General features: G+C 70.7%; 52 protein-coding genes, 1 pseudogene and 1 riboswitch (2 of these 54 only partly in view). Of the genes and pseudogenes, 20 read left to right on the top strand and 33 right to left on the bottom strand.

What is annotated here, in order from left to right:
* The 4 genes from purB to ABZ707_RS26250 form a co-directional block, all read right to left on the bottom strand.
* A protein-coding gene (gene purB / locus ABZ707_RS26265; protein WP_360179516.1) for an adenylosuccinate lyase crosses the window boundary here: on the bottom strand, positions 1-972 show its 5' portion. Its footprint begins 471 nt before the window's first position; only the first 972 of its 1443 coding nucleotides appear in the window; the start codon lies at positions 970-972; its stop codon lies off the left edge, out of view.
* Between the two features lie 59 nt (positions 973-1031).
* Complete coding sequence (locus tag ABZ707_RS26260; protein WP_360179514.1) at positions 1032-1838, bottom strand: SGNH/GDSL hydrolase family protein; 807 nt, start codon at positions 1836-1838, stop codon at positions 1032-1034.
* Between the two features lie 83 nt (positions 1839-1921).
* On the bottom strand, positions 1922-2935 hold the full coding sequence (locus ABZ707_RS26255; RefSeq protein ID WP_360179604.1) for a hemolysin family protein: 1014 nt from the start codon (positions 2933-2935) through the stop codon (positions 1922-1924).
* A complete protein-coding gene (locus ABZ707_RS26250) occupies positions 2935-4296 on the bottom strand; it encodes a hemolysin family protein (RefSeq protein ID WP_360179512.1) in 1362 nt (453 codons plus the stop codon). The genes ABZ707_RS26255 and ABZ707_RS26250 overlap by 1 nt, the downstream gene beginning before the upstream one ends.
* A gap of 334 nt (positions 4297-4630) precedes the next feature.
* Here ABZ707_RS26250 and ABZ707_RS26245 point away from each other — a divergent pair, with 334 nt between their 5' ends.
* Together ABZ707_RS26245 and ABZ707_RS26240 are read left to right on the top strand one after the other, a co-directional pair.
* Positions 4631-4858, top strand: a complete 228-nt coding sequence (locus tag ABZ707_RS26245) for an antitoxin (protein ID WP_360179510.1) — start codon at positions 4631-4633, stop codon at positions 4856-4858.
* Positions 4855-5226 carry a fic family toxin-antitoxin system, toxin component gene (locus ABZ707_RS26240; RefSeq protein WP_319682326.1) on the top strand — a complete coding sequence of 124 codons (372 nt, stop codon included), beginning with the start codon at positions 4855-4857 and terminating at the stop codon, positions 5224-5226. Before ABZ707_RS26245 ends, ABZ707_RS26240 begins: the two co-directional genes overlap by 4 nt.
* A 16-nt stretch (positions 5227-5242) precedes the next feature.
* On the opposite strand, the gene bioD is transcribed toward ABZ707_RS26240, so the two are convergent.
* The 3 genes from bioD to bioB are packed head-to-tail and all read right to left on the bottom strand — an operon-like array spanning position 5243 to position 8427.
* A complete protein-coding gene (gene bioD, locus ABZ707_RS26235) occupies positions 5243-6010 on the bottom strand; it encodes a dethiobiotin synthase (protein WP_360179508.1) in 768 nt (255 codons plus the stop codon).
* Between the two features lies 1 nt (position 6011).
* Complete coding sequence (locus ABZ707_RS26230; protein ID WP_360179506.1) at positions 6012-7301, bottom strand: adenosylmethionine--8-amino-7-oxononanoate transaminase; 1290 nt, start codon at positions 7299-7301, stop codon at positions 6012-6014.
* Positions 7294-8427: a biotin synthase BioB gene (gene bioB / locus ABZ707_RS26225; protein ID WP_360179504.1), complete on the bottom strand. Its 1134-nt coding sequence runs from the start codon at positions 8425-8427 to the stop codon at positions 7294-7296. The genes ABZ707_RS26230 and bioB overlap by 8 nt, the downstream gene beginning before the upstream one ends.
* A 143-nt stretch (positions 8428-8570) precedes the next feature.
* Here bioB and ABZ707_RS26220 point away from each other — a divergent pair, with 143 nt between their 5' ends.
* Complete coding sequence (locus ABZ707_RS26220; RefSeq protein WP_360179502.1) at positions 8571-9737, top strand: 8-amino-7-oxononanoate synthase; 1167 nt, start codon at positions 8571-8573, stop codon at positions 9735-9737.
* Positions 9738-9765: 28 nt separating this feature from the next.
* Here ABZ707_RS26220 and ABZ707_RS26215 read toward each other — a convergent pair whose 3' ends face one another.
* Positions 9766-10023 carry a DUF397 domain-containing protein gene (locus tag ABZ707_RS26215; RefSeq protein ID WP_360179500.1) on the bottom strand — a complete coding sequence of 86 codons (258 nt, stop codon included), beginning with the start codon at positions 10021-10023 and terminating at the stop codon, positions 9766-9768.
* Positions 10024-10031: 8 nt separating this feature from the next.
* On the bottom strand, positions 10032-10886 hold the full coding sequence (locus ABZ707_RS26210) for a helix-turn-helix transcriptional regulator (RefSeq protein WP_360179498.1): 855 nt from the start codon (positions 10884-10886) through the stop codon (positions 10032-10034).
* A gap of 276 nt (positions 10887-11162) precedes the next feature.
* Between ABZ707_RS26210 and ABZ707_RS26205 the strand changes: the two genes are divergently transcribed.
* Positions 11163-11597: an ATP-binding protein gene (locus ABZ707_RS26205; RefSeq protein ID WP_360179496.1), complete on the top strand. Its 435-nt coding sequence runs from the start codon at positions 11163-11165 to the stop codon at positions 11595-11597.
* 111 nt (positions 11598-11708) lie between these two features.
* Here the strand turns inward: ABZ707_RS26205 and ABZ707_RS26200 are convergent, their stop codons facing one another.
* The 3 genes from ABZ707_RS26200 to ABZ707_RS26190 all read right to left on the bottom strand — a co-directional run bounded on the left by ABZ707_RS26200 (position 11709) and on the right by ABZ707_RS26190 (position 13652).
* Positions 11709-12185, bottom strand: a complete 477-nt coding sequence (locus ABZ707_RS26200; protein ID WP_360179494.1) for a C40 family peptidase — start codon at positions 12183-12185, stop codon at positions 11709-11711.
* Positions 12186-12187: 2 nt separating this feature from the next.
* A riboswitch (cyclic di-AMP (ydaO/yuaA leader) is annotated at positions 12188-12374 on the bottom strand.
* 309 nt (positions 12375-12683) lie between these two features.
* A complete protein-coding gene (locus tag ABZ707_RS26195) occupies positions 12684-12992 on the bottom strand; it encodes a hypothetical protein (RefSeq protein WP_360179492.1) in 309 nt (102 codons plus the stop codon).
* Between the two features lie 6 nt (positions 12993-12998).
* On the bottom strand, positions 12999-13652 hold the full coding sequence (locus ABZ707_RS26190) for an ATP-dependent Clp protease proteolytic subunit (protein WP_360179490.1): 654 nt from the start codon (positions 13650-13652) through the stop codon (positions 12999-13001).
* A gap of 70 nt (positions 13653-13722) precedes the next feature.
* Here ABZ707_RS26190 and ABZ707_RS26185 point away from each other — a divergent pair, with 70 nt between their 5' ends.
* The 8 genes from ABZ707_RS26185 (at position 13723) to ABZ707_RS26150 (ending at position 20587) form a co-directional block, all read left to right on the top strand.
* Complete coding sequence (locus ABZ707_RS26185; RefSeq protein WP_360179488.1) at positions 13723-14067, top strand: type II toxin-antitoxin system Phd/YefM family antitoxin; 345 nt, start codon at positions 13723-13725, stop codon at positions 14065-14067.
* A gap of 233 nt (positions 14068-14300) precedes the next feature.
* A complete protein-coding gene (locus tag ABZ707_RS26180; RefSeq protein WP_360179486.1) occupies positions 14301-14603 on the top strand; it encodes an urease subunit gamma in 303 nt (100 codons plus the stop codon).
* Positions 14604-14619: 16 nt separating this feature from the next.
* Entirely contained in the window at positions 14620-14931 is a 312-nt protein-coding gene (locus tag ABZ707_RS26175; RefSeq protein ID WP_360179484.1) for an urease subunit beta, read from the top strand.
* Positions 14924-16645 (top strand): urease subunit alpha, encoded by a 1722-nt coding sequence (locus ABZ707_RS26170; RefSeq protein WP_360179482.1) that lies wholly within the window; start codon positions 14924-14926, stop codon positions 16643-16645. The genes ABZ707_RS26175 and ABZ707_RS26170 overlap by 8 nt, the downstream gene beginning before the upstream one ends.
* Positions 16646-16670: 25 nt before the next feature.
* Positions 16671-17333, top strand: a complete 663-nt coding sequence (locus ABZ707_RS26165; RefSeq protein WP_360179480.1) for an urease accessory UreF family protein — start codon at positions 16671-16673, stop codon at positions 17331-17333.
* Positions 17334-17379: 46 nt separating this feature from the next.
* Complete coding sequence (gene ureG / locus ABZ707_RS26160) at positions 17380-18066, top strand: urease accessory protein UreG (protein ID WP_360179478.1); 687 nt, start codon at positions 17380-17382, stop codon at positions 18064-18066.
* Positions 18063-18830 (top strand): urease accessory protein UreD, encoded by a 768-nt coding sequence (locus tag ABZ707_RS26155; protein WP_360179476.1) that lies wholly within the window; start codon positions 18063-18065, stop codon positions 18828-18830. The genes ureG and ABZ707_RS26155 overlap by 4 nt, the downstream gene beginning before the upstream one ends.
* A 179-nt stretch (positions 18831-19009) precedes the next feature.
* A complete protein-coding gene (locus ABZ707_RS26150; RefSeq protein ID WP_360179474.1) occupies positions 19010-20587 on the top strand; it encodes an alpha/beta hydrolase in 1578 nt (525 codons plus the stop codon).
* 95 nt (positions 20588-20682) lie between these two features.
* Here the strand turns inward: ABZ707_RS26150 and ABZ707_RS26145 are convergent, their stop codons facing one another.
* The 3 genes from ABZ707_RS26145 to ABZ707_RS26135 form a co-directional block, all read right to left on the bottom strand.
* A complete protein-coding gene (locus ABZ707_RS26145; protein ID WP_360179472.1) occupies positions 20683-21732 on the bottom strand; it encodes an NAD-dependent epimerase/dehydratase family protein in 1050 nt (349 codons plus the stop codon).
* A 65-nt stretch (positions 21733-21797) separates the two neighbouring features.
* The gene (locus ABZ707_RS26140; protein ID WP_360179470.1) at positions 21798-22499 is read right to left on the bottom strand and encodes a lysophospholipid acyltransferase family protein; all 702 of its coding nucleotides are present in this window, start codon (positions 22497-22499) and stop codon (positions 21798-21800) included.
* A 220-nt stretch (positions 22500-22719) separates the two neighbouring features.
* Positions 22720-23529, bottom strand: coding sequence for an MBL fold metallo-hydrolase (locus ABZ707_RS26135; RefSeq protein ID WP_360179468.1), 810 nt, complete (start codon positions 23527-23529; stop codon positions 22720-22722).
* Positions 23530-23900: 371 nt separating this feature from the next.
* Here ABZ707_RS26135 and ABZ707_RS26130 point away from each other — a divergent pair, with 371 nt between their 5' ends.
* A complete protein-coding gene (locus ABZ707_RS26130) occupies positions 23901-24473 on the top strand; it encodes an ester cyclase (RefSeq protein ID WP_360179466.1) in 573 nt (190 codons plus the stop codon).
* A gap of 50 nt (positions 24474-24523) precedes the next feature.
* Here ABZ707_RS26130 and ABZ707_RS26125 read toward each other — a convergent pair whose 3' ends face one another.
* The 3 genes from ABZ707_RS26125 to ABZ707_RS26115 form a co-directional block, all read right to left on the bottom strand.
* Positions 24524-24997, bottom strand: a complete 474-nt coding sequence (locus ABZ707_RS26125; protein ID WP_360179464.1) for a hypothetical protein — start codon at positions 24995-24997, stop codon at positions 24524-24526.
* Positions 24998-25155: 158 nt separating this feature from the next.
* Positions 25156-27288, bottom strand: a complete 2133-nt coding sequence (locus ABZ707_RS26120; RefSeq protein ID WP_360179462.1) for a SpoIIE family protein phosphatase — start codon at positions 27286-27288, stop codon at positions 25156-25158.
* 42 nt (positions 27289-27330) lie between these two features.
* The gene (locus ABZ707_RS26115; protein WP_360179460.1) at positions 27331-29475 is read right to left on the bottom strand and encodes an acyltransferase family protein; all 2145 of its coding nucleotides are present in this window, start codon (positions 29473-29475) and stop codon (positions 27331-27333) included.
* A gap of 319 nt (positions 29476-29794) precedes the next feature.
* Here ABZ707_RS26115 and ABZ707_RS26110 point away from each other — a divergent pair, with 319 nt between their 5' ends.
* Positions 29795-32053: a SpoIIE family protein phosphatase gene (locus ABZ707_RS26110; RefSeq protein WP_360179458.1), complete on the top strand. Its 2259-nt coding sequence runs from the start codon at positions 29795-29797 to the stop codon at positions 32051-32053.
* Positions 32054-32065: 12 nt separating this feature from the next.
* Here the strand turns inward: ABZ707_RS26110 and ABZ707_RS26105 are convergent, their stop codons facing one another.
* From ABZ707_RS26105 to ABZ707_RS26095, 3 genes are all read right to left on the bottom strand, one after another.
* Positions 32066-32608 carry a hypothetical protein gene (locus tag ABZ707_RS26105; protein WP_360179456.1) on the bottom strand — a complete coding sequence of 181 codons (543 nt, stop codon included), beginning with the start codon at positions 32606-32608 and terminating at the stop codon, positions 32066-32068.
* A 139-nt stretch (positions 32609-32747) separates the two neighbouring features.
* Positions 32748-33779 (bottom strand): beta-propeller fold lactonase family protein, encoded by a 1032-nt coding sequence (locus tag ABZ707_RS26100; protein WP_360179454.1) that lies wholly within the window; start codon positions 33777-33779, stop codon positions 32748-32750.
* Positions 33780-33856: 77 nt separating this feature from the next.
* A complete protein-coding gene (locus tag ABZ707_RS26095) occupies positions 33857-35137 on the bottom strand; it encodes a Dyp-type peroxidase (protein ID WP_360179452.1) in 1281 nt (426 codons plus the stop codon).
* Positions 35138-35587: 450 nt separating this feature from the next.
* Between ABZ707_RS26095 and ABZ707_RS26090 the strand changes: the two genes are divergently transcribed.
* Both ABZ707_RS26090 and ABZ707_RS26085 read left to right on the top strand, forming a co-directional pair.
* Positions 35588-35809 (top strand): hypothetical protein, encoded by a 222-nt coding sequence (locus ABZ707_RS26090; RefSeq protein WP_360179450.1) that lies wholly within the window; start codon positions 35588-35590, stop codon positions 35807-35809.
* Positions 35810-35844: 35 nt separating this feature from the next.
* Entirely contained in the window at positions 35845-37047 is a 1203-nt protein-coding gene (locus tag ABZ707_RS26085; protein WP_360179448.1) for an SPFH domain-containing protein, read from the top strand.
* A gap of 40 nt (positions 37048-37087) precedes the next feature.
* On the opposite strand, the gene ABZ707_RS26080 is transcribed toward ABZ707_RS26085, so the two are convergent.
* The 5 genes from ABZ707_RS26080 to ABZ707_RS26060 all read right to left on the bottom strand — a co-directional run bounded on the left by ABZ707_RS26080 (position 37088) and on the right by ABZ707_RS26060 (position 41582).
* On the bottom strand, positions 37088-37246 hold the full coding sequence (locus tag ABZ707_RS26080; protein ID WP_360179446.1) for a hypothetical protein: 159 nt from the start codon (positions 37244-37246) through the stop codon (positions 37088-37090).
* An 80-nt stretch (positions 37247-37326) separates the two neighbouring features.
* A complete protein-coding gene (locus tag ABZ707_RS26075) occupies positions 37327-38277 on the bottom strand; it encodes a cytochrome c oxidase assembly protein (protein WP_360179444.1) in 951 nt (316 codons plus the stop codon).
* A gap of 136 nt (positions 38278-38413) precedes the next feature.
* Positions 38414-39439, bottom strand: coding sequence for a 6-phosphofructokinase (locus ABZ707_RS26070; protein ID WP_360179442.1), 1026 nt, complete (start codon positions 39437-39439; stop codon positions 38414-38416).
* A gap of 130 nt (positions 39440-39569) precedes the next feature.
* On the bottom strand, positions 39570-40298 hold the full coding sequence (locus ABZ707_RS26065) for a glutamine amidotransferase (protein WP_319682293.1): 729 nt from the start codon (positions 40296-40298) through the stop codon (positions 39570-39572).
* 45 nt (positions 40299-40343) lie between these two features.
* Positions 40344-41582, bottom strand: a complete 1239-nt coding sequence (locus ABZ707_RS26060; RefSeq protein WP_319682292.1) for a MurT ligase domain-containing protein — start codon at positions 41580-41582, stop codon at positions 40344-40346.
* Positions 41583-41697: 115 nt separating this feature from the next.
* Between ABZ707_RS26060 and def the strand changes: the two genes are divergently transcribed.
* The gene (def, locus tag ABZ707_RS26055; RefSeq protein WP_360179440.1) at positions 41698-42246 is read left to right on the top strand and encodes a peptide deformylase; all 549 of its coding nucleotides are present in this window, start codon (positions 41698-41700) and stop codon (positions 42244-42246) included.
* A 32-nt stretch (positions 42247-42278) separates the two neighbouring features.
* Here def and ABZ707_RS26050 read toward each other — a convergent pair whose 3' ends face one another.
* Positions 42279-42923, bottom strand: coding sequence for a TetR family transcriptional regulator (locus tag ABZ707_RS26050; protein WP_360179438.1), 645 nt, complete (start codon positions 42921-42923; stop codon positions 42279-42281).
* Positions 42924-43088: 165 nt separating this feature from the next.
* Here ABZ707_RS26050 and ABZ707_RS26045 point away from each other — a divergent pair, with 165 nt between their 5' ends.
* The gene (locus ABZ707_RS26045) at positions 43089-44318 is read left to right on the top strand and encodes an acyl-CoA dehydrogenase family protein (protein ID WP_360179436.1); all 1230 of its coding nucleotides are present in this window, start codon (positions 43089-43091) and stop codon (positions 44316-44318) included.
* A 143-nt stretch (positions 44319-44461) separates the two neighbouring features.
* On the opposite strand, the gene ABZ707_RS26040 is transcribed toward ABZ707_RS26045, so the two are convergent.
* From ABZ707_RS26040 to ABZ707_RS26030, 3 genes are all read right to left on the bottom strand, one after another.
* Positions 44462-44950 (bottom strand): glutathione peroxidase, encoded by a 489-nt coding sequence (locus tag ABZ707_RS26040; protein ID WP_360179434.1) that lies wholly within the window; start codon positions 44948-44950, stop codon positions 44462-44464.
* Between the two features lie 78 nt (positions 44951-45028).
* The gene (locus ABZ707_RS26035) at positions 45029-45907 is read right to left on the bottom strand and encodes an acyl-CoA thioesterase II (RefSeq protein WP_360179432.1); all 879 of its coding nucleotides are present in this window, start codon (positions 45905-45907) and stop codon (positions 45029-45031) included.
* A gap of 39 nt (positions 45908-45946) precedes the next feature.
* Positions 45947-48520 carry a DUF3516 domain-containing protein gene (locus ABZ707_RS26030; RefSeq protein WP_360179430.1) on the bottom strand — a complete coding sequence of 858 codons (2574 nt, stop codon included), beginning with the start codon at positions 48518-48520 and terminating at the stop codon, positions 45947-45949.
* A 60-nt stretch (positions 48521-48580) separates the two neighbouring features.
* On the opposite strand from ABZ707_RS26030, the gene ABZ707_RS26025 reads away from it, so the two are divergent.
* Entirely contained in the window at positions 48581-49372 is a 792-nt protein-coding gene (locus ABZ707_RS26025; protein WP_360179428.1) for a metal-dependent hydrolase, read from the top strand.
* Between the two features lie 113 nt (positions 49373-49485).
* Here ABZ707_RS26025 and ABZ707_RS26020 read toward each other — a convergent pair whose 3' ends face one another.
* From ABZ707_RS26020 to ABZ707_RS26010, 3 genes and pseudogenes are all read right to left on the bottom strand, one after another.
* Positions 49486-51267 carry an ABC transporter ATP-binding protein gene (locus tag ABZ707_RS26020; RefSeq protein WP_360179426.1) on the bottom strand — a complete coding sequence of 594 codons (1782 nt, stop codon included), beginning with the start codon at positions 51265-51267 and terminating at the stop codon, positions 49486-49488.
* Positions 51264-53087: an ABC transporter ATP-binding protein gene (locus ABZ707_RS26015; protein WP_360179424.1), complete on the bottom strand. Its 1824-nt coding sequence runs from the start codon at positions 53085-53087 to the stop codon at positions 51264-51266. The genes ABZ707_RS26020 and ABZ707_RS26015 overlap by 4 nt, the downstream gene beginning before the upstream one ends.
* Positions 53088-53508: 421 nt before the next feature.
* A pseudogene (locus ABZ707_RS26010) lies at positions 53509-53928 on the bottom strand (MarR family transcriptional regulator); the annotation flags it as partial.
* A gap of 187 nt (positions 53929-54115) precedes the next feature.
* Here ABZ707_RS26010 and ABZ707_RS26005 point away from each other — a divergent pair.
* Positions 54116-55684, top strand: partial view of an ABC transporter ATP-binding protein gene (locus ABZ707_RS26005; protein WP_360179422.1) — the 5' portion only. Its footprint extends 339 nt past the window's final position; only the first 1569 of its 1908 coding nucleotides appear in the window; its start codon is at positions 54116-54118; the stop codon falls past the right edge of the window.

The following is a 55684-nucleotide window of genomic DNA, read 5'->3' as shown; positions in this document are numbered from 1 at the left end:
CCCCTCGTTCCACTGGTCGCCCGCCAGCTCACCGGTCATCGACGCGTAGCCGCGCAGGATCACCATCAGGCCGTTGACCCGCTCGCAGGAACGGGTGTTCATCTTGTGCGGCATCGCGGAGGAGCCGACCTGGCCGGGCTTGAAACCCTCGGTGACCAGCTCGTGCCCGGCCATCAGCCGGATCGTCTTCGCGACCGAGGAAGGCGCCGCGGCGAGCTGCACCAGCGCGGTCACCACGTCGTAGTCGAGCGAGCGCGGATAGACCTGGCCGACCGAGATGAACGCCTGGGCGAAGCCGAGATGGCCCGCGATGCGCCGCTCCAGCTCCGCCAGCTTCGCGGTGTCCCCGCCCAGCAGGTCCAGCATGTCCTGGGCGGTGCCGACCGGACCCTTGATCCCGCGCAGCGGGTAGCGGTCCAGCAGGTCCTCCAGGCGTCCGTACGCCACCAGCAGCTCGTCGGCTGCCGTCGCGAAACGCTTGCCGAGGGTGGTGGCCTGCGCGGCGACATTGTGCGAGCGGCCGGCCATGACCAGCTCCCCGTACTCACCGGCGAGCTTCCCGAGGCGGGCGAGCACCGCGACCGTGCGGTCCCGCATCAGCTCCAGCGAGAGCCGGATCTGGAGCTGCTCGACGTTCTCCGTGAGATCGCGGGAGGTCATGCCCTTGTGCACCTGCTCATGGCCGGCGAGGGCGTTGAACTCCTCGATCCGTGCCTTCACATCGTGGCGGGTGACCTTCTCGCGCTCGGCGATCGACGCCAGGTCGACCTGGTCGAGGACGCGCTCGTAGTCGGCGATCGCGCCCTCGGGCACCTCGATGCCGAGATCCCGCTGCGCCCGCAGCACGGCCAGCCAGAGCTGACGCTCCAGCTTCACCTTCTGCTCGGGGGACCACAGCACGGCCAGCTCCGCCGAGGCGTAGCGGCCGGCAAGGACATTGGGGATGCGAGGCTTCGCAGACACGGCAGTCACGTGAGCAGATTCTACTGGCGGTTTGCGCAGGTCGGCGCCGCCGCCGGGTTTGTGGCTCGCTACGAGAGCCCCGACGGCCCGTCGCCGGCCTGCCCCGGCGCCTCGTAGGCCAGCAGCTCCGGCCTCTTGGGCAGACGGCCGTCGCCGGTGGAACGCCCGGTGATCCGGCGCATGACCCAGGGCCCGAGATGCTGCCGCGCGAACCGCACGTCGCTCGCGCGCCGCGTCAGCCACCGGACGGGGACGGCCGCGGGCAGCCCGGCGCGCCAGTCGTCCTCCGCGGCCTGCCCCAGCGCCTGCCAGACGGCCTCGGCGACCCGGCGGTGGCCCTCGGCGGTCAGATGCAGCCGGTCGACGTCCCACAGCCGCTGATCACCGAGGGGACGCTCCCCGTACAGATCGACGACCAGGGCGTTGTGCCGCACCGCGAGCTCGTCGACAAAGGCGAAGAGCTCCTCCATCCGCGGCCGGAAGCGCTCCATCACGGGACCGTCGCGGCCGGGGGTGTGCATCAGGACCAGGTGCTTGCAGGAGGGCGCCAGCCGCTCCACGGCCTCCTCCAGGAGACCGCGCACCCGTCCCATGTCGCACTTCGGCCGGAGAGCGTCGTTTCCGCCGCCGACCAGGGTCACCACGTCCGGCGCCATCGCCGCGGCGACGCCGACCTGCTCGTCGAGTATCTGGCTCATCAGCTTGCCGCGCACGGCGAGGTTCGCGTACCGGAAGCCGGGCGTACGGGCGGCGAGACGCGCGGCGAGCAGATCCGCCCAGCCCCGGTACGAGCCGTCCGGCAGCAGGTCCGACATGCCCTCGGTGAAGGAGTCACCGACCGCGACAAAACTCGTGTAGTTGGCATTCATCTCCATGGCCGAGTGATCGTACCGTGTGGTACGTCCGGCCATCGGACGGGTGGTTCCAAAAGCCCGCGGGGCTGCCGGACGGGGTCGGGTCAGGCGTGCCGGCCCACCAGCTCGCGCAGCACGTCCTCCATCGTCACCAGACCTTCCAGCTTCCCGTCCTCGTCCAGCACCGCGGCCAGATGGGTGCGGCTGCGCCGCATCGCGGTCAGGACATCGTCCAGCGGCGTCGCCGCGCGCACCCGCGCGATCTCGCGCATCGCCCGGACCGGGATCGGCGCATCGCGCGGTGTCACGTCCAGCGCGTCCTTCACATGGAGGTAGCCAAGGATCCGCCGTGAGGAGTCCACGACCGGGAAGCGGGAGAAGCCCGAACGCGCCGCGAGCGCCTCCAGCTCCTCCGGAACGACTCCGAGCCGCACGGAGACCACCTGCTCCAGCGGCATCACCACATCGCGCACCGGACGACGCCCCAGCTCCAGCGCGTCGTGCAGCCGCTCGGCCGCGCGGTCGTCCAGCAGCCCCGCGTGGCCCGCGTCGGTGACCAGCCGGGAGAGCTGGTCGTCGGAGAAGGTCGCGGAGACCTCGTCCCTGGTCTCCACCCTGACCAGCCTCAGCAGGCCGTTCGCGAACGCGTTGACCATGAAGATGACCGGGCGCAGCGCCCGCGCCAGTCCCACCAGTGGGGGACCGAGCAGCAGCGCGGCCCGTGCCGGTTCGGCCAGCGCGACGTTCTTCGGGACCATCTCGCCCAGCAGCATGTGCAGATAGGTCGCCAGGACGAGCGCGATCACGAACGAGACCGGATGCACCACGCCGTGCGGCACGCCGACCGCGTCGAAGAGGGGTTCCAGCAGATGCGCGATGGCGGGCTCGGCGACGATACCGAGCACCAGCGTGCACAGGGTGATACCGAGCTGCGCCGCCGCCAGCAGCGCGGACACATGCTCCAGCCCCCAGATGACACTGCGCGCGCGCCGGTTGCCCGCCTGCGCCTCCGGTTCGATCTGGCTGCGGCGTACCGAGATCAGAGCGAACTCCGACGCGACGAAGAAGGCGTTGACGACAAGCGTCAGCAGGCCGACCAGAAGCTGGACCGCGGTGATCATCCGGTCTCCCTGGAGCGGTCGGTGGTGTCGGTGAGGCCGGAGGGGTCGGCCCCTCGGCGGGGCGCGCGCAGCCGCAGCCGGGCCGCGCGCCGGCCACTGGCGTCCACGACCTCGATCCGCCAGCCGGCCCATTCGATGTGGTCCCCCTCGGAGGGGATACGGCCCAGCTCGGTGGCGACGAACCCGGCGAGCGTCTCGTACGGCCCCTCGGGCATCCGCAGCCCGATGTCCTCCAGCTGGTCGGCGCGTACCGCTCCGTCCGCCGACCAGAGCGCCCTGCCCTCCGGGTCCTCGCCCTCCCGGGCCAGATCGGCGGTCTCCTGAGGGTCGTGCTCGTCGCGTACCTCGCCGACGACCTCCTCGACGATGTCCTCCAGCGTCACCACACCCGCCGTGCCGCCGTACTCGTCGATGACAACGGCCATCGTGCTGCCGCCGGACAGCCGGTCGAGGAGTTTGTCGACGGTCAGGCTCTCCGGCACCAGCAGCGGCTCGCGCAGCAGCTCGGCCACCGGGTGCCGGGGCCGTCGCGCGGCCGGGACCGCCAGCACGTCCTTGATGTGCGCGATGCCGGCGACCGCGTCGAGGGTCCCCCGGTAGACGGGGAAGCGCGACAGACCGGTGGCGCGGGTGGCGTTGGCGACGTCCTCCGCGGTGGCGTGCACATCGAGGGCCACCACCTGCACACGCGGGGTCATCACATTCTCGGCGGTCAGCGCGGACAGGCTCAGTGTCCGTACGAACAGCTCGGCGGTGTCCGCCTCCAGCGCTCCTTCCTTCGCGGAGTGCCGGGCCAGCGCGACCAGTTCCTGGGGGCTGCGGGCGGAGGCCAGCTCCTCGGTGGGCTCCAGGCCGAACCGGCGGACGATGCGGTTCGCGGTGGCGTTGAGATGGGCGATGAAGGGGCGGAAGGCCATGGTGAAGTACCGCTGCGGCGTGGCCACCACCTTCGCGACCGCCAGCGGGGACGAGATCGCCCAGTTCTTCGGGACCAGCTCGCCGACGACCATCAGGACAACGGTCGACAGGGCCGTGCCGATGACCAGGGCGACCGAGGACGCGACGGAGGGGGAGAGGCCGGTGGCCTCGACCGGTCCCCGGATCAGCCGGCCGATGGACGGCTCGGCGAGCATGCCGACGACGAGATTGGTCGCGGTGATGCCGAGCTGGGCGCCGGAGAGCTGGAACGTGAGGCTGCGTACGGCCTTCAGGGCTCCCGCGGCGCCCCGCTCGCCCCGCTCGGCGGCCTGCTCCAGATCACCGCGCTCGACGGTGGTGAGGGAGAATTCCGCCGCCACGAAGACGCCGCAGAGGAACGCCAGCGCCACCGCGACGAGGAGAAGGAGCACTTCGGTCATCGATTCACCTCCGTGCCATGATCCGTCAGCGGGATGCGGGCCGCGCGATGTCGGACCCCGCTGGACCGGCTGTGACGGGAAGGCTCGCGCATGGCGGACGGTCACACCTCTCGGTCGGTGGCGGTCGGTGGCGGGGCGAAGGCGGGGCGACGGCGTGTGACGCTCCATCGTAGGGTCGTGTCCCGCGGCGGTGGCCGTCTTCCGGCGCCGCCGACGCGCGCCAGGCCCGCCCCCGGGCCCGGCCGTACGGGGCGCGTTCACCGAGATGCCGGGGCGGGCGCGTCCGCCGTATGCGCCCTTGCCGGTGCTAGCGCCATCGCGCTAGCGTGGTGGTATGGCGAAGACCCAGCTCAACGTACGCGTGGACGAGACCGTCGCCGAGGCCGCCCGCCGCCGGGCCTCCCAGCGGGGGATGAGCGTGAATCGCTATATCGAGGAGCTGGTCAGACATGACGAGGGCGAGACGGGCCGCGCGTTCGTCGAGGCGGCGGCCGACTTTATGAAGCAGTACGAATCGGTCTTCTCCGAGGAGTTCGGCACGGAGCGTGACGGCGCACGGTGACCCTGCGGATCGAACTCGCCTGGCTCCTCATGGTCGCGGAGCACAACACCCCCGGAGACCCGCAGGTCGCCGACTGGGGCGCGCTCGTCGCCGCGGTCAGCCGCCATGAGGCGGAGATATTCGGCATCCCCGTCTACCGCGACCCGCACGCCCGCGCCGCCGCCCTGCTCCAGCTTCTGCTGCATGTCCCGGCCCTGGAGCGGTCCAACGCGCTGTTCGCCTCCGCCGTGGCCTACGGCTATCTCGTCGCCAGCGGGCTGAAGGTCGTCACCTCGCCCGAGCGGGTGCGGGACCTGGCCAAGCTGGTCAAGGACGGTACGGCCGACGTCCGCACCATCGCCGACGAACTGCGGGTCTGGAGCCGCTGAGCGGAACCCGTACCGCTCAGCGCGGGCCCGGCCGGTCTCCGCGCTCCGGCCGGTGAGCGGTGGCCGGTTCCGGGCCGGACTCCGCGCCGAACGCCGCCGCGTCCCATCCGCCGTACAGCCGTGGCGCCAGCCACCGCGCGGCACTCGCCCGGAATTCCGTCGGCGCCAGCGCGCCCACTCCTTCCGGTACGGCCCCCAGCAGCGGGGCCCCCGCCGCCTCCGGCAGATCCGCCAGATTGCAGCGCGCCGCGAGATCGGGCGCGGCCGGCCAGCTTCCGATGACCACGCCGAGCGGATCGAGTCCCCGTGCGCGCAGCGCCTCCGCGGTCAGCGCGGTCGCGTTCAGGGTGCCGAGCCCGGCGGGCGCGACCACCAGTACCGGGGCCCGCAGCAGCCGCGCGGCGTCCGCGAGCGTGGCGCCCGTCTCGTCGAACCGTACGAGCAGCCCGCCCGCGCCCTCGACGAGCACCAGATCGTGGTCGGTGGCGAGCTTCTCGGCCGCGACGGCGATCTCGGACGGCCGCACCGGCGGAGCTCCGGCCCGCCGCGCGGCGGTCGCCGGTGCCAACGGCTCGGGATAGCGCGCCAGTTCGACCGCGGTGACGGGACCGGCCAGCCTGACCACCTCGTCCGCGTCACCGGCGGCCGTGGGGCCGACGCCGGTCTGGGCGGGCTTGAGCACCGCGACCGTACGTCCGCGCGCCAGCGCGGCGGCGGCGACCGCGGCCGTGACGACGGTCTTGCCGATCTCCGTCCCGGTCCCTGTCACGATCATTACCGGCATGTCAGCCCTCCCGTGCCGCCGCGGTCACCGCGCGGCAGATCCGTGCGACATCGTCGTCGTCCGTCACATACGGCGGCATCGTGTACACGAGATCGCGGAACGGCCGCAGCCAGACGCCCTCCCGCACCGCCGCCCGGGTCGCGGCCGCCATGTCCACCTCGTGGTCGAGCTGGACCACACCGATGGCGCCCAGCACCCGCACATCCCGTACGCCGGGGAGGGCCGCCGCCTCCGCGAGCCCCTCCTCCAGCCCCGTCCCGATCCGCTTGACCTCCCGCTCCCAGTCCTGGCCGAGCAGCAGTCCGATCGAGGCGTTGGCGACCGCGGACGCCAGCGGATTGCCCATGAAAGTGGGGCCGTGTGCCAGCACGGGGACCTCGCCCCGGGAGATGCCGTCGGCCACCCGCGAGGTGCACAGCGTCGCCGCCAGCGTGAGATAACCACCGGTCAGCGCCTTGCCCACACACATCACATCGGGCGAGATCCCGGCCTGCCCGGCGGCGAAGAGCGTGCCCGTACGGCCGAAGCCCGTGGCGATCTCGTCGAGGATCAGCAGCACGTCGTGCTCGTCGCAGGCCTCGCGCAGGACCCGCAGATACGCGGGGGAGTGGAAGCGCATTCCGCCCGCGCCCTGAACCACCGGCTCGACGACGACCGCCGCCAGTTCCTGGGCGTGACGGGCGATCAGCGCGCGCAGGCCCTCCGCGTAGCTCTCCTCGTACTCCACCGGTGGCGCCCCGGCGAAGATCTGACGCGGCAGCACACCCTGCCACAGCCCGTGCATCCCGCCGTCGGGGTCGCACACCGACATCGGCTGCCAGGTGTCGCCGTGATAGCCGCCCCGCCAGGTCAGCAGCCGCTGCTTGGCGGGCCGGCCGGCGGAACGCCAGTACTGCAGACACATCTTCACCGCGACCTCGACGGACACGGAGCCCGAGTCGGTGAGGAAGACATGGCGCAGCGGTTCGGGGGTGATGTCGACCAGTGTGGCCGCGAGCCGCACGGCGGGCTCATGGGTGAGCCCGCCGAACATCACATGGCTCATCCGGTCGAGCTGGCCGCGAGCCGCCTCGTTGAGCACGGGGTGGTTGTAGCCGTGGATCGCGGACCACCAGGACGACATCGCGTCGACCAACTCGCGTCGGCCGTGGGCCGGTTCGGCGAGCCGCAGCCGTACCCCGGACGCGGACTCCACGATCAGCGGTTCCGCACGGCCGGGCATGGGCCCGTACGGATGCCAGACATGGGCCCGGTCCAGGGCCAGCAGTTCAGCGGGTGGCAGCTCAGGCATTGGGCGCCAGATCCGTACCGGCGCCCCGGCGGCGCACCGCCACCAGATCCGTACGGGCCGGCGGGACCTCGGCGCCCGCGGCCGGAGCGGTCTCGCCGCCGCCACACGGGGCGCAGCCGCCGCCGCGGTGTTCCGGCAGGGTCGTCGTGTCGGCGCCCTCCACCTCGAAGCCGGCGTCCGCGATCATCTCCAGGTCCGCCTTGCCCTCCTGGCCCTCGCTGGTCAGATAGTCACCGAGGAAGATCGAGTTGACCAGGTGGAGCGCGAGCGGCTGCATCGAGCGCAGATGCACCTCGCGTCCGCCCGCGAGCCTGACCTCCACGTCCGGGCAGACGAAGCGGGTCATCGCCAGGATGCGCAGGCAGCGCTGCGGGGTGAGGTTCCACTCCTTGGCGAGCGGAGTTCCCTCGAACGGGATCAGGAAGTTGACCGGCACCGAGTCCGGGTCGAGTTCGCGCAGGGAGAAGACCACATCGACGAGATCCTCGTCGCTCTCGCCCATCCCGGCGATGAGTCCCGAGCAGGCGGACAGGCCCGCCGTCTGGGCCTGCCGCACGGTCTCGACCCGGTCGGCGTACGTGTGCGTGGTGGTGATGTCCCCGTATGTCCCCTCGGACGTATTGAGATTGTGGTTATAGGCGTCGGCGCCCGCCGCCCGCAGCCGCTCCGCCTGCCCGTCCGAGAGAAGGCCGAGGCAGGCGCACACCTCGACGCCTTCGTTCTGCTCCTTGATCGCCTCGATGGTCCGCGAGACCCGGTCGACGTCCCGGTCCGTCGGGCCGCGTCCGCTCGCGACCAGACAGACCCGCTTCGCGCCGCCCGCCACCCCGGCGGCCGCGGCCTTCGACGCCTCGTCGGGCTTGAGCCAGGTGTACTTGAGGATCTCAGCCGTGGAACCGAGCCGCTGAGAGCAGTACGAGCAGTCCTCGGGACACAGACCGGACTTGAGGTTGACCAGGTAGTTGAGTTTCACCCGCCGCCCGAACCACTCACGGCGTACCTTCCCGGCCGCGGCCACCACGTCGAGCAGCTCGTCGTCGGAGGTCGCCAGCACGGCGAGCGCTTCTTCGCGGGTCGGCAGCTCGCGCCGCAGGCCCTTCTCCACCAGCGTCTTCAGCAGATCCATGGCGCTGATCCTCGCCTACCTGACAGCTCGCGGCAAAGGAGGAACCCCACAACACGGCCGGATCGACGTGTGTGTATGACCACACCCTGCCCCGGTCCGGCCCCGGTTAGGGTCTGTGCGCTGCCTACAAAAGGACGGGACCCATGGAGCGGGATTTCCCCGGCTGGACCGACGATCCGTTCGCGTGGACCGGGGACGAGGCGCTGCGCCGTGAGCGTTCCGGTCTGGTCCGTACGCTCCGGCCGCGCGGGGCCGACTCCGCCCTGCTGGACCTGGCGAGCAACGACTATCTGGGCCTGGCCCGCCATCCGGCGGTGACCGGCGCCGCCGCGGCGGCCGCCCGCCGCTGGGGCGCGGGCGCCACCGGCTCCCGGCTGGTCACAGGAAGCACCGCGTTGCACGCCGAGCTGGAGCGCGAACTGGCCGATTTCTGCGGGTTCGAGGCCGCGCTCGTCCTCTCCTCCGGATACGCGGCCAATCTCGCCGCCCTCACCGCGCTGACGACCGGGGACTCCCTGATCGTGTCGGACGCGGGAAACCACGCCTCGATTGTGGACGGCTGCCGGCTCTCGCGCGCCGAGAAGGTCGTCGTGCCGCACGCGGAGCCCCTGGTCGTACGCAAGACGCTCGACGCACACCCGGGGCGGCGGGCTCTGGTGGTGAGCGACGCGGTGTTCTCGGTGGACGGCGACGCGGCGCCGCTGCGGGAACTGGCCGAGGTCTGCCGTACGCGGGGCGCCGCACTGCTCGTCGACGACGCGCACGGTCTGGGTGTGCTCGGCGCCGGGGGCCGGGGCGCCCTGGACGCGGCGGGCATCGCGGGAGCGGGCGGTGTGGTGGCCACCGTCACCCTCTCCAAGTCCCTGGGCAGCCAGGGCGGCGCGGTCCTCGGGCCGGCCCGGGTCATCAGCCACCTGGTCAACGCGGCCAGGACCTTCATCTTCGACACGGGCCTGGCACCCGCCGCCGTGGGCGGCGCCCTGGAGAGCCTGCGGCTGCTGCGCCGCGAGCCCGCCCGGGCGGACCGGGTGCGCGCCGTCGCCCGCACCCTGCACGCGCGGCTGACCGGGGAAGGGCTCACCGCCGTACGGCCGGACGCCGCCGTGGTCTCCGTCCGGGCGCCGTCACCGGAGGCGGCCGTGCGCTGGGCCGCGGACTGCCGCGCCGCGGGCCTGGCCGTGGGATGTTTCCGGCCGCCGTCGGTGCCGGACGGCATCTCCCGGATCAGGCTCACCGCCCGCGCCGACCTGACGGACCAGCAGATCGACGCGGCGGTGCGGACGGTGGTGGCGTCCGCACCGCCGCGCTGAGTCTTACGGACCCGGGCGGGGCGGTCCCTCAGTCGGTGAGTGCCTCCTCGCGCAGCGCGGACAGGAATGACGTCCAGGCGCCCGTGGAGAAGGCCAGCGGGGCGCGGCGCACGTCCTTGGAGTCACGTACGGCGAGCCCGGCCGCGCCGGTGCGGGCGGTCTCCACGCAGTTGTTCATCCCGGTACTGCGGCTGCTGCGCCGCCAACCGGTCGTCAGGACCGGGGGAGTTGTGGAAGGAATGGAGTCTGAGTTCTGGGCGGAAAGCCCCTGGGGGCGAGCGGTCATGATGCTCCCTACGCGCCGTCACCGATCCCGGCGATGAGATCCAAAGAGTCCTCGGGCGAGAGGGCACGCGCCTGCATCGTGCGGAATGCCGCGCCGTACGCCTCCAGCTCTTCTTTCCGCTCCAGATAGAGGCTATTCGTCAAGTGGTCGAGAACGACCAAATCCAGATCAGTAATGCCTGGAAAGGAGAAGATAACGAAAGGTCCGGTGAGCCCGACATAGCCGCCGGCGGCGAACGGCAGTACCTGTACACACACATGGGGGAGACGGGCCAGCTCCACCAGCCGCCGTAGCTGCTCCCGCATCACCCCCCGGCCACCCACCTCGCGCAGCAGCACGGCCTCGTCGAGCACGGCGTTCAGCTCCAGCGGACTCGGCGCGCGCAGCGCCTCCTGACGGGCGAGCCGTACCTCCACCAGGGAGTCGACCGTCGCGGCCGGCAGGCCCTCCAGCGCCGCCTGTGTCACGGCACGGGCGTAGCCGGGGGTCTGCAGCAGGCCCGGCACCACGGAGGTCTCCAGGGTGCGCACGACGCGGGCCTGGGACTCCAGGCTGATGAAGTCCCGGTAACCGGGCGGGATCACACCGTCGTACGCCTTCCACCATCCGGGCCCGGTGCCCGGCACGCCGGCCAGAGCGCCCAGCAGCGTCCGCAGCCGGGGGTCGGCGATCCGCAGCGCGTCGAGCAGGCCGGCCAGGTCGGTGTCCTTCACCCCGCTGACACCCGTCTCGATACGGCTCACCTTCGACTGGTGCCAGCCGAGCAGCCGCGCCGTCTCCCCGCTCGTCAGCCCCGCGCTCCGGCGCAGCCTGCGCAATTCGTCACCGAGCCTGCGTCGGCGTACCGCCGGAATATGCCGCATGACCGAACCACTTCCTCTTGCCCGTGCCGCTTGTCCGTCTGCCCGTGCTCGCGCCATTCGGGGGCGCGGCGGAGAAGCTATCTTTCCGGGGCTCAAATACGGTCTCGCGTAGCAGAGTTCACCGCTACGGGCGACAGATATATGCAGATCTCGGTGGATCGGCTCTGTGAACGGCCCGACAAGTGGCAGTCTGACGCGGAGCACAGTCCGAGGCCGTCCGCGCAGTCATCCGCTCTGTGCCGGAGACCGGTCCGGCGGGAAAGGGACGGCGTCTTCATGGCAGACCGGCAAGAGGCATCCATCACCCTTCCGAGCGACCCCGCGGCCGTACCCGCGGCGCGAAGATATGTCGCGGACCTGCTCACCGAGTGGGGACTGCCCGCGGACGCGGAGACCGTCGACACGGTCCGGCTGATCGTCTCGGAGCTGGCGACCAACGCCGTACAGCACACACTCGGCCAGTCGCCCACCTTCACGGTGGAGATCCGGCTGGACCGTCACGAGGAGCTGCGCCTCGGTGTCACCGACAGCCATCCGCGCTGGCCGCAGCGGCTTCCCGCGCCGGTGCAGCAGGACAACGGCCGAGGCATGGTCATCGTCCGTTCGCTGACCGCCGAGTACGGCGGCCGGCTGGTCGTCACCCCGACCGCGGAGGGCGGCAAGACGGTCTGGGTCACCCTGCCCTGGACGGTGGCCCCGGGTCAGATCTGATCCGGGGACCGGCTCGGGAGCCGCCAGGACGGGTGGGAGCGCCCGGGGAGGCGGCGCGTGGATCCGACGCGTCGTCAGCGGGCGCTCGGCTGCGGGGGCACCCCCGCGCCCTCAGTTCACCCGGCCGTACCAGACGCTCCGGGACCAGATCCGCTCCAGCCGCACCACGGCGCCGGTCTTCGGCGAATGCCAGATCTTGCCCCGGCCGGCGTAGATGCCGACGTGGTAGATGTTGCTCCCGTAGTGGAAGAACACCAGATCGCCCTTGCGCCGGTGGGAGGGTGAGATGTGGCGGGTCCGGTTGTACTGCTGCTGGGCCGTGCGCGGGAGTCTCTTCCCCACCCTCTTGAAGGAATAGAGAGTCAGCCCCGAACAGTCGAAGCGATGCGGCCCGGTCGCACCGTACTGGTACGGCGACCCCTGTTTGGAAGCGGCGATCCGCAGTGCCTTGGTCGCGTGGCCGGGGACTGCGCTGGCCTCGTCGGCGGCGCTCGGCACCAGCATGGTGCCGCCGACGGCGGCGAGTGTGAGGACCGATACGGCACGGGTCCGTGAGAGCAAATTCGGGACATGCGTCTGCGCGGTCATGCTCAACCCTTCGTCAGCCGCTTGTGAAGGATGACCTGTCGGGTTCGGACAGGCGAAGATGCCCGGCCGCGCAAGCGGCTTCACCCCGAGGAACGGCCACAACCCGGTCGTCCCGTCACGCTTGGGTCCTCCACTCCTGCCGATCCACTCCTGTCGACCAGTCATCCGGTACGGCGGCAGGACTCAGCGTCCGCCCGGACCGCCTCGCCGAGGTGGCGGGGGCTTGTCGTTTCACGGATCTTGACGCGGAACCGGCGCGTTTCGGTGACGAAACGACGATATGTGAGTCTCATCACGTCTGACCCATACGGGTGGTCGGTCAACGGTTGATGACGGAGTGTCGGGGTTCGTCAGGGCCTGTAGCTGCAAGGAAACCGGCGGCGCCTCGCGCGTCCGGCCGCTTCGCGCAACTTGAGCGCCCGATCCGGGCCCGCGCGCCGCTAGGCCGAATGAGGGAGCCGTGCCCGTACGGGCGCGTCCGTACGGGAGGACACACCGTCAAGTCGCGTCCCCGGGGGGCATGGTGACCCTCCCGGCCCGCCGTTCCCCGTCCAGTACGCGCAGCGCGCGCGCCAGTGTCGCCGTGTGCAGCTCGGTCTCGCCCCTGGCGTGCATCGCCGTCAGCGCGTCCCGCAGCGCGGCCACCCGTGCGGGCAGCGCCTGCGCGGCGCGCAGGGCGCTGTAGGTGTCGGAGCCACGGGCCGGATTGATCCGCCCCAGCAGGTCGACGACCTGGAGATAGCTGTCCACGACGTCGCCCTCGGCGCGGGTCAGCGCGGGCAGCGGAGGCAGTTCCGGTGGCAGCATCGGCGACTACCGCCCGCCCGGAGAGCTGCCGGGGCCGGGGAGGGCCGCGGACGCCTTCCGGTTCCGCACCACGTGATCGACGAGCCCGTACGCCCTGGCGGCCACCGCGTCGAAGATCTTGTCCCGCGCGATGTCCTCGGTGATCCGCTCCGCGCTCCGGCCGGTGTGCCGCGCCAGCAGGGATCCCAGCAGGGAGCGCTGCCGCAGGATCTCCTCGGCCTGGATCGCCAGATCGGACGGCTGCCCCATGACGGGCTCCGCGACGGCGGGCTGCTGGAGGACGACACGGGCGCCGGGCAGCGCCATCCGCTTCCCCGGGGTGCCGGCGGCCAGCAGCACCGCCGCGGTCGAGGCGGCCTGACCGAGGCAGCTCGTCTCCACGTCGCAGGTGACGAGCCGCATCGTGTCGTAGATGGCCGACATGGCGCTGACCGAACCGCCCGGGGAGTTGATGTACAGACAGATGTCCTGGTCCGGCGCGGCGTACTCCAGATGCAGGAACTGCGCGATCACATCGTTGGCCGCGGTGTCGTCGACCGCGGTGCCGAGAAAGATGATCCGCTCCTCCAGCAGCTTGGAGTACGGGTCGAGGGTGCGGATGCCCCGGCTGGTGCGCTCGGTGAACTCGGGCAGGACGTGGCGGGCCGAAGGGCCGTTCATGGCGTACCTCTCCTCATGCGCGGTCTCTGTACAAAATGTACAGGACGTACAGGCCGTTATGATGGGGAGCATGGCCTACGAGATTCCGGTGACGCAAGCCCGGGCAGAGCTCGCCGATCTGATCAACCGTGTTGTCTACGGCGGTGAGCGAGTCGTTGTGACCCGGCACGGCAAGCCGCTCGTCGCTCTGGTCTCCGCCGCTGACCTGGAACGACTCGAAAAGGAGCAGGAGGCGGCGGAGGAGCGGGTGATCAGTTCCGTCTCGGCGATCCGCTCCCTGCCGTCCGCTCCCGGCGAACGCCGCCGCTTCGGCATCGCGGCCGAGCACCGTCCGGAGCCGCGCCAGGGACACCGGGAACCGGATCACCGCTCGGACGGCCGGGGTCCCCGGAGCGGTGAGCGTCCCGAGCGGTGAGCGTCCCGGCCGGGCACGGACGGTGACACCGTACGGACACGCCCTTCCGCTCCGTATACGACCCGGCGCCGCCGCAGGTGAGCGGGAGATCAGTTAACGCGCCGGAAAAACTTCCGCCCTAACGTGCGACGTCCGGCCGTAAGCTGCCCGCTCGCGGCCCGACGGAGTGTCGAAGCCGGCTCGACTACCGCTGTGCCCGGCCGCCACCGGGCCGGAGACGATGAGGTGGAAGCGTGCAACTGACCCCGCACGAACAGGAACGGCTGCTCATCCATGTGGCCGCGGACGTGGCGGCCAGGCGCCGGGCGCGTGGACTGCGGCTCAACCATCCCGAGGCGGTCGCCCTGATCACCTCGCACATCCTCGAAGGCGCCAGGGACGGCCGCACCGTCGCCGAACTCATGGCGTCGGGACGTCAGGTGCTCGGCCGCGGGGACGTCATGGAAGGCATCCCCGAGATGATCCACGACGTGCAGGTGGAGGCCACCTTCCCGGACGGCACCAAGCTCGTCACCGTCCATGACCCGATCGTCTGACGGGAGAGCGACCCCGATGATTCCCGGAGAGATTGTCTACGCCGAGGGCGCGATCGCCCTCAACGAGGGCCGAGAGGTCACCCGGCTCACCGTCCTCAACACCGCCGACCGGCCCGTCCAGGTCGGCTCGCACTACCACTTCGCCGAGGCCAATCCCGGACTCGCGTTCGACCGGGCCGCGGCCACCGGCAAACGTCTGCACATCGCCGCCGGCACCGCCGTGCGGTTCGAGCCCGGAATCCCCGTCGGCATCGCACTCGTTCCCCTCGCCGGTCTCCGCGCCGTGCCGGGCCTGCGGGGAGAGACCGGAGGTCCCCTCGATGACTGAGCTCTCCCGCGCCGTCTACGCCGACCTCTTCGGACCCACCACCGGCGACCGGATCCGGCTCGCCGACACCGATCTGTTCGTCGAGATCGAGGAAGACCGCTCGGGCGGACCCGGACTCGCCGGTGACGAGGCGGTCTTCGGCGGCGGCAAGGTGATCCGCGAGTCGATGGGCCAGTCCCGTACGACCCGGGCCGAGGGCGCGCCCGACACCGTGATCACCGGCGCACTGATCATCGACCACTGGGGGATCGTCAAGGCCGACATCGGGATCCGGGACGGCCGGATCACCGGGATCGGCAAGGCGGGCAACCCCGACACCATGGACGGGGTCCACCCGGACCTGGTCATCGGCCCCGAGACCGAAGTCGTCGCGGGCAACGGGAAGATCGTCACCGCGGGCGCCATCGACGCGCACGTCCACTTCATCTCGCCGACCGTCGTCGAGCAGGCGCTCGCCACCGGAGTGACCACCCTCGTCGGCGGAGGCACCGGACCCGCGGAGGGCACCAAGGCCACCACCGTCACACCGGGCTCCTGGCATCTCGCCAGGATGTTCGAGGCGCTGGAGACGTTCCCGGTCAACATCGGCCTGCTCGGCAAGGGCAACACGATGTCGCGCGACGCGATGCGTGCCCAACTGCGCGGCGGGGCACTCGGATTCAAGATCCATGAGGACTGGGGCGCCACACCCGCCGTGATCGACGCCTGTCTGAGCGTCTGCGAGGAGACCGGTGTCCAGCTCGCCATCCACACGGACACCCTGAACGAGGCGGGCTTTGTGGGCGACACCCTGGCGGCCGTCGCCGGGCGCACCATTCACGCCTACCACACCGAGGGCGCGGGCGGCGGACACGCGCCGGACATCATCACCGTGGTCTCGGAGCCCCATGTCCTGCCCAGCTCCACCAACCCGACCCGGCCGCACACCGTCAACACCATCGAGGAACACCTCGACATGCTGATGGTCTGTCACCACCTCAACCCGGCGGTGCCGGAGGATCTCGCCTTCGCGGAGTCCCGGATCCGGCCCTCCACCATCGCGGCCGAGGACATCCTGCACGACCTCGGCGCCATCTCGATCATCTCGTCCGACTCCCAGGCCATGGGACGCGTCGGCGAGGTGATCATGCGCACCTGGCAGACCGCGCACGTGATGAGGAAACGCCGCGGCGCACTGCCCGGCGACGGCCGCGCCGACAACCACCGCGCCCGCCGCTATGTCGCCAAATACACCATCAACCCGGCCGTCGCCCAGGGACTCGACCGGGAGATCGGCTCGGTCGAGACCGGCAAACTCGCCGATCTCGTCCTCTGGGAGCCGGCCTTCTTCGGCGTCAAACCGCAGCTCGTCATCAAGGGCGGACAGATCGCGTACGCGCAGATGGGCGACGCCAACGCGTCCATCCCGACCCCGCAGCCGATACTGCCACGCCCGATGTTCGGCGCTCTGGGCAGGGCCGCGGCGGCCGGCTCGGTCAACTTCGTCGCGGAAGCGGCGATCGAGGACGGGCTGCCCGAACGCCTCGGCCTGGCCAAGAGATTCGAGCCGATCGGGAACACCCGCCGGGTCACCAAGGCCGACATGCGGGAGAACGACGCCCGGCCCCGTGTCGAGGTCGACGCCGACACCTTCACGGTGACCATCGACGGCGAGCCCGTCGAGCCGGCGCCCGCCGCCGAACTCCCACTCGCCCAGCGGTACTTCCTCTTCTGATGCGCCCATTTCCCCGAGGTGTCCGATGAGCCGCGCGGCGCTGCTCGTCCTCGCCGACGGCCGGTTCCCGGCCGGCGGTCACGCCCACTCGGGTGGCGCCGAGGCGGCCGTCAGGGCGGGGCGGATCCGTGACGCGCGGGACCTGGCGGCCTTCTGCCGGGGCAGGCTGCACACCACCGGGCTCACCTCGGCGGCGCTCGCCGCCGCGGCGGCCGGGGGCCTGGACCCGCTGGAACTCGACGAGGCGGCGGACGCCCGTACCCCGTCCGCCGCGCTGCGGGCGACCGGGCGCAGACTCGGCCGGCAGCTCATGCGGGCCGCCCGCGCCACCTGGCCGAGCCGGGAACTGGACGCGCTCGCCGCGGCCCGGCCGCGCGGTGCGCACCAGCCCGTCGTGCTCGGCCTCACCGCGCGCTCCGCCGGACTCGCACCCGAGGACGCGGCGCACTGCGCGGCGTACGAGACGATCAGCGGACCGGCCACCGCGGCCGTACGGCTCCTCAGCCTCGACCCCTTCGACGCCACCGCCGTGCTCGCCCGTCTCGCCCCGGAACTCGACCGGGTCGCCGAGCGGGCCGCGCTCGCGGCAGGGGAGGGGATCGACGCGCTGCCCGCCGCCTCCGCCCCGCTGCTCGACATCATGGCGGAGACCCACGCGGCCTGGCCCGTACGGCTGTTCGCCTCCTGATCCGACCCCCGCCACCGACTCGTACCGTCCAGACAGGAGCCGCACCATGCACCTCGATCACACCCCCGCGGGCCCGGCCGCCGTCAGCGCCGACGCCGTACGTCCCGACGGCAGGCGGCGCGCCCTGCGCATCGGCCTGGGCGGGCCCGTCGGCTCGGGCAAGACCGCGACCGTCGCCGCGCTCTGCGGCGCCCTGCGCGACCGGCTGTCCCTCGCCGTCGTCACCAACGACATCTACACCCGCGAGGACGCCGAATTCCTCCTCCGGCACGCCGTCCTGCCGCCCGAGCGCATCCAGGCCGTCGAGACCGGAGCATGTCCGCACACCGCGATCCGCGACGACATCTCCGCCAACCTCGAAGCCGTCGAGGATCTGGAGGACGCCGTCGGGCCGCTCGATCTGATCCTTGTCGAGTCCGGCGGCGACAATCTCACCGCCACCTTCTCCCGGGGACTGGTGGACGCCCAGATCTTCGTGATCGACGTGGCGGGCGGCGACGACATCCCGCGCAAGGGCGGCCCCGGCGTCACCACCGCCGACCTGCTGGTGATCAACAAGACGGACCTCGCTCCCCATGTGGGCTCCGACCTCGGCCGGATGGCCCGCGACGCCAAGGAGCAGCGCGGCGATCTCCCGGTCGTCTTCACCTCGTTGAAGGCCGGACCGGGCGAGCCGGGAGTGGCGCCGGTGATGGACTGGGTGCTGGCGCGGCTCGCCGCCTGGACCGCATGAGCGTCCGCGCCACCGCCCGTATCGTCGCGACCCCGGCCGGGCTGCCCGTACTGACCGGCGACGGGCCCCTCGCGCTGCGCCGCACCCGGGCCCTCGGCCCCGGCGCCCGGGTGACCGTCGTGGGCGCGATGAGCGCGCCACTGGGCGGCGACCGGCTCGCGATCGAGGCGGAGGTACGCGACGGGGCCCGGCTGACCGTGGACGCCGCCGCGGCGACCGTCGCGCTGCCCGGCCGCCCGGCCCCGGCCGGCGACGGAACCGGCCGGGCGGCCGGACACGCCCGCTACGACCTGCGGCTGTCGGTCGGTGAGCGAGCGGAGCTGCGCTGGCTCCCGGAACAGCTCATCTCGGCGCACGGCAGCGACCTGCGGACGCACACCCGGGTCGAACTCGCCGCCACCGGCCGTCTGGTGCTCCGCGAGGAGCAGATCCTCGGCCGCCACGGCGAGCCGCCCGGCACCCTCCTCACCCGGCTCACCGTCCGCCGCGCCGGCCGCCCGCTGCTCGACCAGGAACTCTCCTACGGCCCCGGCGCACCGGACGGCTGGGACGGCGGAGCGGTCCTCGGGGGCCACCGGGCGGTCGGGCAGCTTCTGATCGCGGGACCGGAATTCGAGGAGAAACCGGCCCGGCCCCGGGTGCTGAGCGACACCGCGGTGCTCACTCCGCTCGCCGGGCCCGCCGTACTCGTCACCGCTGTCGCGCCGGACGCCCTGGTCCTGCGGCGCGTACTGGACGAGGTGCTGCTCACCGGTGGCCGCTGACGGACTGCCGTGGCTTCATGGTCCCGCACCGCTGAACGGGACCACGGGTCCCGGTTATCGATCGGGTAAAGAAACACCGAAGTGATCTGTTCTCAGGAACCTCTCGGGCGGGAGGATCCCGGGAAGCACCACCGAACAGCGCTGCCCAGCGCGGCGCACCACATTGGGGGAGGTTCCACTTGAGACGCACAGCAGTGCTCGGCTCGGCCGGTACTCTGCTCGCCGGCGCGCTCATAGCGGGCGCGATCGCCGCTCCGGCGGCCACCGCCGAAAGCCGGCACCACGGCGACTCCGCGGCGTACGGCGCCACGGTGGCCGCCGAGCGCGCCGCCAAGAAGGGCATCGACTGGCAGGACTGCCCGGCCGACTGGGCGTTGGAGAAGCCCATCCAGTGCGGCTGGGTGAGCGTCCCGCTCGACTACTCGAAGCCCAACGGCCGGCAGATCAAGATAGCCGTCGACCGTATCGGCAACACCGGCACCAAGAGCGAACGCCAGGGCGCCCTGATCTACAACCCGGGCGGCCCCGGCGGCTCCGGCATGGCGTTCCCGCGCCGGGTCGTCACCAAGAACGCCATCTGGGCGGACGCGGCGAAGGCATACGACTTCGTCGGCTTCGACCCGCGCGGTGTCGGCCACTCGTCCCCCATCTCCTGCGTCGATCCGCAGGAGTTCGTCAAGGCGCCGAAGCTCGACCCGATCCCGCGCGGCGAGGCCGACAAGCGCGCCCAGCGCAAGCTGGCGGCCGAGTACGCGGACGGCTGCAAGGAGCGCAGCGGCTGGATGCTGCCGCAGATGACGACGCCCAACACCGCACGGGACCTGGATGTCATCCGGGCCGCGCTCGGTGAGAAGAAGCTCAACTACCTGGGCGTCTCCTACGGCACGTACCTCGGCGCCGTCTACGGCACGCTCTTCCCGTCGCACGTACGGCGCATGATCGTCGACAGCGTGGTCAACCCGTCGAAGGAGAAGATCTGGTACGAGGCCAACCTCGACCAGGACATCGCCTTCGAGGGCCGTTTCCTGGACTGGAAGAAGTGGGTGGCGCAGAACGACGCGACCTTCCACATCGGCACCACGGCCGACCAGGTCCAGCGCAACTACGACAAGCTCCGCGCCGCCGCCAGGAAGGCGCCGTTCGGCGGCCTCGTGGGCCCGGCCGAGCTCGACGCGCTGTTCCAGAGCGCCGCGTACTACGACTCGAGCTGGGTGCCGGTCGCCAGCACCTGGAGCAAGTACCTCGCCGGTGACACCCAGGCGCTCGTCGACGCGGCGGCCCCGGACCTGTCCGACACCCAGGGCAACATCGCCTCGGAGAACGGCAACGCGGTCTACACCGCCGTCGAGTGCACCGACGCGAAGTGGCCCACGAGCTGGCAGAAGTGGGACCGGGACAACACCCGTCTCAGCCGGGACTACCCCTTCCTCACCTGGGGCAACGCCTGGCTGAACCTCCCCTGCGCCACCTGGGGCGTCAAGCAGCAGACCCCGGTCGAGGTCAAGACCGGCAAGGGCCTGCCGCCGGTGCTGATCACTCAGTCCACACGTGACGCCGCCACTCCGTACGCGGGCGCCGTCGAGCTGCACAAGCGGTTCAAGGGCTCGCGTCTGATCACCGAGCAGGACGCGGGGTCGCACGGCATCACTAACCTGGCGAACCCGTGCATCAACGACCGGGTGGAGTCGTACCTGCTGACCGGGGCGCTGGACAGCCGCGATGTGACCTGCGGTCCGCACGCCACACCCAAGCCGTGAGGCCGAAGCGGTAGCGGCAGTACCCGGGGGAGGGGCCGGCCGGACCGGCCGGCCCCTCCCTCCGGCATGCGGGCCGCCGGCCGGGGGCCCCTCGCTCAATGGCCGTGCCGCTCCAGCCAGTCGTCCTCCGCCGCGTAGTCGAAGAGACCGCCGTGCGCGCCGTAGTTCCGGGCCATCTCCGGGAAGGCGTCCTCCCAGCGGCGGTCGCGCAGGCGTTCGGTGAGCCATTCGACGGTCCCGGGCAGGGACTCGGCATAGCCGGTGACGGCCCGGTAGCCCAGCTCCCGTCCGGCCGCCGTCATGTCGTAGACCACAGGATGAGCGGTTCCCCAGGGGGTGTCCCCGATGGTCCCTTCCGGGGGAGGGCCGTCCACCAGCACGGTCTCGCTCTCCACTCCCAGGACCGCGTCGACGGCCGCGCCGATCGCGGCGACGTCCGGCGCCTCGGGGTCGCCGGCGTTGAGCACCCGGGAGCCGGGCCGGGCCGCCGCCAGTCTGATCAGCTCGGCGAGGTTGGCCACATGCATCGGATGAAAAACGCTCCTGCCGCCGTACGCCAGCACCCGCCGGCGACGGCCGTCCAGTGCCCGCTTGACGAAGTACAGCTCGCGCGGCGTACGGCAGTACGGCCCATGGATCGCACCGGCCCGCAACAGCGTCACGGGCAGTGTGCCGCCGGCCGCCAGGAGGTCCCGCTCCAGCCGCACCTTCCGTGTGCCGTACGTCGCCTCGCCCGGCGCCACCGTGCGCAGGCTCTCCGGGATCGGCACCGGATAGCGCGGAAAGCCGTCCGGTTCGCCCTGGGTGTCGAATCCGCGGCCCCGGTCGTCCTCGTACACCGCTCCGCTGGACATGACGACCGCCGAACCGATCCGGTCCGCGAGCCCGGTCAACTGCCGCGCGTGCGGCCGGCCGTAGGCCACCAGATCCACGATCACATCGCAGCCGTCTCCCACCAGCGCGGCCAGCGCCCCGTCGTCCTCCCGGTCCAGCCGCAGCGCCCGCACCTCCTCGGGCCAGCGCGGGTCCCTGCCGCCGCCGCGCGAGGCCGCGCGCACCTCCCAGCCGTCCTCGGCGAGTGCCTGGACGGCGACCCGCCCCGTCTGTCCTGTCGCGCCGATCACTACGGCGTTTCCCCTGGTCATGGGAGGGACGCTAAGCCGGGGGAGGGCATCGCGCCCAGGGCCTTACGCCGATGGCGGATCCGCTCTCAGCGGTGGCGCCGAGGGAACTTCTTGGCCTGCTCCGCCTTGACCTCGGCCGCGTAGCGGTCGACATACTCCTGTCCGGACAGTCCGAGGATCGCGTACATGATCTCGTCGGTGACCGCGCGGATGGCCGCCTTCTCGTCCTCCATGCCCTTGTAGCGCGAGAACTCCAGCGGCTCACCGAAGCGGATCGTCACTCGCTTGATGCGCGGGACCACCTGCCCGGGAGGCTGGATCTCGAAGGTGCCGACCATGGCGCACGGCACTACCGGCACCTGGGCCCTGATCGCCATCACCGCGACTCCGACCTTGCCCTTGTAGAGCCGGCCGTCGTGCGAACGGGTGCCCTCCGGGTAGATGCCCAGGAGTTCGTCCTTGGCCAGCACCCCCAGCCCCTCCCGGATCGCCGTCCGCCCGGCCTCCTTGCCCGACCGGTCCACCGGGATCTGACCGGCGCCGCGAAAGAAGAAGGCCGTCAGCCGGCCCTTGATACCCGGCCCGGTGAAGTACTCGGCCTTCGCGAGAAAGGTGATGCGCCGCTTCAGGATCGCCGGCATCAGAAAGTGGTCGGAGAACGACAGATGATTCCCCGCGACGATCGCCGCGCCGTCCGCCGGAATGTGCTCCAGGCCCTCGATCCTGGGCCGGAACAGCAGTCGCAACAGAGGTCCGAGCAGGACGTATTTGAGGACGTAATAGAACACAGGGTGCGCTCCTCACAGGCCCGGCCGGCTCCAGGACGGCGTTGTCCCAGGTCAACCGGGTTCCCCGGCGGAGGCAAGTGTATGTGCGGGTCTTGTCCGTTGTAACGGACCTGACCGGTCATGAACTCGCCCGTGCGCCGCGGCGGCGGCCTCACGGGCGGGTGCGGCCGGGGCGCCGTCGCCCGGGGCCGGGAGGCCCGGGCGGTCGAGGCCGGGCGGGTCAGCCCACCGGAGTGGCGGCCACCACGGTGCTCTCGCCGGGAGCCAGCAGAGTCAGCCGGTCACGGAGCCCGGCCTCGTCGAACGCCTCGGCCAACTCCGGCGCGCCCTCGGTGAAGTGCCGCCACATGTCGAAATGCACGGGGACGACATGCGCCGCGCCGAGGACGCGCGCGGCCCGCGCGCTCTGGTGGCTGGTCAGGGTGAGGTAGCCGTCGATCAGTCCCGTCCGGCCCGCGCCGGCGAACAGCACCGCGACATCGATCCGGCGGAAGCGCTCCGACACCGCGCGCACCACATCGAGCGAGGCGTTGTCACCGCTCACATACACCGTGGGGACCCCTTCGCCGGACAGGACGAAGCCGGTGACCTCGCCGACGATGTGCTCGGTGCCCTCGGGGCCGTGCAGTGCCGGCACCCAGGTGACGCGTAGTGCCCGGCCGTCCGGGCGCGGCAGATCCAGGTGCTCCCACGGGGCGGCCGCCCGGGAGGCACCGCCCAGCCGCTCCGCCGCGCTCGCCGTGGTCAGTACGAGCGGCACCTGTGCCAGGTAGGCCCGCCCCGACACATCGAGGTTGTCCACATGCTGGTCGTGGGAGAGCAGGACGGCGTCGACCGGGCCCACCTCGTCCGGTCCGAGCGCGGACGGCGCGGTCTTGGCGAGCACCCGGCCCGGCCCGAAGTCGTACTCCTGCGGCTCGTCGAAGGTGGGGTCCGTGATCAGACGGACACCGCCGATCTCCAGGATGGCGGTGGGCCCACCCACCGATTCGATCCGGATACCACGGCCGGTGCCTTGCTGTGTGTCCATGACGGGCGGTGCTCCTCCGTGGTGCGCGTGCCGCTCAGGGCTGTCCTGTAGGGCCCGGACCGGTCAGGGCCCGGGGGTGCCGGATCATTCTGCCCGCCCGCACGTCCGCCGCGTCGTCGGTGTCGCGCCGCAGACGTACCGCACCTCCTTCCGCACCGACATCGCCCCGGCTCCCGCCTGACGCGCGCGGGCCGGGGAGGGGCCGGTGCGACCGGGAGCCGGACGGTTCCCCGTGGGCGGGCGGGCCGGTGTGACCGGCCGCCGGCGTGGAAGCGGAATCCGCCGGGCCGTTCTGGCGGCTACGGTGGACAGCCCACGACTTGCCCTTGTGCCGCGCGACGTCCGTGCGACGCACCGAAACAGGAGTACACATGGACGCGAACGCACTGGCCTCCGGGCTCTTCCGGATTCTCGAAACGGGCGATCCCGCGCTGGCGGCCGAGGTCGTGTCGGAGAGCAACCACAACCGGGAAGCGGCCGTATCGCCGGCCGCCTGCCGGATCCCGGGTCCTGCGGGCACCCTCGCGTCGAGCGCGTGGATGCGGTACGCCTTCACCGATCTGCGCTTTCCCCTTCTCGGCATCGCGGAAGGGAAGGACCAGATATGGGTGCGGCTGCGTATGCAGGGGCGGCACACGGGACCGTTCGTCCGCTTCCGGGAGGGAAAGCTCGACCAGGCCATTCCGCCCACCGGCCGGGAGATTGATTTCGAACAGGTGCATGTGCTGGATGTCCGGAACGGTCAGGTGACCGGTCATGAGGCGGTGCGGGACGACATCACCATGCTCGGCCAGCTCGGTGTCTTCCCGCCCGCTCCCGCCACCGTCGCCCGCATCCTCGCCTGGCGTGTCTCGGGTCGCGCGGCCCGCGCCGCCGCCGAGGTCACCGCACGCGCCGCCGAGGCCGCGGCGCGGATACAGCGGCAGCCGGTCGCCGGCGGCTGACACACCGCCCGGCGGGGCCCGGCCGGGGCCCTCGCGGCGGGGCTCCGGGCTCAGAGGCCCCGGCCCCATCGCCCCGGCCGGTTTCGCGGGCAGGGGTCATAGGCGTCCGTCGCCATCAGCGCGCGCAGATGGCGGAACTGGCCCTCGTTCCGCACGGCGAGGTCGCCGCCGCTGATCCTCTGCCACTGGCCGGCCACCGGCCAGTGGCAGAGCTGGGAGCGGATGCCTTTCTCCCAGGCACCCCAGACCGCGTCCGAGACCATGCACATCGACCGGAGATCGGCCTCGTCCTCACAGAGCCGGAGATAGAGCAGGACGGCGTGCTGCTGGGCGTCGTCGAGATCGCCCGAGACGCCGTTGACCATCGCTTCCTTGGGAAACCGGTCGATGATGTGCCAGTAGCGGGAGAGGTAGAACTGCTCCGTCTGTTTCACATGATGCTTGCGGGCCCAGATCCCGTTGAGGGCGAGAGTCACCACCGCCACCGCGACCGCTGCCACCGTTACCCATGTACCCGCCGTCACGGCGCACTCCCCGCGGTCGTCCTGGCTGCCCGTCAGGGATCATGCCTCCGGTTCTGCGAGCCATGCCCCGGCGTGGGGGCGTTCGGCGGCGAGGGGCAGCACAACGGGCGCACACCGGTCAGGTCACCCGGACGCCCGGACACCCTGAACGGGGTGCGTCAGAACGGGATACGGAGGGCCAGCAGCGCGATGTCGTCGTCGGTCGGTGAACCGCTCAGGATCTCGTCGCAGAGAAGCTCGACGGAGTGCCGGGCGCCGGTGGCGGCGCTGCGCGCGAGAGCGTCGATGTTGTCGCCGATGTCCGTGCCGGGCCGTTCGACGAGGCCGTCGGTGTAGAAGAGGAGCGTGGAGCCGGCCGGCAGCTCGGTCTGGCCCTCCTCGTAGTAGAGCCCGTCCATCGATTCGATGATCGCCGTTCCGGCGATCTGGGGCAGTACGCGGGCACCGCTGACGGGGTCGAGGAGCAGCGGCGGTACGTGCCCGGCGCTGGCCCAGCGCAGCCGCCAGCCGTGGGGGCCCCGGGTGAGCTGCCCGTAGACGAGCGTGGTGAACGCGGTGATCGCCAACTGGGTGTTGACCGAGGCCAGCCGCCGCAGAGTGGCGGCCGGGCCGTCGGGCCGGTCCAGGGCGAGCGCGCGCAGGGTGGCCCGCATCTGGCCCATCGAGGCGGCGGCGGTGATGTCGTGGCCCACGACATCACCGATGACCACGGACAGCCCGTTCCTCTCCTTGTGTTCGAAGACGTCGTACCAGTCGCCGCCGACCTCGTCGTGGCCGGCCGGCTGGTAGCGGGCGCAGATCCGCAGCCCCGGCACCGCGGGCGGCGCGGTGAGCAGGCTGCGTTGCAGTACCAGCGCGGAGTGGCGGGTGCGCTGGTAGGACATGCTTCTGTCCAGCGCGAATCCGGCGTACCGGGTGATCTCGTTCAGCGCGGCGAAGTCGTCCTCGTCCCACCGGGGCCGCTGGTAGTAGGTGCCGAAGGCGACCATCGCGACCACCTGGTGCTCGACCACGACGGGGGCGAGAGCCAACTGGGAGAGCCCGTCGGCGAAGGCCTTGACCATGTCGGACCGGTAGGACCAGTCGGGAGGGGACGACGCGTCTATGTACGCACAGAACATCTCGCCTCGGCTGATGGCCTGCACGAGCGGATCGTCCGCGCGGCTCCAGCGCACCCGCGCGGCGGGGACGGGCAGCCGGCTCAGCCTGCCGTCGGCGGCGACGGCGACCCGCTCGGTGATCAGCGGCAGCGGTGGCGTCCGGCCCGGCGGGAGCGGCTGGCTCAGCAGGTGCACCGTGGAGAAGTCCGCGAGGCCGGGGACGGCGACGCGGGCCAGTTCCTGCAGTTCGGCGGCCGGGTCCAGACTTCGGTACAGCGCGGCGCCGGCCTGCGCCAGCAGCTCACGCCGCTGGGCGCGGCGCTCGCTCTCCACCCGGACCTGTACGCGATCGGTGACCTCCACACCGGCCATCAGCACACCCCAGTTCCCCAGGTCGCGGTGGATGGGGGCGTAGGAGAAGTCGAAGTACCGCTTCCGGGGGCGTAGCTCACCCGGCCACCGCAGGGTCATTGGGTCATCGTATTTTTGGATCACCTCACCGGTCATCAGCACCGTGTCCAGCCGGGCGTGCACATCCGCCGGCAGGTCGGCCAGTGCCTCGGCCCAGGGCACCCCCAGCGGAAGGTCACCGAAGACGTTCCGGAAGCCGGAGTTGACGTACTCGATGATGTGTTTCGGGCCGCGGGCCAGTGCGACAGCCGCGGGTGCGGCGTCCAGAGCGGTGAGCAACTGCTGGCGCCGGTCGATGTCCAGATACAGGGCGATCTCGCTGATCACGGACTCCGCGAGGGCTTCGAGGGCCCGCCGGTCCATCGGCCGCCACTGGTGCGGCCGGGTGTCGGCCACACTCAGGGTTCCGAGCAGTTGCCCCTCGGGATCGCGCAGCGGGCACTCGGCGTACGAGCGGTAGGCGAAACGCGCCGCGAAGGCGGGATCGCTCGCCGCGTCGTCGATGTAGAGGGGCACCCCGGCCGTGAATGACTCCAGAAAGAAGCCGGCCTCGAACGACTGCGCCCGTTCCGAGGCGAGCCATTCCACCGCACCGAAGCGGCCGACCACATGTTCACGTCTGTCGCCGACCATGATCACGGCGCCCGCCGCGGAATCCATCACGGTCGCCGCCAGCTCCGCCAGCCGGTCCAGGGACTCCCGTACGGAGGGGGCCATCGGAAGGACCCGGTTCACAGCCGCCAGCCGCGCCGGGTCAGTCACCAGCTCCCAATCGGACACCGAGGTCGAGTCTACGGGACAGTTTCTTGGCCAGAAGTTTTCTTATTCTGTCCCGAGGTCGGTTCCTCGCTTGAGGTCCCTGCCGAAGAGCGCGGTCAGCCGATTGCCGAGAACGGGAGCGACGGCCTCGGAATAGGATTCCGTCATATGGCTGTCATCGCGATAGGCAATGGTATTTCCCACCACCACGGGACAATCTCCGGCAGGGGTGCACAGCCAGGGTTCGGGGTCGATCACCGAGGTGCCCGCCGACGTCGCCGCGTCCCTGACCGCGTCTCTCCGGGTCCGGTCCTGAATCGCGTCGGCCACGTGATTCGCGCAGCGCTCCAGTCGCAGGGGATGTGAGGCCGCGCAGTCGACGGCGTCGACCTTCGGCCAGGGAGTGTCCAGGATGGTGGCCACCCGGGCGCCGCTTTTCGCGAGGTCCTGGAATGTCTCCCGGTAACCGTCGGCCCACCCCCGGCGGGGATCCTTCATGGCGTGCACCGGGGTGCCCGCCTCCGAGGAGGAGACGATTACCAGAGAGGGGTGGAGCGCGTTGATCCTGGCGACCGCCTTGTTTCGCCAGGTGTCACAGGTCTGGTAGGGCTTGCCGCCGCTGATGATGGTCACCGCCGCTGTTTTGCACGACGCCTTCGTCAGTGAAATCAGTTTCCACCGGTTTTCCCGCGCGAGCCGGTCGAGCGCCGGAAACCACTGGGCCGCGTGGGAATCTCCGAAAAGCACCACGACTCTGTCCGAGGACCGGTCTCCGTACACACACGGAGGGGTCTCCGTGCTCGCGTAATTCACATGACATCCGTCCCGGTAGACGGCGGACTCGGTGTCCTTCGTGTTGGCCAGTGCCGGAGTGAGGTTGCTCGGCAGGCTCGTACCGGGCGATTCCAGGAGCCGCGCCAGACGTGCCTCCGGATCCGGCGCCGCCGTGAGCGTCTCCTTCAGCGAGGGCGCGGGCACACCGGAGCTGATCGGCGGCGGGAAGGCCGCCGCGACCAGGGCCGCCGCGGCGGCGCCCACCGACAGGCCGAGGCCGAGTCCCAGGGCCCGGTTGGGCCTGCCGCGGAACGCCCTGTGAAACCGCACCGGATTCTCGACGAGACGGAGGGTCGCCCAGGCCGGCACCAGGGCGATGGCGCAGAGCGCGAGGGCGAGCGGCACGGTGGTGGGTCTGCCCAGCGCCATCGGGCCGATGACCAGGAGCGGCCAGTGCCACAGGTACCAGCCGTAGGACAATCCGCCGAGCCATGCCGGCGGCCGTCTCGCGAGCAGCCACTGGGCACCGGACCGGGAAGGGGAGCAGCCGCCGGCCAGGACCAGCGCGGCTCCGAGCACGGGCAGGAGCGCGTAGTACCCCGGAAACGGCGTGTCGCCGTCGAACCAGACCGCCGAGAGCAGCACACAGGCCAGGCCGATCCAGGTGGCCGGAGCCGCGACCCTGGTGGAAAGCCGCTCCAGCCGTCCGACGGACAGCGCCAGCAGCGCTCCGACGCCCAGTTCCCAGACACGGGTGTGCGATCCGAAGTACGCCCACGAGGCGGAACTCTCCGTCGTGAAGACACTCAGCCCGAACGAGACAAGGCAGAGCACGACAAGCGGCACCGCCACCAGCCGGCGTCGCCGGCCCGGCCTCCAGCTCAGAAGAAGGAGGAGCGGCCACAGCAGATAGAACTGTTCCTCGACGGCCAGCGACCAGAAGTGCTGGAACGGCGACGGCGGACTCCCCTGCGCCAGGTAGTCCGTGCCACTGATCGCCAGCCTGAGGTTCACCGCGTAGAGAGAACTGCTGATGGCGTCGCCCACGTACTCGGTGAACCGGACCTTCGACAGGAAGAGCCAGGCGCCGCCGAGTGTGGTCAGGACGACGAGTGTCGAGGCGGGCAGCAGGCGCAGCGCCCGGCGGGCGTAGAACCTCCGGATCGAGATGCCACCGGTGGTGGAGAGCTCGCGCGTCAGCAGCGAGGTGATGAGAAAACCCGAGATCACGAAGAAGACGTCGACACCGACATAACCACCGCTGAACCGGCCGACCCCGGCGTGGGAGAGGACGACCAGGGAGACCGCCAGGGCGCGGAGCCCCTGGATGTCGAGTCGCACCGGGTGCTGTGCGACGCTGCCGCCGCGGGGCGGAACGCGCACACCGGTGAGCGGCGGAGCCTCCAGCAACTGACCGTGGGACGGGGTGTTCAAGGAGTCTCTCCAGAGCCTGCGGAACGCTTCTCACGTCATGGACAGTCCGGCCACTTCAAGCCGTGCCGGTGATGCCTGTCACCAGGAATCCGGGTGTGACGAGTGGCTCGTACAAGGACGATCCGCCGCTTCGTGATCGTCAGCATCGATCACCGCGGCCCTCCCCCCCCGGGGCCCCCGCAGTCTCCGCTCGTTACGCGTCGGGAAGATGAACGGCGTACCGTGGAAACCGAAAATCCGCGCTACCGACCCGTTACCCGATCCATCCAGCGGAAGGCCGGACTGCGCCGCGCAACATTCGAGGTGAGGTCGCGACGCGATGAGCAACGCCGATGAGCACGGCTCGCCGGGTGACCGGTCCGGCACCGCCGGGCCGGGCGGTGAGGCGGCGCTCCAGCGGCTGTCGCACCGCACTCTGCGTGAGACGGTGGCCCACCTGGACGCGGTGATGGGCATCGTCTACTTCCCCGAAGAGGGCCTCCAGACGCTTGTCGCCCGGATGATCGTCGGTACTCCGCCGGCCATCTTCTCGTTGCCCGAACGGATACCGGCCGACTCCTCCCATGCCACGTCCCGCGCGTTCCGGACCCAGCACCTGACGGTGAACGACGAACCGCGGTTCAGTCTGGCCGACGAACACGCTGTCGGGCTCTTCTCCTACCTCGTGGCGGCCATGCCGGTCACGCACAACGGGGACCGGTTCGGTGTGCTGACCGTCCTCAGCCGGCCGTCCAACGAAGGCATGCTCCCCAGGGCCGCCGAGCGGGCCTGGCTGAGGGAACGCGCCGACAGGCTCGCACGCGACCTGGTGCCGTTCGCCGAACGCGGTGTCCCCCTTGTCGCAGGCCCCCGGCCCGTGCTCGTACCGATGTACGGAAAGAATCCGCCGACCTCCGTGTCGCGAAACACGGTGCGCGGTCTGACGGACGCTCCGGGGTCGGCCGTCCTGACCCTCATGTACCAGCTACGCAAGCTCGCCGCGGCGCTGAACCGGGCACTGACCACCGAAGACATCACCAGCGCCGCCATCACGCACATCATGGGGACCTTCGAGGCCGAGGAGATGACACTCAGCGTCGTGAACGACGGCCGTCTCTGGGTCGTCGGCCACGGGGGCAGGCTGTCCGAGTCCGTGCGGCGCCTGCACGGCTCCAGCGTGAACGAGAACAGCCCGACGGCGGACAGCCTCCGCGCGCGGCCCGTGTTCCTTCAGGACAGCACCGACAGACGCGCCCGCTACCCCGATGTCCCTGATGACGGCTGGTCGTCCTGGGCGTATCTCCCTCTCGGCGGGAGCAAACGGCCCATCGGTGTCTGCGGCCTGGGCTTCGGCGAAACGCGCCGTCTCACGGACGACGAGACCTTTGTGATGGTGATGATGGCCGACCTGCTCGGGTCGGCCCTCGAACGTGTCCGCATGAACGAGAGCGAACACGCGCTCGCGCAGAGCCTGCAGAAACGGCTGCTTCCGCGCACGGTGTCGGAACTGCCGGAAGTCACCGTGGCCGCCCGGTACTTGCCCGCGGATTCCTCCAGCAGGGCGGGAGGCGACTGGTACGACGTCATCAAACTGGCCGACGACCGGATCGCGTTCATCGTGGGCGACGTGGAGGGCCACAGCATCGAGAGCGCGGTGGTCATGGGCCAGGTGCGCACCGCGGTCCTCGCCTACGCGTGTGAGGGCCACGACCCCTCGGCGATCTTGGAGCGGACCAGCAAACTCCTCAATGAACTGGACACCGAACTCCTCGCGACCTGCTGTGTCGTACTCCTGGACGCCACGACCGGCGCCGCGACCTGCTGTCTGGCCGGACATCCGCCGCCCGTGTCACGCGGACCGGACGGGCACATCCACGCGCTGGACGCGATCCCCGGCTTCCCGCTGGGAATGCACCCGGTGCCCCCTTACCAGAGCTATGAGACCGTGATCGAGCCCGGTTCCCTGCTCCTCCTCTACACGGACGGAGTCGCCAGCGGGCAGCCTGCCGATCCTGTCACCTACGCGCGGCAGCAACTCTCCTTCCTGGGGGGCAACTTCGACCAGAACCTGGAGGAGAAGGCGGACCGGATCCTCACCACCGGGCCCGGGGCCGACGCGCGGCACGACGACGCCGTGGTGCTTCTCGCGTGTTACGAAGGCGCCCGGCTCGGCAGACAGCGGCGGATCAGCCGCCTGGGGATCCAGCAGCGGGACCTGCGCGGGGTGGCGGCCGCCCGCAGATTCGTACGGTCGCAGCTCAGGAGCTGGGACCAGGAAGAAGCGGCGGAGGACCTCGAACTCATCGTGTCCGAGCTGGCCACCAATGCCCTGATCCACGCCGACAGCGATGTCGAACTGCGGCTGCGGGAATTCGCGGACCGCATCAGGCTGGAGGTCAAGGATTACGACACGGCGCCGCCTGTCCCCTCGTTCGTGGTCACCTCCGAAGAGGAGAGCCAGCACGCCGAGCACGGCCGTGGCCTCGTCATCGTCGACGCGCTCGCCGCCGCGTTCGGCACCTTCCCCAATGGCCGCGGCAAGACCGTCTGGCTCGAAGTGGCCACTCCTCCGGCCGAGGACCCGGGCACCGAGGACTGAGGTCCGGTGTGCTCAGCCGCTCGCCAGCGCCGCGCGCTCGATGCTCGCCGCGTAGAGCGGGGTCTCACGGCTGTTGTGATCGCTCGACGCCGTCTGCCGGTCGTGCGCGGCCTGCTCGAACGGGATGCCGTGCTCCTTGATGAAGGCGAGGAACTCCTCCGTGGGATGCGCGGTCACCGAGTTGAGGTACATACAGCGGCCGTCGTCCACGGGCCGCACGCTCAGGTCCCAGATCACCTGCACCTTGGTACGCCCCGCCGGGGAGAAGACATCGGACAGGGACACCATCCGGCAGTGGTCGCGCCCGGTGATCTCACCCACGTAGTGCTGGATCATCAGAGCGGTGCCGATCATCTCGACATTGATCGACATCGGACGGCCGTCGTCGGTCGAGGTGGCGCCGGCGGCGATGTGGTCGGGCGGCGCGCAGCGCTGGTATTCGGCCTCCGGAAGGCTGAACAGCCACCGCTCGATGTCCACCTTGCCCACGGGCGCGTTGATCACATGGGCGTAGGCGGACTGGGAAAGAACCAGGTCCGACCGGACGTCTGACATGAGCATTTCCTCATCCTCTTCTCCGCCATGGCTGAGCGTCGGTTCGGGCTGCCCTCACCTGCAAGTTTCCCACCGAGGCCCGGCCGCCGCAGCCGGAGACAACGCGCCCGGGGGACGTCCGGTCCGGCTGTGCCGGGGGTCAGGGGCTCACCGCGATGCCGTAGGGGCTGTCGCCGACGGTGATGGTCGCGACGGTCCTGCGGGTCCTGGGATCGATGACCGTGAGGGCGTCCACGCCCTGGTCCGTCACATACAGCGCGTGCTCGGTGACCTCGACATTGAACGGGTCGGTGCCCGTGGAGCCGACGGAGAGGTTCGCCGAGACCCGGGAGGCTCCGCTGTCGATCACGGACAGGGTCCCCGGGCCGAGAACGGCGACGTAGGCGGTCCCGTCGTGCGGGCCGACCGCCACGTCGAAGGGGCCCTCGCCGACCCGGACGGTCCGTACCGTGCCGTCGCGGGTCCCGATGACGGAGACACTCGCCGCCGCCTCATTGGCGACATACGCCGACCTGCCGTCCGGGCTGATGGCGACACTCACCGGGGTACGGCCGGCGGCGAGCTCGCGGGTGACCCGGTTCGCGCGGGTGTCGATGACGGACAGCCTGCCCGACCCGGTGTTCGCCACATACGCCGTGGCACCGTCCGGGCTGACCGCCACGCTGACCGGGGAGACGCCGACCTTCACCGTCGCGGCCACGCGGTTGGTCGCGGTGTCGATCACTGACACGCTGTTGGAACCGCCGTTGGTGACATAGAGACGTCTGCCGTCGGGGCTCAGGGCGACACCGGTGGGCTTCTTGCCGACCGGCACCGCTTTGACGATCTTGTTGGTCCGGGTGCCGAGCACCGAGACGCGGGCGGAGCCGTTGTTGGCGATGTACACATGCTTGCCGTCGCGGGCCACGGCGACGCCCTCGGGCGCGGTGCCGGCGGGCACGGTGGCGATGACCTTGTTGCTGCGGGCGTTGATGACCGAGAGCGTGTTGTCGAGCTGGTTGGTGACATACACACGGCCGGTGTCGGCGGGACCGGCGGCCGCCGAAGGCGCCGGGGCCGGCTTCGTACACGACGCGAGCAGGACCGCCGCGCCGACCGCGAATACCGGCCGCAGCCGCCCGGCCCGTCGCCTTCGGCCGGTACGGGAACGGCCTTCCAGAGGGTGAGACATCTCGCCTCCTGCGTGCGTCGCGGGGGTTCGGTCGCTGTGCGGGGCGGGCGGCCCGTGGCCGGTCCGGCCACGGATGCTCAGGCGAGGAGGCCGCGTGCGTAGTAGTCGTTCTTGTCCCGGACGCCGGGCAGGGCGAAGAAGTAACCACCGCCCCGGGGGCTGATGTACGGCACCAGGGCCTCCTCCTCCAGCCGTGTCTGCATGGCGATGTAGGTGTTGAGTTCGCGCTGGAAGCAGACGAACGCGTGTCCCATGTCCAGCTCCGGCACATTGGGACTGCGGTCGTAGTCGTAGCTGCGACGCAGGATGCTGCTGGTCGACGCGGTCTCCGGGGTCTGGGGATTGGCCAGCCGGATATGGGAGTCCAGCGGGGTGATCAGCCCCTGAGGGTCATTGGTGTAGACGGGGTCGAGGAGATCCGAGGCGTTCTCGGACACCGCGTACATCGGGGCGCCGCTCGCCTTGCGGCGGCCGAAGATCCGTTCCTGCTGCGCGACAGGCACCTTCTGCCAGGCCTCGACCTGGAAATGGACGATACGGACCACGTGATAGGTGCCGCCGGCCGCCCAGGCCGGTTCATCGGTGTGCGGCTGTGTCCAGACCACTTGGTTCACCTGGGCGGGGTCATGGAGGTCCGGGTTGGCGATGCCGTCCTTGAAGCCGAACCAGTCGCGCCGGACACCTTCCGGGCGCGGCGGATTGCGCTGGCCGTCGATACGCCAGCGCAGCTTCATCGCACCCGTGGTGTGGGTCAGGAGGTCGATCAGCGCGTGCACGGTGTTGTCACGGTGGTCGGCGCACAACTGGATGAGCAGATCGCCGTTGCTCAGAGCGGGGTCGAGATCATCGTGACGGAACGGCCGCATGGTGATGAGCTGGACCGGCTTGCGCCCGCTCAGGCCGTAGCGCCCGTCGAAGAGCGAGGCCCCGGCTCCGACCGTCACGGTCAGATTGTTGGCCGGGATCCTCGGCCCGAGGATCCCGCTGTCGGAAGGCGCCGAATTCGCTGACACCGCCGGAGGTCTCCCGCCCGAGGTGAGGAAGCGGGCCCGCTCGGTCAGGGTGACGAAGAGCCTGGTGAGTTCGGCCCGGTTCGGGACGGTCACATCACAGGCCAGGAAGATGGCGTCCTGCTGGGGAGGCGTGGCGATACCGGCCTGGTGCCGGCCGAAGAACGGGACGGTGTCGGCGCCCGCCCTGCGCGCGTCCGCGGTCGCTTCGCTGCCCAGGAGGCCGCCGCCGACCGCCCCGGCGACTCCGGCCGCCGTGCCGTGCAGAAAGGACCGACGGCCCAGGGACGCCGTCGGACACCCGCCGCTCCACTCCTCGTCCTGGGCCAGGCGTCGTTCCTCAGTCATGGTTTCCCTCTCGGAAGGAGCCCGGTGACCTGTCTGTACGCGTGTGCCGTGGGCCGGCCGCCGGAGCGGCGCCCGAACGCCGGGGAAAAGTCCCGGTAGAGAAAATTGTAGGCGCGCCGTGTGATCGCGCCACTCCGGTGAGTGAGTGCGGCGGTCCGGCGCTCCCGCTCTCCCGATGCCTCGCGGAGTAGTGTGAAGGTAGTGCGGGCATGCCGCCGTCGGCTGTTCTGCCCGGGGGTCACCTCGACGGCCGACAGGTCGTCGACGCGGCCATCTGGGAGGCGTGATCACACATGATCGCGGCCGATGAACCGGCTGTACGGACACAGGGGTCCGCAGGTGTACGCGCGGCCCCGGAACCACTGTCCCGGGCTCGCGCCGGTGAGTCCGCGGAGCGCCGGCCCCGGGCCGGGAGCGTCGTCACGAGGGAAACGGGTGGAGCAACGACGTATGTCCGCGGCAGACGAGTCCTCACAGACCCCGGTCGGAGCAATCGGCAGAGTCACCGTTCCGATCCCGGCCGACGGGCCCGGTGAGGTCCTGGTGTCCGTAAGGGGCGGGTCCGAGGCCTACGCGGCCTGGGCGGACCGTCCGATCGGCAGGAATCTCCGCGTGATCGTCGTCGAGTCCATTTCGGCGCGATCGGTGATCGTGGAGCCGTTCCCCGCCTGAACCACGAGAACGACGTAGTACGACAGGAGTCCGTCATGCTGTTCTGGCATGTTCCCGCGCCCAACGAGGCAATGCTCATATCCGGCTCCAAACGCCAGGCCCAGGACACCCAGTTCCGGATCGTCACCGGACACGGAAGCTTTGTCCTCCCCGTGAAGCAGAAGGCCCGCATGCTGTCCCTGGCTCTGCGCGAGGCGGAGATCGTCGAGGACTGCGTCACCCAGCAGGGAATCCGGCTCCGGGTCCGCGCGGTGTCCGTGTTCAAGGTCGGCGACGACGCCGTGTCGATCGCCAATGCCGCCCGGCGGTTTCTCGCGGAGCAGGAACGTATGGAAGAGCTGGTGGGCCGGATCTTCGCCGGTCACCTCCGTTCCATCATCGGCGGTCTGACCGTCGAACAGATCATCCGCGAGCGCGACCGGGTCGCCCAGGAAGTGAAACAGGGCAGCCACAGCGAGATGGAGAAACTCGGCATCGTCGTGGACGCGCTGCAGATCCAGGAGATCGACGACACGACCGGCTACATCGACAATCTGGCCGCGCCGCACGCGGCCGCGGTCGCCAGCCAGGCGCGTATCGCGCAGGCCAAGGCGGACCAGGAGGCCGCCGAACGCGAGCAGCAGGCAGCCGCGCTCAAGGCCGAGTACGAGCGGGACACCTCGATCAAGCGGGCCGGCTTCCACGCCGAGACGGAGCAGGTCAACGCGCGCGCCGCGCAGGCGGGACCGCTGGCCGAGGCCAGGGCCTCCCAGGAGACGATCGAGGAGCGGACGGCACTGGCCCGGCGCCAGGCGCTGCTCGCCGCGCAGCGGCTGGAGGCCGAGGTCAGGCGTCCGGCGGACGCCGAGGCGTACCGGCAGCGCACGCTGGCGGAAGCGGCCCGTGACCGGGCCAAGTTCGAGGCGGACGGCGGCGCGTACAAGGAACGGACCATCGCCCAGGCGCAGGCCGACGCGAACACCGCCCGCGCCGCGTCCCTGAAGGACGGCAACCAGGAACTCATCGCGGCCAACCGCATCGTGGAGAATCTGCCGGCGCTGGCCGAGGCGGCGGCCCGGGGCATGTCCGGTGCGCATCTGACGGTCCTCAACGGCACCGACGGCGTGAACGACGTGGCGGCCGGTCTGGTGGGCCAGGGGATGGCCATCCTCGACTCGCTCAAACACGGGACGGGCACGCCCGGTACGCCGTCGAGTGTGAACGGAAAGGCGGCCCTCCGCGTCACGGAGTCCTCGTGACAGTCCTTGTGACGGCACGCCGACGGCGCTCGGTCAGTTGTCAGTTGCCCCGCGAGGCGACCATCCCGATGGTGATCAGGCCCAGCACCACCCATCCGAACCAGAGCCAGCCGTTGCTGCCGAGCGCCGCCGTGTAGGCCGTCACCACCACCAGCGCACCGACGGTCACCACACCCATGGTCTTCGTGGATCCGGACATGTCTGTCCTCCTCCCGGCCGGGGCGGTGAAGGCCGTCGTCGCCCGTGAAGGCCATACTCACCCGTGACGGCCGGTTCGCGCTACCGGCTCCGGGCCTGGAGCGAGGCGAGATAGTCGTTGTACGCCGTCAGCTCCTTGTCGCCGTCCCGGTCGGCCGCCCGGTCCGAGCGCTTCGCCTGCCGCTGCTCCGAGCGGTACCACTGATGGACCAGGGCGATCAGGACCAGCACGGAGGGGATCTCACTGAACGCCCAGGCGATGCCGCCTGCCGCGTTCTGGTCCGTCAGGGCGTCGATGGCGAGCGAGGCCGGAGGATTCCGGTACGCGTCGACCATCGGCTCGCTCGCCATCATCAGCGCGATGCCGAAGAAGGCGTGGAACGGCATGCCGGCGAAGAGCTCCAGCATCCGCATCAGATGGCCGGGCCGGTGCGGTCCCGGGTCCACGCCCATGATCGGCCAGAAGAAGATCAGGCCGACCGCGAGGAAGTGCACCATCATCGCGACATGCCCGGTCTTCGAACCCATGAGGAAGTCGAACAGCGGCGAGAAGTACAGCGCGTACAGACTCGCGATGAAGAGCGGAATGGTGAAGGCCGGATGCGTGATGATCCGTACGTACCGGCTGTGCAGCAGCACGAGCAGCAGCTCACGCGGGCCCTTGCGGCCACGGCCGGCGACCGGCAGCGCCCGCAGCGCCAGCGTCACCGGGGCGCCGAGCAGCAGCAGGATGGGGGAGACCATGCTGATCACCATGTGCTGGACCATGTGCACGCTGAACATGACCATGCCGTAGTCGTTCAGCCCGGTGCACATCACCAGCGCCACGGTCAGCACACCGAGGGTGAACGCGACGGTACGGCCGGCCGGCCAGCCGTCGCCGCGCCTGCGCAGCCGCACCACGCCCCAGCCGTAGAGGGCCAGCGCCAGCAGACAGCCGAACAGGAAGAAGAGGTCCGGAGAGTATTCCAGCGCCCGTCCCAGCGTGAACGGCGGCAGATCCATCGTCATGCCGTGCCCGCTGTGATCCATCCGTGCGCTCCCGGGGACGTCCTGAGGTGTACCGGCCTGATTCCTGCCGTGTTGTCCGCACCAGACTAGAACCGCCCCCGGACGCCGGAGCGACCGGGGGCGGTTCGCCGGTCGCGGGACCGGAGACCGGTGAGGGTCAGAGGACGCACTCCGCCTCGGCGTAACGCTCGGCGGGCACCGTCTTGAGCGTCTCCACGGCCTCGGCGAGCGGAACCATCACGATGTCCGTGCCGCGCAGCGCCGTCAGCATGCCGAACTCGCCGCGGTGCGCCGCCTCGACCGCGTGCCAGCCGAAGCGGGTGGCGAGGACCCTGTCGTACGCGGTCGGGGTGCCACCGCGCTGGACATGGCCGAGTATCACCGGCCTGGCCTCCTTGCCGAGCCGCTCCTCCAGCTCGACCGAGAGCTGCCGGGCCACGCCCGCGAAGCGCTCGTGGCCGTACATGTCCTTGCCGCCCTCGTCGAACTCCATCGACCCCTCGCGCGGCTTGGCGCCCTCCGCCACCACCACGATCGCGAACCGCTTGCCGGCCGAGAACCGCTTGCCGACCAGCGTCGCCAGCTCACCGATGTCGAAGGGCCGCTCCGGCACGACGATCGCGTGGGCGCCGGCGGCCATGCCGGAGTGCAGGGCGATCCAGCCGGTGTGCCGGCCCATGACCTCGACGATCAGCACCCGCTGGTGGGACTCGGCGGTGGTCTTCAGCCGGTCGAGCGCGTCCGTCGCGACCCCGACGGCCGTGTCGAATCCGAAGGTCACATCGGTCGAGGGGATGTCGTTGTCGATGGTCTTCGGCACGCCGACGATCGGCAGCCCGGCCTCGGAGAGCAGGTGCGCGGCCTTGAGTGTGCCCTCGCCACCGATCGGGATGATCGCGTCAAGACCCAGATCGGCCACATGACCCCTGGCCCGCTCCACGCCGTCCCGCAGATGCGCGGGCTGCACCCGGGACGAGCCGAGAATGGTGCCGCCGCGGGCGAGGATGCCGGCGACCGCGTCCAGGTCGAGCTTGCGGTAGTCGCACTCCAGGAGGCCCTTCCAGCCGTCGTGGAAGCCGATCACCTCGTCGCCGTGGTCGACGACGGCGCGGTGCACGACGGACCTGATCACGGCGTTGAGGCCGGGGCAGTCGCCGCCTGAGGTGAGCACACCAATTCGCATTGCCCGGAATACCTTTGCAAAGTGGGCCGACGGCCGGACACCGTCGTCCGGCCAGATCGCCGCCACCCTACCGGCGTGTGGCGGCGGGACCGAACCCGGCGTCCGACTGCTGGACATGCCCCGGAGGGCGTCAGGCGGGCTGGACCGCCGCGGCGACCCGCTCGGCGCGCAGCGCCTCGTACCAGCGGTCGTCCGTCGGCGGCAGCGCGTTCACATCGAGGGCCAGCTTCAGCAGCAGGTCCGCGATCTGCGGATTGCGCGCCATGACCGGACCGTGCATGTACGTACCGAAGACGGTGTCGTTGTACGCGCCCTCGGTGCCGTCCCCCGTGCCGTTGCCGCGGCCCAGCTTGACCTTGGCGAACGGCCGCGCCGTCGGGCCGAGATGCGTGATGCCCTGGTGGTTCTCGAAGCCGGTGAGCTGCGGCAGGTTCAGCCGCGGATCGATGTCGGCCAGTACGTCACCGACGCACCGCTCACCCTCGCCGCGGGTGGAGACCACGTCGAGCAGCCCGAGGCCCGCCTCGCGCTCGCCCAGGTCATTGATGAACTCGTGGCCGAGGATCTGGTATCCGGCGCAGACCGAGAACACGATCGCGCCGTTGGAGACGGCCCGGCTGAGCCCGCCGTCACGGCGCAGCCGCTCCGCGGCCAGCCGCTGCGGCCGGTCCTCACCGCCGCCGATCAGGTAGATGTCGCCGGACGTCGGCACCGGCTGGTCGCTGCGCACATCCACCCGGGTGACGTTCAGGCCGCGCTGCCGGGCCCGGCGCTCCACCACCAGGGCGTTGCCCTGGTCCCCGTAAGTGCTCAGCAGGTCCGGGTAGATCCACACCAGCCGCAGACCGTTGTCACTCATGTTCGCTCGTCTTTCAGAGGAATTCGTCATGGGTCCGTGTGCTCTCTAGTTGCCCACGCGCCGGCGCAGATCCTGGAACGAGGTGTAGTTGGCGATCGCCTCGATCCGTCCGGGCGGCGCCATCTGCACCGCTTCGTCGGGGGTCTCGCAGACGCGGAAGTCCAGGCCGGCGACTTCGAGGCGCACGGCGAGGTCCAGCTTGCGGTCGCCGATGACGAAGATCGGATGGCCGGCCAGCCGGGTGTAGTCGACGTCCCACAGCCACGAGGTGTCCGTGCCGTCCGCGCCGCGGGCGTTGACGGCGAGGATGACCGGGGTCGGCGGCGGATCGATGAGCGAGAACGTCTCCAGCCAGCCCGCCGGGTTCTTGGCGAGCAGCAGCCGCAGGTCACGGCCGAGGAAGGACACCACGTCGTACCGGCCGGCCACGGCCTGCACCTGGTACATCCGCTCCAGCGCCACCTGCGGGGGCACCCCGAAGGTCGCCGCGACGGCGGCCGAGGTGGCCGCGTTCGCCTTGTTGGCGCGGCCGGGAAGCTGGAGATGGATCGGCCAGGCCGAGCCGTGCGGGTCGAGGACATGGTCGCCGTGGAGGGCCCAGCTCGGCGCGGGTCTGCGGAAACCGCACTCGCCGCAGAACCAGTCGTCGCCGGGGCGCTGCATCACACCGCCGCAGGAGGGGCAGGACCAGGCGTCGTCCTTCCACTCCTGGCCCGCCGCCACCCAGACCACATTGGGCGAGGAGGAGGCGGCCCAGACGATCAGCGGGTCGTCCGCGTTGGCGATGACGACGGCCTTCGTACCGGCCAGCCCCTCGCGCCACTTCTCCGCGAGCATGCGGGTCTCCGCGGCGCGGTCGAGCTGGTCGCGGGAGAGATTGAGCAGCGCGATCGCCTTGGGCGTGGTGTCGCGTGCCACCCCGGCGAGGTACTTCTCGTCCACCTCGATGACGCCGTACTTGGCGTCGGAACCGCCCGCGAGGGCCGAGGTGATACCGGCCGGCATATTGGCGCCGAGAGCGTTGGACACCACGGGGCCGGCCGCCCGCAGGGCCTCGGCGATCAGCCGCGTCGTGGTGGTTTTGCCGTTGGTGGCGGAGACCAGGATGACGTCGAGATGCTGCGCCAGCCGCCCCAGCAGATCGGGGTCGAGTCTGAGCGCCACCTTGCCGCCGATCACCGATCCGCTGCCGCGCCCGGCGGCGCGGGACACCGCCGCCGCGGCCTTGCCCGCCGTCACGGCCAGCTTCGCTCGCGGCGACAGCGGCTCCGTGTTGCCTGACATCGTCCTTGGTCCTCCTCGCATCGGTCCGGGGTCAGCCTATCGAGATCCGGCCAGCGGCCCGCACCGCGGCACCGGGCAGAAGGCGGAGGTCACCCCGGACCGTACCCTGACCGTCATGCGAAACCGTCCGATCCCCGGCAGTACCGGGCGAGTACGAGCCATGAGAATGCTTGGTGATCCGGTGCTCCACGCCCCCGCCGAGCCCGTCACGGACTTCGGTCCCGACCTGGCCGCACTGGTCGAAGATCTGTTCGCGACCATGTACGCCAACCGGGGTGTGGGGCTCGCCGCGAACCAGATCGGTGTGCCTCTGAGGGTGTTCGTATACGACTGTCCCGACGACGAGGACGTCCGTCATCTCGGACACCTCGTCAACGCGCGGCTGACCGAGGCGGACGGCATCTCCCTGCGGGGCCCCGAGGGCTGTCTCTCGCTGCCGGGCATCGAGGCGGGGACGGAGCGGTTCGACCATGCCGCCGTGGACGGCTTCACGGTGGACGGAGAGCCGGTACGGGTCGACGGCTCGGGCTTCTTCGCGCGCTGCCTCCAGCACGAATGCGACCACCTGGAGGGCCTGGTCTATCCCGACCGGCTGACCGGATGGCGCAGGTCCAGGGCGCTGCGGGCCGCGCGCCGGGCGCCCTGGACCACCGCCGCTCCGTAGACCGCCCCCGGTGCACGCCGCGCGGGGACCGCTCAGAACCCCGGCCCGCCGGCCCGGTCGCTGACCCCGGCCAGCCGGCCCCACAGCAGATCCGCCAGGCTGCGCACCAACTGCTCACGTGAGCAGGGACGTTCACCCAGCCACCAGTCACCGGCCGCGTGCATCATGCCGACGATGCCATGGCCCCAGACCCGGGCGAGCTGCTCGCTGCCCGGTCCGAGGTCGACCCGCTCCTCGATGACTTTGGCGAGTTCCTCCCCCAGGCGGCGCAGCAGCGGGGCCGAGTGGCGGCCCACATCGAAGCCCTGTTCCGGCAGTTGGGTGTCTTCGGCCGGATGCATCAGGAAGCGGTAGACCTGGGGGCTCGCCTCGATCGCGGCGAGATAGGTGTCGAGGGTCGCCTCGACCCGCTCGCGCCGCTCGGCCGGTGCGTCGAGCGCCGCCCGCAGCGCGGTGAGCAGCGCGTCCGTGTGGCGTTTGGCGAGCGCCCGGTACAGCCCGCCCTTGTCACCGAAGTGACGGTAGAGAATCGGCTTGGTGATGCCCGCCTCGGCGGCGATGGCGTTCATGGAGGCGTGCGGGCCGTCCCGCAGGACCACCCGGTCCGCGGCTTCCAGGAGCTGGCGCCGCCGCTGCCGCGCCGATCTCTGCTGCTCGGCCTGTTGTGTCGTCTCCATGGAGTGTCTCCCCGCCCGTGCGATTGCGTGACGCCTGGGCAACGTAACACCCTGCCCGCTGCCAATGCTGATCATCCCGTGGCCGGTTGACATCTCCTACTTGCGAGTAACAGACTGCCGTTACCGTAAGTAACACATGTAGGTGACGTAGTGCTGGAGGGCAACATGACCGGGTTCACGCTCGATCTCAACGACGACCAGAAGCAGATCCGGGACTGGCTCCACGGTTTTGCCGCCGACGTCATCCGCCCGGCCGCCGCCGAATGGGACGAGCGCGAGGAGACACCGTGGCCGGTCATCCAGGAGGCCGCGAAAGTCGGCATCTACTCCCTCGACTTCTACGCCCAGCAGTTCTTCGATCCGACGGGCCTCGGAATCCCGATGGTGATGGAGGAACTGTTCTGGGGCGACGCGGGCATCGCCCTGTCGATCGTCGGTACCGGCCTCGCGGCCGTCGGCGTCCTCGCCAACGGCACCGACGAGCAGATCGGCACCTGGATACCGCAGATGTACGGCGACGCAGGTGATGTGAAGGTGGCGGCCTTCTGCTCCTCCGAACCCGACGCGGGCTCCGACGTGGCGGCCATGCGGACCCGCGCGGTGTACGACGAGGCGAAGGACGAGTGGGTGCTCAACGGCACCAAGACCTGGGCGACCAACGGCGGTATCGCCCATGTCCATGTCGTGGTCGCCGTCGTCGACGCCCGGCTGGGCTCGAAGGGCCATGCCTCCTTCATCGTCCCGCCCGCCACGCCCGGCCTCTCGCAGGGCCAGAAGTTCAAGAAGCACGGCATCCGCGCCTCCCACACGGCCGAGGTCGTCCTGGAGGACGTCCGGGTCCCCGGCCACTGCCTGCTCGGCGGCAGGGAGAAGCTCGACGAACGCCTCGCCCGCGCCCGCGAGCGGGCGGCGGCCCCCGGCGGTGAGCGGGTGAAGAACGCGGCCATGGCCACCTTCGAGGCGTCCCGCCCGGCGGTCGGCGCGATGGCGGTCGGCACCGCCCGCGCGGCGTACGAGGTCGCGCTCGACTACGCCAGGACCCGCAGCCAGTTCGGCCGCCCGATCATCGACAACCAGGGCATCGCGTTCGAGCTCGCCGACATGCGGACGCGGATCGACGCGGCCCGGCTGCTGGTGTGGCGGGCCTCCTGGATGGCCGCGACGGGCAAGCCCTTCACCTCGGCGGAGGGCTCCATGTCCAAGCTCTACGCCGGCGAGACCGCGAAGAAGGTCACCGCCCAGGCGGTGCAGATACTCGGCGGCAACGGCTTCACCCGTGAATACCCCGTCGAACGCATGCACAGGGACGCGGCGATCTACACGATCTTCGAGGGCACCAGCGAGATCCAGCGGCTGGTGATCGCACGCACCCTGTCGGGCATGCCCATTCGATAGCGGCGCCCGGCGGCGCGGCGCTGACAGAGACTCAGACGTTCGACGGGTGACCCGGGCCCCGCCCTCTCCCGGCACCCGACCGAGGACGACGCGCCCGCCCCCGGGGAGGGCGGGCGCGCTCCGGCCGGTCCGGCGGTCTCCGGTCAGCCGGGAAGCTGTGCCTCGATCGCCGCGACGACCCCGGGGTCCTCCGGCTCGGTACGCGGGCGGATCCGGGCGACCACCTCACCCTCCGGGGAGAGCAGGAACTTCTCGAAGTTCCACGCCACGTCCCCGGCCGTGCCCTCGGCGTCGGCGGTCTTGACCAGCTCCGCGTACAGGGGGTGCCGGCTCTCCCCGTTCACCTCCGTCTTCTCCAGCAGCGGGAAACTGACGCCGTAGGTCGCCGAGCAGAATGTCTGGATCTCTTCGGCGCTGCCGGGCTCCTGCCCCGCGAACTGATTGCAGGGCACGCCGAGAACGGTGAAGCCCCGGCCGGCGTACCGCTGCTGGAGCCGCTCCAGACCGGCGTACTGCGGAGTGAGGCCGCACTTGGACGCGACATTGACCAGCAGCACGGCCTTGCCCCGGTACGCGGCCAGGGAGGCGGGCTCACCGGTGAGGGTGCGCAGCGGAATGTCGTACAGGCTCATCAAGGTCTCCTCGGTGACGACGCTCTCGGGCCCATTGTGGACCCGTGGACCCGGCCGGCCGAAAGGTGTCCGGAGGGCCTACGCGCCGTCGCCGTGCCGCCGGAACAGTCCCTCCTGCACCACCGAGACCAGCAGCCGGCCCTCCCGGTCGTAGATCCGGCCGCGCGCCAGACCCCGCCCGCCCGTCGCGATCGGCGACTCCTGGTCGTACAGGAACCACTCGTCCGTACGGAACGGGCGGTGGAACCACATGGCGTGGTCGAGCGACGCCATGTCGAAGCCCCGAGGCCCCCACAGCGGTTCCACCGGGATACGGACCGCGTCCAGCAGCGTCATGTCGCTCGCGTACGTCAGCGCGCAGGTGTGCACCAGCGGGTCGTCGCCCAGCGGGCCCACCGCGCGCATCCACACCGCGCTGCGCGGGTCGGCGTCCTTGATCTCCTCCTGGGTCCAGCGCAGCCGGTCCACGTAGCGGATGTCGAAGGGCTGGCGCCTGGCCATCCGCTCCAGGGACTGCGGCAGCAGACCGAGGTGCTCGCGCACCTCGTCGGCGACCGTGGGCAGCGTCTCGGGGTCGGGGAAGTCGAGCCGGGGCGGGAGCTGGTGCTCCAGGCCCCCTCCCTCAGGACGGTGGAAGGAGGCCGTCAGATTGAAGATCGTGCGGCCCTGCTGGACGGCGCCGACCCGGCGGGTGGTGAACGACCGTCCGTCCCTGACCCGCTCCACCTGATAGACGATCGGGACACCCGGCCGTCCCGGCCGCAGGAAGTACGCGTGCAGCGAATGGACCGGGCGGTCCCCGTCGGTGGTGCGGCCGGCCGCGACCAGGGCCTGGCCCGCCACCTGACCGCCGAAGACCCGTTGCAGGGACTCCTCGGGACTGCGGCCGCGGAAGATGTCGACCTCGATCCGCTCCAGGTCGAGGAGATCGACCAGCCGCTCTGCGGGATTGGTCATGGCGCGGTGTCCTCCTGTCTCAGCGCGTCCCGGCGGATGTCAGAGCTGGCCGACGTCCGTGACCCGGACGACGGCGCGGCCCTCCTCGTCGGAGGCCGCGAGATCGACCTCCGCGCTGATGCCCCAGTCGTGGTCGCCCTTCGGGTCGGCGAAGGTCTGCCGGACCCGCCACAGGCCGTGTTCCGGGTCCTCCTCGATGGCGAGCAGCTTCGGGCCACGGGCATCGGGACCGGTGCCCAGGTCCTCGTACTCGTCCCAGTACGCGTCCATCGCCTCACCCCAGGCGTCCGCGTCCCAGCCCGACTCGGCGTCCATCTCGCCGAGTTCGCCGACCTTGTCCAGGGCGGCCAGCTCGACCCGGCGGAACATCGCGTTGCGGACAAGCACCCGGAAGGCGCGGGCATTGGCCGTGACCGGCCTGACCTGGTCGGCCTTCTCCTGGGCCTGCTCGGCGGTCTCCACCTCGGGGTTGGCGAGCTGCTCCCACTCGTCGAGCAGACTGGAGTCGACCTGACGGACCATCTCACCGAGCCACGCGGTGAGATCCTCCAGATCCTCCGACTTGAGGTCGTCCGGAATGGTGTGTTCCAGCGCCTTGTACGCGCCTGCCAGATAGCGCAGCACAATGCCCTCGGTGCGGGCCAGCTCGTAGAAGGACGTGAACTCGGTGAAGGACAGCGCCCGTTCGTACATGTCACGGATCACCGACTTGGGGGAGACCGGGTGGTCACCGACCCAGGGATGGCTGGTGCGGTACGTGTTGTAGGCGTGCACCAGCAGCTCTTCGAGGGGCTTCGGATATGAGACGTCCTGGAGCCGCTCCATCCGCTCCTCGTACTCGACACCGTCCGCCTTCATCGCCGCGACCGCCTCGCCGCGCGCCTTGTTCTGCTGCGCGGCGAGGATCTGCCGGGGATCGTCCAGCGTGGACTCCACCACGGAGACCATGTCCAGCGCGTACGACGGTGATTCGGGGTCCAGCAGCTCGAAGGAGGCCAGGGCGAAGGTGGACAGCGGCTGGTTGAGCGCGAAGTCCTGCTGGAGATCGACGGTGAGCCGGACGATACGGCCCTCCGCGTCCGGGGTCTCCAGGCGCTCCACCACTCCGCCGTCCAGCAGCGAGCGGTAGATTGCGATGGCCCGCCGGATGTGCCGTAGCTGCTGCTTGCGCGGCTCGTGATTGTCCTCCAGCAGATGGCGCATCGCCTCGAAGGCGTTGCCCGGCCGCGCGATCACCGACAGCAGCATGGTGTGGGTGACCCGGAAGCGGGACGTCAGCGGCTCGGGATCGGAGGCGATGAGCTTCTCGAAGGTGGTGTCCGACCAGGCGACAAACCCTTCGGGGGCCTTCTTGCGCACCACCTTGCGGCGCTTCTTGGGGTCGTCGCCGGCCTTCGCGAGCGCCTTCTCGTTCTCCACGACATGCTCCGGCGCCTGCGCGACGACCAGGCCGGCCGTGTCGAATCCCGCACGTCCCGCGCGGCCCGCGATCTGGTGGAACTCCCGCGCGCGCAGGGTGCGCACCCGGTTGCCGTCGTACTTGGTGAGCGCGGTGAACAGCACGGTGCGGATGGGTACGTTGACACCGACGCCGAGGGTGTCCGTGCCGCAGATGACCTTCAGCAGACCGGCCTGGGCGAGCTTCTCCACCAGCCGGCGGTACTTGGGCAGCATGCCCGCGTGATGCACCCCGATACCGTGCCGTACATAACGGGACAGATTGCGGCCGAACTTGGTGGTGAAACGGAAGTTGCCGATCAGATCGGCGATCCGGTCCTTCTCCTCGCGCGTGCACATGTTGATGCTCATCAGGGACTGCGCCCGTTCGACGGCCGCGGCCTGGGTGAAGTGCACGATGTAGACCGGCGCCTGCCTGGTCTCCAGCAGTTCGGTCAGTGTCTCGGTGATCGGGGTGAGACGGTACTCGTACGACAGCGGGACGGGGCGCGTCGCGGACCGTACGACGGACGTCGGCCGGCCCGTGCGGCGGGTGAGGTCCTCCTCGAAGCGGGAGACATCACCGAGCGTCGCCGACATCAGCACGAACTGGGCCTGCGGCAGCTCCAGGATCGGGATCTGCCAGGCCCAGCCCCGGTCCGGCTCCGCGTAGAAATGGAACTCGTCCATCACGACCTGGCCGATATCGGCGTACTTGCCGTCACGCAGCGCGATGGACGCCAGCACCTCCGCGGTACAGCAGATGACCGGTGCGTCGGCGTTGACGGAGGCGTCGCCGGTCAGCATGCCGACGTTCTCCGTGCCGAACAGCTTGCACAGGTCGAAGAACTTCTCCGAGACCAGCGCCTTGATCGGCGCGGTGTAGAAGGTGACCTTGTCCTGCGCCAGCGCCGTGAAGTGCGCACCCGCCGCGACCAGGCTCTTTCCCGAGCCGGTGGGGGTGGACAGGATCACATTGGCCCCGGAGACCACCTCGATCAGCGCCTCCTCCTGAGCCGGATAGAGCGTGATGCCCTGGCCCTCGGTCCAGGAGGAGAAGGCCTCGAAGAGGGCATCGGGGTCGGCGTCCGGCGGCAGCTGATCGATAAGGGTCACGCCCCCATCTTGCCTGTCTTCCGCACGGATCCGGGAACCGGACGACCGACCGAAGATCACGAACGGTACGCTGCCTCGTCAACTGAGCTTCACCACAACTGCAATGGGGCGGGTACGACCATGATGGGACCGGCACACTCTCTGTCTGGGGCAGCGGCCTGGCTGGGGGTGGGCGCCGCGGCGGCTGCCGCCGGCCACGCCATGCCCTGGCCGGTCCTGGTCGTCGGGGCCCTGATCTGTGCGGGTGCCGCCCTCGCTCCCGACCTCGATCACAAGGCGGCGACGATCTCCCGGGCGTTCGGCCCGGTCTCGAAGCGCATGTGCGAGATCGTCGACAAGCTGTCGTACGCCGTCTACAAGGCGACCAAGAAGCCGGGCGACCCACGCCGCAGCGGCGGCCACCGCACACTGACCCACACCTGGCTCTGGGCGGTCGCGGTCGGCGGCGGCGCGTCGCTGCTGGCGATCACCGGCGGGCGCTGGGCGGTGCTCGGCATCCTCTTCGTGCATCTTGTGCTCGCCGTGGAGGGCCTGCTGTGGCGGGCCGCGCGGGTCTCCAGCGATGTGCTCGTCTGGCTGCTCGGAGCGACCAGCGCCTGGAATCTGGCCGGCGTGCTGGACCAGCCGGGCAACGGCTCGAACTGGCTGTTCACCGGCCCCGGCCAGGAGTACCTCTGGCTGGGCCTGCCGATAGTCCTGGGCGCTCTGGTCCATGACATCGGCGACGCGCTGACCGTCTCCGGCTGCCCGATCCTGTGGCCCATACCGCTGGGCCGCAAGCGCTGGTACCCGCTCGGCCCGCCGAAGTTCATGCGCTTCAGGGCCGGTGCCTGGGTGGAGCTGAAGGTACTGATGCCGGCGTTCATGCTGCTCGGCGGAGTGGGCGGGGCGGCCGCTCTCGGCTTCATCTGAGCGCCGCGCCCGGCGCGCCAGGGACTCGGGCCGGTGGCGGTTTCCGCGTCACCGGCCGGCTGAACCCGGACGAGGCCCCCGTACCCGTCCGGGCTCCGTCGCACCCGCCGGGCTCAGCCGTGCCAGGACCGCCACAGCGCGGCATACGCGCCGTCCGCCGCCACCAGTTCGTCATGGCTGCCCAGCTCGCTGATCCTGCCGTCCTCGACCACCGCGATCACATCCGCGTCATGCGCGGTGTGCAGCCGGTGCGCGATCGCCACCACCGTACGGCCGTCCAGCACCCGGGCCAGCGAGCGCTCCAGATGCCGGGCCGCGCGCGGGTCCAGCAACGAGGTCGCCTCGTCCAGCACCAGGGTGTGCGGATCCGCGAGAACCAGCCGGGCCAGGGCGATCTGCTGGGCCTGGGCCGGGGTCAGCGCCGCACCACCGGAGCCGACCCCGGTGTCCAGCCCCTTGGCCAGGGCCCGCGCCCAGCCGTCCGCGTCGACGGCGCCGAGCGCGGCCCACAGCTCGGCGTCCGCCGCGCCCGCGCGGGCCAGCCGCAGATTGTCGCGCAGCGAACCCACGAACACATGGTGCTCCTGATTGACCAGGGCGACATGCTCCCGCACCCGCTCCGCAGGCATCCGGGACAACTCCGCGCCGCCGAGAGTGACATGGCCCTGTCGCGGCCCGTAGATGCCCGCGAGCAGCCGGCCCAGCGTCGACTTTCCGGCACCGGAGGGGCCCACCAGCGCGAGCCGGGTACCGGGGCTCACGTCCAGCGTCACCCGGTGCAGCACGTCGACGCCCTCGCGGTAGCCGAAACGCACCTGGTCCGCGCTGACGTCCCGGCCGTCGGGGACGACCGACTCGTCGCCCGCGGCGGGCTCGATGTCCCGCACCCCGACCAGCCGCGCGATGGACACCTGGGCCACCTGGAGCTCGTCGTACCAGCGCAGGATGAGACCGACCGGTTCCACCAGCATCTGGGCGAACAGCGCGCCCGTGGTGAGCTGCCCGACGGTGATCCAGCCCTGGAGGGCGAAGGAGCCGCCCAGCACCAGGACGGCCAGGAAGATCGTCGTATGGGTGAGGTTGACGGTCGGGAACAACACCGAACGGAGCCAGAGTGTGTACCGCTCCCAGGCCGTCCATTCCTTGACACGCTGCTCCGACAGCGCGACCCGGCGCTCGCCCAGACGGTGCGCCTCCACGGTCCGTCCGGCGTCGACGGTCTCGGCGAGCATGGCCGCGACCGCCGCGTATCCGGCGGCCTCCGAGCGGTACGCGGACGCCGCCCGCTTGAAGTACCAGCGGCATCCGATCACCAGCACCGGCAGTGCCAGCAGTACCGCGAGCGCCAGCGGCGGCGCGGTGACGGTCAGCGCGCCGAGCAGCAGCAGCACCCAGACGAGACCGATCGCGAGCTGCGGCACCGCCTCGCGCATGGCGTTCGCCAGCCGGTCGATGTCGGTGGTGATGCGGGACAGCAGATCGCCGGTGCCGGCCCGCTCCAGCACGCCGGGCGGCAGCCCGACGGCCCTGACGAGGAAGTCCTCGCGCAGATCCGCGAGCATCTCCTCGCCGAGCATCGCGCCCCGCAGCCGCACCAGCCGCGTGAACACCGTCTGGATCACCAGCGCGACCGCGAACACCGCGGCGGTGCGTTCCAGACGCAGCTCGCGCGCCCCGTCCGAGAGATCCTCGACGATGCCGCCGAGCAGGTACGGGCCGGTCATCGAGGCGACGACCGACACGGCGTTGACGGTGACGAGCAGGACGAACGCCTTGCGGTGCCGCCGCAGCAGCCCGGCCACATAGGCCCGCACGGTCGCGGGGCTGCCGACGGGCAGGGTCGTGGCCGACACCGGAGCCGCCGGGTCGTAGGCCGGTGGCGCGACGCCGATCATGCTGATTCCTCGATCTCTTCCCGTGCCCGCACTGCGGCCGGCGCCATCAATTCGTCTTCTCTCAGGGCCTGTTCCGGCTCGGTCTCACGTGTCACGACCGCCCGGTAGCCGGCGTCCCCGCGCAGCAGCTCACGGTGCGAACCGACCGCGGAGACCTGGCCCTCGTGCACGAACACCACGCGGTCGGCGCGGTCCAGCAGCAGTGGCGAGGAGGCGAACACCACCGTCGTACGGCCGCTCCGCAACTCCTTGACGCTCTCCGCGATCCGGGCCTCGGTGTGCGAGTCGACGGCGGACGTCGGCTCGTCGAGGACCAGCACCTCCGGGTCGGTGACCAGGGAACGCGCCAGCGCCAGCCGCTGCCGCTGGCCGCCGGACAGCGAGCGGCCGCGCTCCGTGATCCGGGACCGCATCGGGTCGCCGCTGCCGTCCACCGACGCCTGGACGAGCGCGTCGAGGACATCCCCGCACTGGGCTGCGGCCAGCGCCTTCGACGCGTCGACAGCGCCGGAGGCCGGCACATCCAGCAGCTCGGCCAGGGTGCCCGACAGCAGTACCGGGTCCTTGTCCTGGACGAGCACGCTCGCCCGGGCCGCGTCCAGCGGCAGATCGTCCAGCGCGACCCCGCCGAGCAGCACGGACGGGGATTTCTCCTCCTCGGCCGCATGACCGCCCAGACGCTCGGCGAGGCGCCCCGCCGCGTCCGGATCGCCGCACACCACGGCGGTCAGCAGCCCGGACGGGGCGAGCAGGCCGGTGGCGGGGTCGTACAGGTCGCCGGTCGGTCGGGCGTCGTCGAGCCCGCCGCGCTCGCTCTCGTACGAGGTCCGCTGGAGCGACAGCACCCGGGCCGCGCGCTTGGCCGAGGGCCGAGAGAAGGAGTACGCCATGGCGATCTCCTCGAAGTGCCGCAGGGGGAAGAGCATCAGGGTCACCGCGCTGTACACGGTCACCAGGCCGCCGACCTCGATACGTCCGTCCAGGGCGAGAGCGGCCCCGTACCAGACGACCGCGATCAGCAGGACGCCCGGCAGCAGGACCTGGACCGCGGAGATCAGTGACCACATCCGGGCGCTGCGGACGGCGGCCTCCCGCACGTCCTGCGAGGCGGCGCGGTAGCGGTCGAGGAACAGCTCCTCGCCACCGATGCCACGCAGCACCCGCAGCCCGGCGACGGTGTCCGAGGCCAGTTCGGTGGCCTTGCCGGCCTTCTCGCGCTGGATGTCGGCCCGCTGGGTGGCGCGCGGGAGCAGCGGCAGTACGGCAAGCGCGAGCACCGGCACACCGAGAGCGACCAGCCAGCCCAGCTCGGGCAGATAGACGACCAGGCCGACGCAGATCATCACGATGGCGATGGCGGCGGCGAGGAAACGCGAGAGCGCCTCCACGAACCAGCCGATCTTCTCGACATCGCCGGTGGAGACGGCGACCACCTCGCCGGCGGCCACCCGCTGGGTCAGCGCCGAGCCCAGCTCCGCGGTCTTACGGGCCAGCAGTTGCTGGACACGTGCGGCGGCCGTGATCCAGTTGGTGACGGCCGAGCGGTGCAGCATGGTGTCGCCGACGGAGATGGCGGCGCCGAACAGCGCGATAAGGCCGCCGGAGAGCGCGAGCCGGCCGCCGGAGCGGTCGATGACCGCCTGGACGGCGAGCCCGGCGCCCACCGAGAGGCCCGCGATACCGGTGAAGTGCAGCAGGCCCCAGGCGAGTGCCTTGAGCTGGCCGCCGAGTTGGTTGCGTCCGAGCCACAGCAGGAACCGTGGGCCCGACCGAGCATCGGGGATCCCTGGATCGGGATAGGGAAGGTCGCTAATCTGCATGATGTCCCATGACTCGTGGAGTGGCCCAAACCGTGCAAGGTTCACCTTCACGGACCGTCAGGGGCAATCGATTTTCTCCGCGGGCATCCAGATCGAGCCAGCCGGAATGAGCCGGACGGCAGACGTGACGCATCCCGTGCGCGGCGCGTGCGCCCCCGCGTATGGCCCTCCGCGCGTGCTACCTCGCCTCCGGCCCCACGTCGCCGGCCGCGGGGCCGGAGGCGGACGGGCACGGGACCGTCCCGGTGGCTGGTCAGTCGCCGGGAAGGGCCGCGCGCTCCGGCTCCGGCAGGGGCGCGGCGCCTTCCCCGGCAGCGCTCTCGCCGTCGGCGCGCGCCCGGTCGGCCCGGCTCTCCGGCTCCTCCTGGCCTTCTCGCTCGTCCTGCCGCCCGCCGGGGGCGCAGTGGCGTTCATGACCTCTGTCGACCAGAGTCGAAAGGAGACCGCCCAGCACCGCGCGCTGTTCGGTGGTCAAGGGGGCCAGGATGTCCTCGGCGGCTGACCTGCGCGCACCGCGCAGCGCTCGCAGGGTCGCCCGGCCCGTGTCGGTGAGCTCGATCCGCACGACCCGGCGGTTGGTGGGATCGGGGACGCGCCGCACCGCGCCGCTGCCCTCCAGCCCGTCGACCAGGCTGGTCACGGCGCGGGGCACCACTTCGAGCCGCTCCGCCAGGTCGGCCATGCGCGGCGGACGGTCGTAGAAGGCGACGGTGCGCAGCAGTCGCGCCTGCGCCGGGGTGATGCCGATCGGCTCCATCTGCCGCTTCTGGATGCGGTGGAGCCGGCGGGTCAGCCTGAGCAGTTGCTCGGCCAGCAGACCGTCGGCGTCGGGGTTGTCCATGCCGGAATAATATCAGGACAAGGGTCATTGTGAACATAGGTAACAATGAGCTAGGCTCTCTGAGACCTCCTGAGCCGGCCCCTTCCGTACCTCAGCCCGAGGCACCCGTCCGCCGAAGCCCTCGCTTCCGCGGAGCGCGTTGACGGTGCCGAATCCGCCGAATCCGTCGCACCTCTCGAAGGAGCTCATGAAACCCGAACCCTCCACATGGACACCGTCGCCCCGGCCGGACGGCCCGGGGCAGCCGGAGCCGCCCGCCCAGTTGCGGCGCATCTTCGGTCTCTTCCGCCCCTATCGCGGCCGGCTCGCCATTGTCGGACTGCTGGTGGGCGCCTCGTCGCTGGTCTCGGTCGCCTCGCCGTTCATGCTGCGCGAGGTCCTCGACACCGCGATACCGCAGGGCCGTACCGGACTGCTCAGTCTGCTCGCCCTCGGCATGATCCTCACCGCGGTCGTCAACGGTGTCTTCGGCGTGCTGCAGACACTGATCTCGACGACGGTCGGCCAGCGGGTCATGCACGATCTGCGCACCGGCGTGTACAGCCGGCTCCAGCGCATGCCGCTCGCGTTCTTCACCCGTACCAGGACGGGAGAGGTCCAGTCCCGCATAGCCAACGACATCGGCGGCATGCAGGCGACCGTGACCTCCACGGCGACCTCCCTGGTCTCCAACTTCACGGCCGTCATCGCCTCGGTGGTCGCGATGCTCGCGCTGGACTGGCGGCTCACCGCCGTCTCGATGGTCCTGCTTCCGCTGTTCGTCTGGATCAGCCGCAGGGTCGGCCGGGAGCGTAAGAAGATCACCACGGACCGGCAGCGGCAGATGGCCACGATGGCCGCCACCGTCACCGAATCGCTCTCGGTGAGCGGCATCCTTCTCGGCCGCACGATGGGCCGCGCCGACTCCCTCACCAGGTCCTTCTCGGACGAGTCCGAGCGGCTCGTCGACCTGGAGGTCCGCTCCAACATGGCGGGGCGGTGGCGGATGTCGGTGATCGGGATCGTCATGGCCGCCATGCCCGCCGTCATCTACTGGGCCGCGGGCCTTGTGCTGCACGCCAGGGGCAATGCCGTCTCCATCGGTACGCTCGTCGCGTTCGTCTCGCTCCAGCAGGGCCTCTTCCGGCCCGCCGTGAGCCTGCTCTCCACCGGGGTGCAGATGCAGACCTCGCTCGCGCTCTTCCAGCGCATCTTCGAATACCTCGATCTTCCCGTCACGATCACCGAGTCCCCCCGGCCGGTCAAGCTCGGCAAGGTCCGCGGCGAAGTGCGGTTCGAGTCCGTCGACTTCAGCTACGACGACAAGGACGCGCGGACGCTCAAGGGCATCGACCTCACCGTCCCGGCGGGTGGCAGCCTCGCCGTCGTGGGGCCCACGGGCTCCGGCAAGTCGACCCTCAGCTATCTCGTGCCCCGGCTCTACGACGTGACCGGCGGCCGGGTCCTGCTCGACGGCGTCGACGTACGGGAGCTGGAGTTCGACACCCTCGCCCGCGCCGTCGGTGTCGTGTCGCAGGAGACCTATCTCTTCCACGCGTCCGTGGCGGAGAATCTGCGCTTCGCCAAACCGGAGGCCACCGACGAGGAGATCCGGACGGCCGCCCGCGCCGCTCAGATCCACGACCACATAGCCTCACTTCCCGATGGCTACGACACGCTGGTCGGTGAGCGCGGATACCGGTTCTCCGGCGGCGAGAAGCAGCGGCTGGCGATCGCCAGGACCATCCTGCGTGACCCGCCCGTCCTGATCCTCGAC

It is taken from the genome of Streptomyces sp. NPDC006923 (assembly GCF_040635655.1).
Lineage (GTDB): Bacteria > Actinomycetota > Actinomycetes > Streptomycetales > Streptomycetaceae > Streptomyces.
The sequence above is the reverse complement of the archived record's forward strand: the minus strand, read 5'-3'. Positions and strand labels throughout refer to the sequence as shown.

What these genes read in the sequence shown, in the direction of transcription:
- ABZ707_RS26165 (WP_360179480.1), top strand. Translation starts at nt 16,671, where the DNA reads ATGAGCCGCGCGGCGCTGCTCGTCCTCGCCGACGGCCGGTTCCCGGCC.
- ABZ707_RS26200 (WP_360179494.1), bottom strand. Translation starts at nt 12,185, where the DNA reads ATGACCGCGCAGACGCATGTCCCGAATTTGCTCTCACGGACCCGTGCC.
- ABZ707_RS26035 (WP_360179432.1), bottom strand. Translation starts at nt 45,907, where the DNA reads ATGACCAATCCCGCAGAGCGGCTGGTCGATCTCCTCGACCTGGAGCGG.
- bioD (WP_360179508.1), bottom strand. Translation starts at nt 6,010, where the DNA reads ATGCCGGTAATGATCGTGACAGGGACCGGGACGGAGATCGGCAAGACC.
- ABZ707_RS26045 (WP_360179436.1), top strand. Translation starts at nt 43,089, where the DNA reads ATGACCGGGTTCACGCTCGATCTCAACGACGACCAGAAGCAGATCCGG.
- ureG (WP_360179478.1), top strand. Translation starts at nt 17,380, where the DNA reads ATGCACCTCGATCACACCCCCGCGGGCCCGGCCGCCGTCAGCGCCGAC.
- ABZ707_RS26175 (WP_360179484.1), top strand. Translation starts at nt 14,620, where the DNA reads ATGATTCCCGGAGAGATTGTCTACGCCGAGGGCGCGATCGCCCTCAAC.
- ABZ707_RS26245 (WP_360179510.1), top strand. Translation starts at nt 4,631, where the DNA reads ATGGCGAAGACCCAGCTCAACGTACGCGTGGACGAGACCGTCGCCGAG.
- ABZ707_RS26040 (WP_360179434.1), bottom strand. Translation starts at nt 44,950, where the DNA reads ATGAGCCTGTACGACATTCCGCTGCGCACCCTCACCGGTGAGCCCGCC.
- ABZ707_RS26015 (WP_360179424.1), bottom strand. Translation starts at nt 53,087, where the DNA reads ATGCAGATTAGCGACCTTCCCTATCCCGATCCAGGGATCCCCGATGCT.
- ABZ707_RS26260 (WP_360179514.1), bottom strand. Translation starts at nt 1,838, where the DNA reads ATGGAGATGAATGCCAACTACACGAGTTTTGTCGCGGTCGGTGACTCC.
- ABZ707_RS26060 (WP_319682292.1), bottom strand. Translation starts at nt 41,582, where the DNA reads ATGTCAGGCAACACGGAGCCGCTGTCGCCGCGAGCGAAGCTGGCCGTG.
- ABZ707_RS26110 (WP_360179458.1), top strand. Translation starts at nt 29,795, where the DNA reads ATGAGCAACGCCGATGAGCACGGCTCGCCGGGTGACCGGTCCGGCACC.
- ABZ707_RS26105 (WP_360179456.1), bottom strand. Translation starts at nt 32,608, where the DNA reads ATGTCAGACGTCCGGTCGGACCTGGTTCTTTCCCAGTCCGCCTACGCC.
- ABZ707_RS26090 (WP_360179450.1), top strand. Translation starts at nt 35,588, where the DNA reads ATGTCCGCGGCAGACGAGTCCTCACAGACCCCGGTCGGAGCAATCGGC.
- ABZ707_RS26195 (WP_360179492.1), bottom strand. Translation starts at nt 12,992, where the DNA reads ATGCTGCCACCGGAACTGCCTCCGCTGCCCGCGCTGACCCGCGCCGAG.
- ABZ707_RS26100 (WP_360179454.1), bottom strand. Translation starts at nt 33,779, where the DNA reads ATGTCTCACCCTCTGGAAGGCCGTTCCCGTACCGGCCGAAGGCGACGG.
- ABZ707_RS26095 (WP_360179452.1), bottom strand. Translation starts at nt 35,137, where the DNA reads ATGACTGAGGAACGACGCCTGGCCCAGGACGAGGAGTGGAGCGGCGGG.
- ABZ707_RS26025 (WP_360179428.1), top strand. Translation starts at nt 48,581, where the DNA reads ATGATGGGACCGGCACACTCTCTGTCTGGGGCAGCGGCCTGGCTGGGG.
- ABZ707_RS26185 (WP_360179488.1), top strand. Translation starts at nt 13,723, where the DNA reads ATGGCCTACGAGATTCCGGTGACGCAAGCCCGGGCAGAGCTCGCCGAT.
- ABZ707_RS26080 (WP_360179446.1), bottom strand. Translation starts at nt 37,246, where the DNA reads ATGTCCGGATCCACGAAGACCATGGGTGTGGTGACCGTCGGTGCGCTG.
- ABZ707_RS26215 (WP_360179500.1), bottom strand. Translation starts at nt 10,023, where the DNA reads ATGACCGCTCGCCCCCAGGGGCTTTCCGCCCAGAACTCAGACTCCATT.
- ABZ707_RS26075 (WP_360179444.1), bottom strand. Translation starts at nt 38,277, where the DNA reads ATGGATCACAGCGGGCACGGCATGACGATGGATCTGCCGCCGTTCACG.
- ABZ707_RS26130 (WP_360179466.1), top strand. Translation starts at nt 23,901, where the DNA reads ATGGACGCGAACGCACTGGCCTCCGGGCTCTTCCGGATTCTCGAAACG.
- ABZ707_RS26135 (WP_360179468.1), bottom strand. Translation starts at nt 23,529, where the DNA reads ATGGACACACAGCAAGGCACCGGCCGTGGTATCCGGATCGAATCGGTG.
- ABZ707_RS26020 (WP_360179426.1), bottom strand. Translation starts at nt 51,267, where the DNA reads ATGATCGGCGTCGCGCCACCGGCCTACGACCCGGCGGCTCCGGTGTCG.
- ABZ707_RS26065 (WP_319682293.1), bottom strand. Translation starts at nt 40,298, where the DNA reads ATGAGTGACAACGGTCTGCGGCTGGTGTGGATCTACCCGGACCTGCTG.
- ABZ707_RS26145 (WP_360179472.1), bottom strand. Translation starts at nt 21,732, where the DNA reads ATGACCAGGGGAAACGCCGTAGTGATCGGCGCGACAGGACAGACGGGG.
- bioB (WP_360179504.1), bottom strand. Translation starts at nt 8,427, where the DNA reads ATGGATCTGCTGAAGACGCTGGTGGAGAAGGGCCTGCGGCGCGAGCTG.
- ABZ707_RS26050 (WP_360179438.1), bottom strand. Translation starts at nt 42,923, where the DNA reads ATGGAGACGACACAACAGGCCGAGCAGCAGAGATCGGCGCGGCAGCGG.
- ABZ707_RS26070 (WP_360179442.1), bottom strand. Translation starts at nt 39,439, where the DNA reads ATGCGAATTGGTGTGCTCACCTCAGGCGGCGACTGCCCCGGCCTCAAC.
- ABZ707_RS26205 (WP_360179496.1), top strand. Translation starts at nt 11,163, where the DNA reads ATGGCAGACCGGCAAGAGGCATCCATCACCCTTCCGAGCGACCCCGCG.
- ABZ707_RS26085 (WP_360179448.1), top strand. Translation starts at nt 35,845, where the DNA reads ATGCTGTTCTGGCATGTTCCCGCGCCCAACGAGGCAATGCTCATATCC.
- ABZ707_RS26190 (WP_360179490.1), bottom strand. Translation starts at nt 13,652, where the DNA reads ATGAACGGCCCTTCGGCCCGCCACGTCCTGCCCGAGTTCACCGAGCGC.
- def (WP_360179440.1), top strand. Translation starts at nt 41,698, where the DNA reads ATGCGAAACCGTCCGATCCCCGGCAGTACCGGGCGAGTACGAGCCATG.
- ABZ707_RS26250 (WP_360179512.1), bottom strand. Translation starts at nt 4,296, where the DNA reads ATGACCGAAGTGCTCCTTCTCCTCGTCGCGGTGGCGCTGGCGTTCCTC.
- ABZ707_RS26210 (WP_360179498.1), bottom strand. Translation starts at nt 10,886, where the DNA reads ATGCGGCATATTCCGGCGGTACGCCGACGCAGGCTCGGTGACGAATTG.
- ABZ707_RS26230 (WP_360179506.1), bottom strand. Translation starts at nt 7,301, where the DNA reads ATGCCTGAGCTGCCACCCGCTGAACTGCTGGCCCTGGACCGGGCCCAT.
- ABZ707_RS26170 (WP_360179482.1), top strand. Translation starts at nt 14,924, where the DNA reads ATGACTGAGCTCTCCCGCGCCGTCTACGCCGACCTCTTCGGACCCACC.
- ABZ707_RS26155 (WP_360179476.1), top strand. Translation starts at nt 18,063, where the DNA reads ATGAGCGTCCGCGCCACCGCCCGTATCGTCGCGACCCCGGCCGGGCTG.
- ABZ707_RS26220 (WP_360179502.1), top strand. Translation starts at nt 8,571, where the DNA reads ATGGAGCGGGATTTCCCCGGCTGGACCGACGATCCGTTCGCGTGGACC.